41 protein-coding genes and 1 pseudogene are annotated in these 48,860 nt (G+C 43.5%); 23 read left to right on the forward strand and 19 right to left on the reverse strand.

Annotated elements, in window-relative coordinates:
• Positions 1-401: 401 nt before the first annotated feature.
• Positions 402-974, reverse strand: coding sequence for a peptidylprolyl isomerase (locus FTU90_RS12880; protein ID WP_180072781.1), 573 nt, complete (start codon positions 972-974; stop codon positions 402-404).
• 103 nt (positions 975-1,077) lie between these two features.
• Here FTU90_RS12880 and FTU90_RS12885 point away from each other — a divergent pair, with 103 nt between their 5' ends.
• Positions 1,078-1,752, forward strand: coding sequence for an acetoacetate decarboxylase family protein (locus FTU90_RS12885; RefSeq protein WP_100355786.1), 675 nt, complete (start codon positions 1,078-1,080; stop codon positions 1,750-1,752).
• 71 nt (positions 1,753-1,823) lie between these two features.
• Here the strand turns inward: FTU90_RS12885 and FTU90_RS12890 are convergent, their stop codons facing one another.
• Positions 1,824-2,894 carry an alpha/beta hydrolase gene (locus FTU90_RS12890; RefSeq protein WP_180072783.1) on the reverse strand — a complete coding sequence of 357 codons (1,071 nt, stop codon included), beginning with the start codon at positions 2,892-2,894 and terminating at the stop codon, positions 1,824-1,826.
• 216 nt (positions 2,895-3,110) lie between these two features.
• Here FTU90_RS12890 and FTU90_RS12895 point away from each other — a divergent pair, with 216 nt between their 5' ends.
• The 6 genes and pseudogenes from FTU90_RS12895 (at position 3,111) to FTU90_RS12920 (ending at position 9,002) form a co-directional block, all read left to right on the forward strand.
• On the forward strand, positions 3,111-3,620 hold the full coding sequence (locus tag FTU90_RS12895) for a hypothetical protein (protein WP_180072785.1): 510 nt from the start codon (positions 3,111-3,113) through the stop codon (positions 3,618-3,620).
• A gap of 851 nt (positions 3,621-4,471) precedes the next feature.
• Entirely contained in the window at positions 4,472-5,020 is a 549-nt protein-coding gene (gene grpE, locus FTU90_RS12900) for a nucleotide exchange factor GrpE (protein ID WP_005173545.1), read from the forward strand.
• Positions 5,021-5,175: 155 nt separating this feature from the next.
• Positions 5,176-7,119, forward strand: a complete 1,944-nt coding sequence (gene dnaK, locus FTU90_RS12905) for a molecular chaperone DnaK (protein WP_180072787.1) — start codon at positions 5,176-5,178, stop codon at positions 7,117-7,119.
• Positions 7,120-7,289: 170 nt separating this feature from the next.
• Positions 7,290-7,550 (forward strand): annotated as a pseudogene (locus FTU90_RS12910) (OXA-134 family carbapenem-hydrolyzing class D beta-lactamase); the annotation flags it as partial.
• A gap of 60 nt (positions 7,551-7,610) precedes the next feature.
• Positions 7,611-8,519 carry a matrixin family metalloprotease gene (locus tag FTU90_RS12915; RefSeq protein ID WP_180072791.1) on the forward strand — a complete coding sequence of 303 codons (909 nt, stop codon included), beginning with the start codon at positions 7,611-7,613 and terminating at the stop codon, positions 8,517-8,519.
• Between the two features lie 105 nt (positions 8,520-8,624).
• A complete protein-coding gene (locus FTU90_RS12920) occupies positions 8,625-9,002 on the forward strand; it encodes a hypothetical protein (protein ID WP_167381287.1) in 378 nt (125 codons plus the stop codon).
• Positions 9,003-9,057: 55 nt separating this feature from the next.
• Here the strand turns inward: FTU90_RS12920 and erpA are convergent, their stop codons facing one another.
• The 4 genes from erpA to FTU90_RS12940 all read right to left on the reverse strand — a co-directional run bounded on the left by erpA (position 9,058) and on the right by FTU90_RS12940 (position 12,983).
• Entirely contained in the window at positions 9,058-9,393 is a 336-nt protein-coding gene (gene erpA, locus FTU90_RS12925) for an iron-sulfur cluster insertion protein ErpA (RefSeq protein ID WP_004281944.1), read from the reverse strand.
• Positions 9,394-9,514: 121 nt separating this feature from the next.
• Positions 9,515-10,522, reverse strand: a complete 1,008-nt coding sequence (locus tag FTU90_RS12930; RefSeq protein ID WP_074384156.1) for a putative solute-binding protein — start codon at positions 10,520-10,522, stop codon at positions 9,515-9,517.
• 192 nt (positions 10,523-10,714) lie between these two features.
• Complete coding sequence (locus FTU90_RS12935; RefSeq protein ID WP_159138959.1) at positions 10,715-11,725, reverse strand: putative solute-binding protein; 1,011 nt, start codon at positions 11,723-11,725, stop codon at positions 10,715-10,717.
• Between the two features lie 253 nt (positions 11,726-11,978).
• Positions 11,979-12,983: a putative solute-binding protein gene (locus FTU90_RS12940; protein WP_100329866.1), complete on the reverse strand. Its 1,005-nt coding sequence runs from the start codon at positions 12,981-12,983 to the stop codon at positions 11,979-11,981.
• 217 nt (positions 12,984-13,200) lie between these two features.
• Between FTU90_RS12940 and FTU90_RS12945 the strand changes: the two genes are divergently transcribed.
• Entirely contained in the window at positions 13,201-15,132 is a 1,932-nt protein-coding gene (locus tag FTU90_RS12945; RefSeq protein ID WP_180051067.1) for an ATP-binding cassette domain-containing protein, read from the forward strand.
• 344 nt (positions 15,133-15,476) lie between these two features.
• A complete protein-coding gene (locus FTU90_RS12950) occupies positions 15,477-16,640 on the forward strand; it encodes a zinc-dependent alcohol dehydrogenase (RefSeq protein WP_180072793.1) in 1,164 nt (387 codons plus the stop codon).
• A 1,168-nt stretch (positions 16,641-17,808) separates the two neighbouring features.
• Here the strand turns inward: FTU90_RS12950 and gyrB are convergent.
• The 4 genes from gyrB to dnaA form a co-directional block, all read right to left on the reverse strand.
• On the reverse strand, positions 17,809-20,280 hold the full coding sequence (gene gyrB, locus FTU90_RS12955; RefSeq protein ID WP_005173515.1) for a DNA topoisomerase (ATP-hydrolyzing) subunit B: 2,472 nt from the start codon (positions 20,278-20,280) through the stop codon (positions 17,809-17,811).
• Positions 20,281-20,336: 56 nt separating this feature from the next.
• Positions 20,337-21,419, reverse strand: a complete 1,083-nt coding sequence (recF, locus tag FTU90_RS12960) for a DNA replication/repair protein RecF (RefSeq protein WP_005173511.1) — start codon at positions 21,417-21,419, stop codon at positions 20,337-20,339.
• 28 nt (positions 21,420-21,447) lie between these two features.
• A complete protein-coding gene (gene dnaN, locus FTU90_RS12965; RefSeq protein WP_074383791.1) occupies positions 21,448-22,596 on the reverse strand; it encodes a DNA polymerase III subunit beta in 1,149 nt (382 codons plus the stop codon).
• 108 nt (positions 22,597-22,704) lie between these two features.
• Positions 22,705-24,081, reverse strand: a complete 1,377-nt coding sequence (gene dnaA / locus FTU90_RS12970) for a chromosomal replication initiator protein DnaA (RefSeq protein WP_005173504.1) — start codon at positions 24,079-24,081, stop codon at positions 22,705-22,707.
• Between the two features lie 660 nt (positions 24,082-24,741).
• Here dnaA and rpmH point away from each other — a divergent pair.
• From rpmH to mnmE, 5 genes are all read left to right on the forward strand, one after another.
• Positions 24,742-24,876: a 50S ribosomal protein L34 gene (gene rpmH / locus FTU90_RS12975; protein ID WP_000831329.1), complete on the forward strand. Its 135-nt coding sequence runs from the start codon at positions 24,742-24,744 to the stop codon at positions 24,874-24,876.
• 29 nt (positions 24,877-24,905) lie between these two features.
• A complete protein-coding gene (gene rnpA, locus FTU90_RS12980) occupies positions 24,906-25,298 on the forward strand; it encodes a ribonuclease P protein component (RefSeq protein ID WP_005173501.1) in 393 nt (130 codons plus the stop codon).
• A 9-nt stretch (positions 25,299-25,307) separates the two neighbouring features.
• Positions 25,308-25,628, forward strand: coding sequence for a membrane protein insertion efficiency factor YidD (yidD, locus tag FTU90_RS12985; RefSeq protein WP_005173498.1), 321 nt, complete (start codon positions 25,308-25,310; stop codon positions 25,626-25,628).
• A 5-nt stretch (positions 25,629-25,633) separates the two neighbouring features.
• Entirely contained in the window at positions 25,634-27,397 is a 1,764-nt protein-coding gene (gene yidC, locus FTU90_RS12990; protein ID WP_180072795.1) for a membrane protein insertase YidC, read from the forward strand.
• A 91-nt stretch (positions 27,398-27,488) separates the two neighbouring features.
• Positions 27,489-28,847: a tRNA uridine-5-carboxymethylaminomethyl(34) synthesis GTPase MnmE gene (gene mnmE, locus FTU90_RS12995; protein ID WP_159516723.1), complete on the forward strand. Its 1,359-nt coding sequence runs from the start codon at positions 27,489-27,491 to the stop codon at positions 28,845-28,847.
• A 388-nt stretch (positions 28,848-29,235) separates the two neighbouring features.
• Here mnmE and FTU90_RS13000 read toward each other — a convergent pair whose 3' ends face one another.
• Positions 29,236-30,381, reverse strand: a complete 1,146-nt coding sequence (locus FTU90_RS13000; protein ID WP_180072809.1) for an MFS transporter — start codon at positions 30,379-30,381, stop codon at positions 29,236-29,238.
• 416 nt (positions 30,382-30,797) lie between these two features.
• On the opposite strand from FTU90_RS13000, the gene FTU90_RS13005 reads away from it, so the two are divergent.
• Complete coding sequence (locus FTU90_RS13005) at positions 30,798-31,499, forward strand: DsbC family protein (protein WP_180072797.1); 702 nt, start codon at positions 30,798-30,800, stop codon at positions 31,497-31,499.
• A 77-nt stretch (positions 31,500-31,576) separates the two neighbouring features.
• On the opposite strand, the gene FTU90_RS13010 is transcribed toward FTU90_RS13005, so the two are convergent.
• From FTU90_RS13010 to FTU90_RS13030, 5 genes are all read right to left on the reverse strand, one after another.
• Positions 31,577-31,834, reverse strand: a complete 258-nt coding sequence (locus tag FTU90_RS13010) for a GlsB/YeaQ/YmgE family stress response membrane protein (RefSeq protein WP_005173486.1) — start codon at positions 31,832-31,834, stop codon at positions 31,577-31,579.
• A 172-nt stretch (positions 31,835-32,006) separates the two neighbouring features.
• On the reverse strand, positions 32,007-32,534 hold the full coding sequence (gene hpt / locus FTU90_RS13015; RefSeq protein WP_159516724.1) for a hypoxanthine phosphoribosyltransferase: 528 nt from the start codon (positions 32,532-32,534) through the stop codon (positions 32,007-32,009).
• 218 nt (positions 32,535-32,752) lie between these two features.
• Positions 32,753-34,090 carry a guanine deaminase gene (guaD, locus tag FTU90_RS13020; protein WP_180072799.1) on the reverse strand — a complete coding sequence of 446 codons (1,338 nt, stop codon included), beginning with the start codon at positions 34,088-34,090 and terminating at the stop codon, positions 32,753-32,755.
• 187 nt (positions 34,091-34,277) lie between these two features.
• Complete coding sequence (locus FTU90_RS13025; protein ID WP_005173479.1) at positions 34,278-35,243, reverse strand: TerC family protein; 966 nt, start codon at positions 35,241-35,243, stop codon at positions 34,278-34,280.
• Positions 35,244-35,574: 331 nt separating this feature from the next.
• Positions 35,575-36,768 carry a sugar transporter gene (locus tag FTU90_RS13030; RefSeq protein WP_180072801.1) on the reverse strand — a complete coding sequence of 398 codons (1,194 nt, stop codon included), beginning with the start codon at positions 36,766-36,768 and terminating at the stop codon, positions 35,575-35,577.
• A gap of 153 nt (positions 36,769-36,921) precedes the next feature.
• Here FTU90_RS13030 and FTU90_RS13035 point away from each other — a divergent pair, with 153 nt between their 5' ends.
• Both FTU90_RS13035 and FTU90_RS13040 read left to right on the forward strand, forming a co-directional pair.
• On the forward strand, positions 36,922-37,206 hold the full coding sequence (locus FTU90_RS13035; protein WP_005173474.1) for a GNAT family N-acetyltransferase: 285 nt from the start codon (positions 36,922-36,924) through the stop codon (positions 37,204-37,206).
• 24 nt (positions 37,207-37,230) lie between these two features.
• Complete coding sequence (locus tag FTU90_RS13040; protein ID WP_100329856.1) at positions 37,231-37,521, forward strand: GNAT family N-acetyltransferase; 291 nt, start codon at positions 37,231-37,233, stop codon at positions 37,519-37,521.
• A gap of 141 nt (positions 37,522-37,662) precedes the next feature.
• On the opposite strand, the gene FTU90_RS13045 is transcribed toward FTU90_RS13040, so the two are convergent.
• A complete protein-coding gene (locus tag FTU90_RS13045; protein ID WP_005173470.1) occupies positions 37,663-38,745 on the reverse strand; it encodes a zinc-dependent alcohol dehydrogenase family protein in 1,083 nt (360 codons plus the stop codon).
• A gap of 307 nt (positions 38,746-39,052) precedes the next feature.
• The gene (gene mpl, locus FTU90_RS13050; RefSeq protein WP_180072803.1) at positions 39,053-40,417 is read right to left on the reverse strand and encodes a UDP-N-acetylmuramate:L-alanyl-gamma-D-glutamyl-meso-diaminopimelate ligase; all 1,365 of its coding nucleotides are present in this window, start codon (positions 40,415-40,417) and stop codon (positions 39,053-39,055) included.
• 242 nt (positions 40,418-40,659) lie between these two features.
• Between mpl and FTU90_RS13055 the strand changes: the two genes are divergently transcribed.
• The 4 genes from FTU90_RS13055 (at position 40,660) to FTU90_RS13070 (ending at position 44,782) form a co-directional block, all read left to right on the forward strand.
• Positions 40,660-41,001, forward strand: coding sequence for a DMT family protein (locus FTU90_RS13055; RefSeq protein ID WP_005173466.1), 342 nt, complete (start codon positions 40,660-40,662; stop codon positions 40,999-41,001).
• Positions 41,002-41,200: 199 nt separating this feature from the next.
• Entirely contained in the window at positions 41,201-41,713 is a 513-nt protein-coding gene (purE, locus tag FTU90_RS13060) for a 5-(carboxyamino)imidazole ribonucleotide mutase (RefSeq protein ID WP_005173464.1), read from the forward strand.
• Between the two features lie 27 nt (positions 41,714-41,740).
• Entirely contained in the window at positions 41,741-42,862 is a 1,122-nt protein-coding gene (locus FTU90_RS13065) for a 5-(carboxyamino)imidazole ribonucleotide synthase (RefSeq protein ID WP_005173460.1), read from the forward strand.
• A 624-nt stretch (positions 42,863-43,486) separates the two neighbouring features.
• Positions 43,487-44,782, forward strand: a complete 1,296-nt coding sequence (locus FTU90_RS13070; RefSeq protein ID WP_218945111.1) for a lytic murein transglycosylase — start codon at positions 43,487-43,489, stop codon at positions 44,780-44,782.
• A 60-nt stretch (positions 44,783-44,842) separates the two neighbouring features.
• Here the strand turns inward: FTU90_RS13070 and FTU90_RS13075 are convergent, their stop codons facing one another.
• Positions 44,843-45,970 (reverse strand): anhydro-N-acetylmuramic acid kinase, encoded by a 1,128-nt coding sequence (locus FTU90_RS13075; RefSeq protein ID WP_180072805.1) that lies wholly within the window; start codon positions 45,968-45,970, stop codon positions 44,843-44,845.
• Positions 45,971-46,033: 63 nt separating this feature from the next.
• Between FTU90_RS13075 and tyrS the strand changes: the two genes are divergently transcribed.
• Together tyrS and FTU90_RS13085 are read left to right on the forward strand one after the other, a co-directional pair.
• The gene (gene tyrS / locus FTU90_RS13080) at positions 46,034-47,266 is read left to right on the forward strand and encodes a tyrosine--tRNA ligase (RefSeq protein ID WP_180072812.1); all 1,233 of its coding nucleotides are present in this window, start codon (positions 46,034-46,036) and stop codon (positions 47,264-47,266) included.
• 519 nt (positions 47,267-47,785) lie between these two features.
• Complete coding sequence (locus FTU90_RS13085) at positions 47,786-48,073, forward strand: hypothetical protein (protein ID WP_180072807.1); 288 nt, start codon at positions 47,786-47,788, stop codon at positions 48,071-48,073.
• Positions 48,074-48,860 lie beyond the last annotated feature (787 nt).

Genomic DNA, 48,860 nt, shown 5'->3' on the forward strand with positions numbered 1-48,860 from the left:
CAATCTTGGCTCATCAATTTTCTGACAAATATTTCTCAAATAAACTTCGAGTCATTTCTACCATCAATCAATGAAAATAATTTCGATCGATCAACCAGTAAAAATCCACACAAGTTGTTCTTCATAATCTCTTAATGATCTTTCTAACACCTCGTCAGTGCCAGAAGCTGGACTTCGATATACTTAACAACTCAGCAATCTGCTTCGTTCGTTTCCGTCTATCTCGTCGGTATGTGCTCATTATAGGGCAATTTCTTACACGTGCAAGCGCTTTTAACGCACAGGAATCACGAGTGTTTTATTTTTATGCACCAAATTGATTCAATTCCATACAATTCATTACATAAGTACATATTTTTAAAACAGAAATATAAATTAAATATTTCTGTTTTATTCTGTACCTAGTTTTTCACGACTGGTGCTTTAATCGTCACACTGGTGATTTTTACAGGGTTCACCGGCACATTTTGATGTATTCCATAGTTTCGGGTCGGTACTTTAGCAATCTGATCGACGATATCCATACCTTTAGTGACCTTACCAAAGACCGCATAGCCGGCATTTCTGGCAGAACGATCCAGGAAATCATTATCAACCAGGTTCACAAAGAATTGTGCTCGGGCAGAATCCGGCTGATTGGTACGCGCCATGGCTAAAGTACCGCGTTTATTTTGCAGACCATTCGATGATTCGTTTTTAATGGGTGCTTTGGTATTGGCTTTTTCCTGCATGTTCACATCAAAGCCACCGCCCTGCACCATAAAGCCTGGAATGACGCGGTGAAAGATCGTGTCCTTATAGAAGTTACTCTTTACATAGCTTTCAAAGTTCTTTGCCGAGATTGGCGCTTTGTCATTGAAGAGTTCAATTTCAATATTTCCTGATGAAGTCTTCATCTCAATAATCGTATTTGCAGCAAAGCTTGGTAGACTGAGCGCAGCAAGTGCGATCACACATAATGATTTCTTTAACATTTATTAACTCATCTACTTAGAAGTAATGGTTGTGAATGACTATATATTAATCTTTTATAACTCATAATGCAGTGATCTGCCGACTAAAGACAAGAGAATAAGAATGAAGCATGCATTATTACAGGAGCAAAATATCCACCAGTTTCCACCTTGGCGTTTGCAGGGTGAAGGTTTTATTCTGAATTATTGGCTGACCCCCAGCTTTATTGAGCAAGCGAAACAGTTCCGGATCGCACCATCTCCGCTGGGGCGGATGGTCCAAGTCTTATTGGTGCGTTATCATTCTTCGCCGATTGGCCCTTATGATGAGTTACTGATTCTGGATCATCCTTTAATTAGTAAACGGCACCTCAGCTCGATTCCTAAAATTTATGTGTCTACCCATGAGTCTGTGGTACACGGTCAGCATTTATGGGGCATTCCCAAAGAACATGCGCAATTTGAATGGCAGGAAAAGGATCAGGAAGTGCTGTGTCAGATTCAGCATCAAAACCAGCATATGACAATTCGGCTGAAGAAAACCAAATCTGCACGCCAGTTCTACATTAATAGTCATCATATTCCAGCATCTATGCTGAAGATTCAGCAAGCCTGGAAAGGTCAGCGTTTTCAGTTTAGTCCACAGTTCCGTGGTCATCTCTCCAAACTCTCGCAAGTAGAATGGCAAGATATCGACAATATATTTCCAGACTTTTCCAAAGCCAAATTGCTGCAAAGCTTTTATGTTCCCAAATTCAATCTGATCTTTCCTGAAGCGCAGATCAGCAGCAAAGTATAAGAATTGATAAAAACCTATCTATAAAAAAAGGTGTTTCATGAGAAACACCTTTTTGCATTCACGCCTTGGATTTAACTATTTTTGTCCCAGAATTTGCGGAAATTTTTGCTGATCTCAATCACATATTTTTTGGCACGGCGGGAGATCGGCGTCAGGTTGATAAAACCATGTGCCTGGTCGGTATATTCATGATAATGAACACTCACACCATTCTGACGTAGTTTATGCGCATAGATTGAACCTTCATCATGCAGGACATCATGACGTGCGGTAATCACATAGCTCGGCGGCAAGTTTTGCAATTCACCATAGGTCGGTGAAATCAGTGGATCATCTAATTCAATCTGATGGGTCTGGGCATACATGAAGGTCACCAGATCAATATCCTGCTCTGAAAGTACCAGTCCATCTTTATAGGCATAAAAAGATGGATGGCGACTTTTAAAGTCGACCGCCGGATAAAGCAAAAGCTGCGCTCGTGCGGCATAAGATTTACCTACACTGCGCTGCGCCACCACTGCTGCCAGATTTCCACCTGCACTGTCTCCCGCCACCGCAATCCGGTTTTTATACACTTTCAGCTGTTTACTATGCTGATGTGCCCAGGCCAGGGCATCTTCACAAACCTGTACCATCTGCAAGGGGCTAAATTCTGGCGTCAGCGGATAAGCCACGCTTAACACCTGTACTTTGGCATGTACTGCCAGCAAGCGACAGAATTCATCATGGCTGTCCAGACCGCCCACCATAAATGCACCGCCATGATAAAAAATCACCATCGGCAACTTCTTTTGTGGAGCTGGATGATAATGCCGGGCAAAGATGCTGCCACTTTGCAAAGGCAGACGCAGCTCTTCTACCATTTTCACAGCAGTCGGTCTGGCCTGAATTGTTTTCATGCGCGCATCAAACGCCACCCGTGCCTGTGCGACATCTTCACTCAGAAAGCTGCCATGCCCCTGTTTAAGCTGAATCGCCATCAGGCATTTGACCATGGGGTCTAAATCAGGATAGTGATGAGGATAGTCCAAAGCCTTAACCAATGCGTCTTGTGCAATACCAGGTAAGCGATCCAGCATACGCGCTGCTGTGCCTTGCCCTTTCTCCATGACACTTTTCAGTACTGGATGATTCACAGTCATTATTTTTAGTCCTTATTCTCTTAATTCTTCATAGTTTCTACACGATTAGCGTTTCAGTGACCATATTCTTATATAAGTCTTAATATCTAAGTACATATAGTTTTATCCAATACGTTAACCTGATTTATAAAAGATGTCATTGACCGTTTAAATGGTATTTTTGACGTAGTTTTGCGAGCTTCAGTATATTTTTTATTTCAAGTTGGGAGAATGCCTATGGCTGGCAAAATTATAGCTCTGTCTCTGGCGACTGCATTTTTGGCTGTAGGCTGTGTTGCTTTCCCTGAAGATGGTGGCTACTACGATGGCCGTTATGATCAGCGTTCTGATCGCCGCTATGAACAGGATCGTCGTTATGAGCAACAGCGTCGTTATGATCGGCAACGCTGGGAATATGAACAGCAACGTAAACGTATTGAACTGGATCGACGTAAACAGGAAGTGCAGCGTCGTAACTGGGAACAGAACCGTAAAAGACAGTTAGAACAGGACCGACGTAAAAGCCAGCTGGAACGACAACGCCAGGAACAGCAGCGTAAAAACATGATGAGCCAACGGCAAAAACAGGCTGAAACAGAACGTAATAAACGCCGCCTGGAGCAGGATCCTAAACGGATCACCGATCAACGTGCCAGAAAAGCCCAGCAAAACCGTTCATCTAACCCACGCTGGAGCGATAATCGACGTCAACAGCAACAACAGCGCCCACGCGATCGCCGTGATTAATACTTTGATTTCACTCTTTGTTAAAAAAGCCTGTAGCAGGCTTTTTTAATGGAAAATTTTATCTCAAGCTGATTGAATAAAAGCAGTATTTTTGCATGAAGGTCGGACTAAGCCGCCAAGCAATCATTTTTATCTTGATCAGATCAAGAATGCTCAATTTTAGCAAAAAAAAGGCCTATCTTAGAGAAAAAGATAAGCCACGAAAACACATTTCAAAATAAGAAGAAACTACAGCGATAGAATCTGGAATAAATATTAATCAAAAGTTCATCTATTGAGAAATACTTTATTGCTTAGATATTAATCGCTTTTATGTCTAATAAATAATCAGGCAAAAAAAAGCCAAGTCTTGGGGAACTCAGCTTGAAAAAAGTAACTTGAAATAAGGCAACAGCAACCGAGTTCGGCTCTCTCCTCTGAACAAGGTCGCTGTCTATGTCAGTATCATGCAATTTTTTTACTAATATTTAAAACAGATTAAAATTATTAAATTTATTTAAAAATACGATTATCAATTTTTTATATTTATTTTCAAATAATTCATGTTTTATTTTAAAGCTCAGACTGTCTATTCAGCGACGTATACAACAATGATCAGATGACTCCTTGATCATTTACTTCAATTTATCTCCGCCTATATCGCGGTAAAAGCCTGCCATCTGCTCGCTGTTTTATTCAGAATTTTGTATAAATCTTAAATTTAATCTTGACTGACGCTTGAATTTTTACGCCCTGCCCCGATTTCTTTAGGTAATCAAGAACTTCAACCATGGCAGTTCAGCATTAACGCAGTGAATACTGAGGCCTGAGGACTGTACATGTTTAAGAACCCATTTAAACGGAGTAAATCAATGGCGACTGAGCAAAACGAGCAAGCTCAAAAATTTGAGCAAGAGCAAGCGGAACAAGATACAGCGCAAACTCAAGCTGAAACCGAGCAGGCTGAAGTTTCCGTTGAGTCTTTACAAGAGCAGATTGCGCAGCTTGAAGGTGACTTAAAGTTAGAAAAAGCACGTACGGCCAATGCAGTCTACGAAGCACAAAAAAGTGTGGAACGTATTCAGCGTGAATCTGAAAAGCATAAAGATACCGTTTTAGAAAAGTTCTCTAAAGAACTTTTAGAAACCGTCGACAATCTCGAGCGCGCCATTGTTGCCGCAGGTGAAGAGAAAACTCCACTGCTGGAAGGCGTTGAACTGACACTTAAATCTTTATTGAATACCTTAGAGAAATTTGGAGTCGTGGTGGTAGACACCAGTAACGGCTTTAATGCTGATCTGCATCAGGCAGTTGGGATTGATCCAAATGCCAAAGCCAATGAAATTGGCACTGTTTTGCAAAAAGGCTACACGCTGAATAATCGCCTGTTGCGTCCGGCGATGGTCATGGTTGGCGCTTAAGCCAAATAAATTCGGGAGTTTGTGAAATTTTTTCAACAATTTTACTTGAAAAAAATCGAACGGCTCTCATATCGGATAACAAGTAAATCCCTTTTAATTTCCCTTTGATAAAGGGAAAAGTTTGGGAATAAAAAAATTTTTGAGGAAACATCCAAATGGCTAAAATCATTGGTATTGACTTAGGTACTACAAACTCATGTGTTGCAGTACTTGAAGGCGACAAAGTTAAAGTAATCGAAAACGCTGAAGGCGCGCGTACAACGCCATCAATTATTGCCTATAAAGATGGCGAAATTCTGGTAGGTCAATCGGCAAAGCGTCAAGCGGTAACGAATCCTAAAAATACCTTGTTCGCGATCAAACGTTTGATCGGTCGTCGTTATGAAGACCAAGCGGTACAAAAAGATATCGGTCTGGTACCGTACAAAATCATCAAAGCTGACAACGGTGATGCTTGGGTTGATGTCAACGACAAGAAACTTGCGCCACAGCAAATCTCTGCTGAAATCTTGAAAAAGATGAAGAAAACAGCGGAAGATTACCTGGGTGAAACAGTAACTGAAGCGGTCATTACCGTTCCTGCTTACTTCAACGATGCCCAGCGTCAAGCCACTAAAGATGCAGGTAAAATTGCAGGTTTAGAAGTGAAACGTATCATCAACGAACCAACTGCTGCTGCACTTGCGTTCGGTATGGACAAGAAAGAAGGCGACCGTAAAATCGCGGTTTATGACTTGGGTGGTGGTACATTCGACGTTTCAATCATTGAAATTGCGGATCTTGATGGCGACCAGCAAATCGAAGTGTTGTCTACTAACGGTGATACATTCCTGGGTGGTGAAGACTTCGATAACGCATTGATCGAATTCCTGGTTGAAGAGTTCAAGAAAGAACAAAACTTCAACTTGAAACAAGATCCGCTTGCGCTACAACGTCTAAAAGAAGCTGCTGAAAAAGCGAAGATCGAGCTTTCTTCTTCGAATGCAACTGAAATCAACCTGCCATACATCACTGCTGATGCGACTGGTCCTAAACACTTGGTGATCAACGTAACACGTGCGAAACTTGAAGGTTTGGTTGCTGACTTGGTTGCGCGTACCATTGAGCCATGTAAGATTGCACTTAAAGATGCTGGTCTTTCGACTTCAGACATCTCCGACGTGATTTTGGTGGGTGGTCAATCACGTATGCCAATGGTTCAACAGAAGGTTCAAGAATTCTTCGGTAAAGAGCCACGTAAAGACGTGAACCCTGATGAAGCAGTCGCAATGGGTGCTGCGATTCAAGGTGCGGTACTTTCAGGTGACAAAACTGACGTACTTCTTCTTGACGTAACTCCGCTGACACTTGGTATCGAAACCATGGGTGGCGTGTTAACAGCAATCATCGAGAAAAACACCACGATTCCTGCGAAGAAATCTCAAGTGTTCTCGACTGCTGCTGACAACCAGCCTGCTGTAGACATTTCTGTGTTCCAGGGTGAACGTAAAATGGCACAGCAAAACAAATTGTTGGGTAACTTCCAATTGGGCGATATCCCACCTGCGCCACGTGGTGTGCCACAAATTGAAGTGTCTTTCGATATCAACGCTGATGGTATCTTGAAAGTATCTGCAAAAGACAAGAGCACGGGTAAAGAGCAATCGATCCAGATTAAAGCAAACTCAGGTTTGTCTGATGCTGAAATCGAAGCAATGATCCGTGATGCTGAAGCGAATGCTGAAGAAGATCGCAAATTCGAAGAATTAGCGAAAGCACGTAACGAAGCGGATGCACTGGTTTCTTCTGCTCAAAAAGCAGTGAAAGATTTGGGCGAGCAAGTGACTGCAGACGAAAAAACTGCAATTGAAACTGCGGTTTCTGAGCTTGAAGCATCAACTAAAGAAAATGATGTTGAAGAAATCAAAGCGAAAACTGAAGCGTTGCAAAACATCATCATGCCGATCACTCAGCGTGCCTATGAAGCAGCTCAAGGCCAAGGCGGTGCGCAAGGTTTTGATCCGAACGTATTCGGTGGTGACGCTGGTCAACAACAGCAAAAAGCGGACGACGGCGTTGTAGATGCTGAGTTCACTGAAGTAAAAGATGACAAAAAATAATTTGTCGCTTTAACTGAAAAACCGCGCAATAGCGCGGTTTTTTTATGTCCAAATTTTAAAGCATGAAGGTAAAATGACTAAAAATGGATCGTATGTTCAAGTAAAGCTGTTTAAGTTAAATCCAACATGAAACGACCATCAACCCTGAAAATTCTGATTTTGCGGCCTTTCAGCAATGGGTTAAAGCCATGTTATTGCTACAGGAACACCACGCTTGTCGACTGTATGCCAAATCCGGCCGGGATATGGAGCTGGAAGCGCAAGTTGGCTGGCGCACGGGCTGGATCGAAACACCACAGGCTGACATCGTGGCCTTTTCCCTGAATATGCAGATGCACAGTCATATGGATCCGGCGATTCGCCTGGACATTTTACAGCAGGCCTTGGCCGAATTAGGACTTTATCCAAAAGCTGATCAGGAAGGCAAATAAGCATGGGAAATGCCTTAAAATTAAGCTATATTCTTTAAAAACAAGCATTTCAATAGCAATATGCGCCTTCTACTCTGTTTGGTCATCGTTGGGTTAATCCTGTCTGCCTCTATGCATATGCAGACCAAAGCTCATCCACAACTGCGCTACAACTCGCTGGCAGACCGGCTCAGTCATCCTTTTGACACACGTTTACGCTTTAAGGTCGATCAGGTTGATGCAGGCTTTGGGCTGAGTAAAGAGCAAGTGATTCAACTGAGCAAAGAAGCCGTTGAGATCTGGCATCAGGGCACCCATCGCGATGATCTGCTGCTCTATGATGAAAATGCCCAGCTGAGTATTCATCTGATCTATGATCAACGGCAACAGGAATATAATGCCTTAAAGAAAGTCGAAAAACAGTTGCTGGCAGATGATGCCCAGTATCAACGTCAGGTCAAAAATCTGGAAGCATCTTATCAACATCTGGAAAGTCAACAACAACGCTTGATCCAGCAAAGAGATCAGATTAATTATGAATTTCAGAAGCTACAGCAACGACGGCATCAGCCAAATTTATCTGCCTATGAGCACGAACAATTAGAATATGAGTTTCAGGCTTTACAGCACAAATCGGAAAATTTTAAACGGGAAGCCGAGTATCTTCAGCGACAGCAAAGTTCTTTTAACCTGAATGTTTCGCTGCATCAACATAGTCTTGAAAATCATCAACAGAATATCATTCAGGCCCAGCAACGTTTTCCTGCCCGTGAATTTCATAAAGGGGTATTTATGGGTCATCAGATTCATGTATATCAGTTTGATGCAGAAGATGATCTGCGTCTGACACTGGCTCATGAACTGGGGCATGCTTTGGGCCTGTATCATCATGATGATCCAGAGGCGCTGATGTATCCGGTACTGGGAAAACAGAATTTACAACACTTTCAGTTGCGACCTGCCGACAAGACTTTGCTGTATCACCGTTAAGTGATCAGCCTGAATTCCTTAATTAATTTAAGTGTATAAGTGTTATAAAAAACACTCTATTCGGATTTCATGTTATTGTGAACGGCTACATTGTTCAGGCCATCTTTGGAGATTCATGTGAGTTACTACCATATTTTAATTGAAGTAAATGACCACATTAGTACGATTGATGAAACGCGTGATATCGAGATCTTTGATATTGAGGATATTCAGCCACATCTTCATGCGATTTTATTGCCTTATTTCAATGAACAGCTGATTGAACTGGACGATGAGAATCTGGAATATAAAGATATTTTACATCTGGAAATCAAACAGACCCTCTTGCCGATCAATGACCTGATCGAAGAAGAGCAGCGCTTGTTGCCAAGTGATACCGATATTACCATTAGCGCTTATGAGATTTTTAATAATCGTGAGCTGAGTCAGGATGTCACATCAGTAATTTTTGACCTCTTGGAAGCGGTAAAACTGGAAAATTAAGTTTTCTTCAGATATAAAAAAGTCCTCATCAAGAGGACTTTTTTATTGTGCGTGTTTAGATCGAGAATGAAGATCCACAACCACAAGTGGTGGTCGCATTCGGGTTTTGCACCACAAAGCGTGAACCTTCCAGACCTTCCAAATAATCTACAACGGAACCGACCAGATATTGATAGCTGAGTGAATCGACCAGTACTTTCACATCGCCGTTGGCAAATTCTGCATCATCTTCATTCTGACTTTCGGCAAAGTTAAAGCCATAAGAGAAACCTGAACAGCCGCCACCGGTAACATACACACGGAGCATTAAGTCTTGGTTACCTTCACTGTCACGCAACTGGCGTACTTTATTTGCGGCATTGTCGGTGAGCACAAGCGCTTGGGCATTCATGGCGGATTCCTCTGTTGAATGGAATGTCTTTAAAAAGAAAAGACCATATCGAAGTATAACACACTCAATATATGGTCAGTCTCTACAGATTAAAAGTCAAATCAGAGTAATTTTATCAGGATTATTTGTAGTTCTCATCCTGTAAGGCACATTCGAAGTTTTGCGGGTTCTGCTTACAACGGAATTGCCACAGCAGTTTCATCATGCGTTTGTCATATACGCCGCGTTTGGTCAGGTCGATTCTGGAATCGCGCATCATTTTCTGATAGCCCGGTTTATCTGCAGCCGGAATATCCATCCAGTATTTTGCAGGAATATCGGCTTTCATTTTGCCCAGAATACCAAAAGCGCGCGGCAACTGGCTTCTCACCCATTCACGTGATTTTTGACCATAACCCGCCGGGAATTTATCGGGACGGATAATGATATTACCGGTCACTTGCAACACCGGATAATTCACAATCGCACCTTTTGTACCTAAGCCTTTGTGTAATTCTAGCGGCTTAAATACCGCAGCGGGTGCGCCAATGATATCAACCTGACCATTGTTAAACTTGGCGCCAAAGTTGGTGACATCGGCACTGACGGCTTGAGCACCAACCTGCTGCACCATGATTTTTTGTGCTTCATCATAGTCGAGTACCGCAATTTTTTTACCTGCGGCTTTGGCCACGGTATTAATACTACGGTCATTGACCAACAGAAAAGCATCACCGACAGGAATCACCCCCACCACTTCATATTTGCCATTGAGCATATGTTTGGCAAAAGTCGGACTCGCCAGACCCTGCATCACTTTAACGGCCAGATTCAGATCTGGAATCGCCCCGATAGCATCGAGTGAGCCGGTAAAGCTGTTAAACTGACGTCCGCGCATTCCAGTGACACTAATCCCGTCACATTTTCCAGCCTTAAAATCTTCTGCAACCACGGCTTCATTGGTATTCACTCTAAGCTCGATATCAGCGCCCCAGTTTTTCGCTGCCAGCTGATAATCTTTCATGACGCTATACACATCGCCATTTTTGCCCACCAGATCAAATACGCACATCACCTGTTTGGCCTGTACCAGACCTGAAACAGTAAATGTCGCTGCGGCCAATGCCAGTATTTTCCATCTTCTTTGCATCATCCTAATGTCCTTATACCTTGTTTTTGTTATTGCGATTTCAGCCGCATCTAATTGTTTTTATATCAACCATAAGAAATCAATCTTTAGATCAAGCTTAAGCTATTTAATCAGCTGTACAATGGCTGATCTGCCTCAGTTCAACCACAAAAAAAGCTTAGACTCAGCTAAGCTTTTTCTTTAAAAATCAAATTACTCACCCGAAAGTGAACACTCAAAATTGGCTTTGTCGACAGAACAGCGTGCGCGTTTTAACACTGACATCATGCCAGCATCATAGATTCCGCGTTTGGTCATGTCCATACGGCCATCACGTAACATTTTCTGATACTTGGTTCTATCTTCAGCGCTCAGATTCATTTTATATTTCGACGGAATTCCGGCTTCCAGACGGCCGATCATGGCCATACTTTTTGGCAGGTTTTTGATAAACCAGTCACGCGATTTTTGCCCAAAACCTGCCGGGAATTTTTCCGGGCGAATGACAAAATCGGACGTCACATGCAGCACCGGGAAATTAAACATCGCGCCGTTATTGCTAAGGCCTTTATAAATCTCTAGCGGTTTATAAGCATAGGCTGGTGCCCCCACCATATCCACCTGACCATTGTTAAATTTGGCCACAAAATTGGATACATCGGAAATCACGGCCTGGGCACCGACACGCTGCACCATAATTTTCTGGGCATCGTCATAGCCCAATACCGCGAATTTTTTACCTGCGGCTTTTTCGATCGAGTTAATATTTTTGTCACGGACAAAGATGAACGCCGAACCAAGTGGTGCAATCCCGGCAATTTCGTATTTTTTACCACCCAGATTAGTCACCATTTTGCTGGCATTGCGTTTGTCCAGCGCAAAACTAATGGCTCGCTGTGCAATTGCATTGCTCGGTGCACCGCCCAGTGCATCGATAGAACCGGCAAATTTATTGTATTGACGGGCGCGCATGGCAGTCATAAATACGCCATCACATTTTCCGGCTTTAAAATCATTGTCGGCAACAGCTTCATCCTGGCGGGCAATCAGATTGATTTCTGCGCCCCAGCCTTTTGCAGCCAGTGCCCATTCTTGCGCCATCTGGAAAGACTCACCCGATTTACCCAGTAAGTCAAACACGCAGATATCGACTTTTTCTGCATGCACTGCATTGGCAAAACCAAATGTAGAAAGTGCAGCCAATGATAAGAGTGCTTTTTTCATTGTATTATCCTTTGGAATCTTGTTATTCGCTGAGTGTCCTTACACGGAACAAATATTAAGCAAGTTTAATTAAAAAAAATAGAGCATTTACTCCATTTAAAACCCGTGTTTTGGCCTATAAAGATAAATCAGCGTATGTTCTAAATATTATTTTATAAAATATTTTTAAATATCAATTTCTTAATATTTAATAGAAGTTTCGTATCATTACATTTAATCCGTGAGAGTTACAAAGATATACATCATTTGAATTTTATTCGCCACTAATTGAACACTCAAAATTGGTTCTTTCGACGGTACAGCGGGCACGCTTCAATACCGTCATCATGCCGGGATCATAAATCCCCTGCCGGGTTAAATCGATGCGGCCTTCGCGCAGAATCTTCTGATAGGCAATGCGATCTTCACGGCTTAAGTTCAGCTTATATTTATTGGGAATTTCCGCTTCCATACGTTTCACCATGGCAAAACTGCGCGGCAACTGTTTCACAAACCAGTCTCTGGATTGTACTGCGAAAGAGTCAGGAAATTTATCCTGCCGGATGATCAGGTCGGCAGTGACATTGATTACTGGAAAATTAATCATGGCGCCTTTATTGCCCAGACCTTTTTCTAATTCAAGCGGTTTAAAGGCATAAGCCGGTGCAGCCACAATATCGACTTCGCCCTGATTAAATTTACGGATAAAATTGGAAATTTCCGACATTACCGGCACGGCTTCAATCCGATTGACCATAATTTTCTGGGCATAGTCATAATGTAGCACGGCAAATTTCTTGCCTTTTACCTGTTCCAGTTTATTCAGCTCGCGATCACGAACAAAAATATAAGCCGGGCCAATCTGTCCGATCCCAGCCACTTCAAATTTTTCTTTGCCAATCTGGGTGATCAAGCGCTTGCTGTTGCGTTTGTCCAGTACATAACTGATGGCTTTCATGGCAATGTCATTATTTGGCACACCACCAATCGCATCAATCGAGCCGGCGAATTTGTTATAGGCGCGGGCCCGCATGGAGGTCATATAGAAGCCATCGCATTTACCTGCCTTGGCATCCTGATCCACTTTGGCTTCGTCCTGATAGGCAGTCAATTGAACATCAGCATTCCAAGCTTTTGCAGCTAAGGCCCATTCTTCCAGTAATTTAAAAGATTCGCCAGACTTGCCCAGCAAATCAAAAACACAGACATTTACTTTGGCATGACTTGAAGTCGATGCCAGTAGACCCAGTGCAGATAAAACTAAAAATCCCTTTTTCATTTTTATTTTACTCTATCGTATTTTTTGCTCGATCAGCTTCTACTATAAACAACTGTTAATGCTGAAAATAGAGCTTATACTCAACTTATGCGTCCATAATATATAAATTCACAGTATTTAAAAGCTGGCTCATTTCAGTAAAAGTCGCAAGATTTTTCATTTTCACAAGGCTTTCCTTTAGAATAGGCGCATCTTATTTCTTAGCTTTGATTTCTCAATGATTCAGTTAGACCAGTTATCTATACGTCGCGGTGGACGTGTTTTATTTCAAAAAGCGTCGATGCAGTTACACCCAGGATGGAAAATTGGCCTAACCGGTGTCAATGGTGCCGGGAAATCGACCCTGTTTTCAGCCTTGCTCGGTGGCATGGAGTCAGACACCGGTTCGTTGACCCGTCCTGCGGTTTGGACCGTGGCGCATATGGCACAGGAAATCAAAGCGCTGAATATGAAAGCCATTGATTTCGTCTTGTCCGGCGATGAAGAATACTGGGATATTCAGCAGAAACTGGAGCAGCCAGATCAGCTAGATGATGCAGAACTGGCGCATTTATATGGCCGTTTTGATGAAATTTCAGGTTATTCTGCGCCGGCCAAAGCTTCGCAACTGATGGCCGGTCTGGGCTTTTTTGAACATCAATCCCAACTGGATGTGTCCAGTTTTTCCGGTGGCTGGCGCATGCGCCTGAATCTGGCGCGTACCCTGATGAGCCGTTCCGATTTACTCCTTCTTGATGAACCGACCAACCATTTAGACCTGGATGCCATTCTCTGGCTCGAAGACTGGCTGAAAGCCTATGAAGGTACGCTGGTGCTGATTTCGCATGACCGGGATTTTCTCGATGCGATTACCGACCATATTTTACATATTGAAAATCAGGAACTGATTTTATATACCGGTAACTACTCGACCTTCGAGCGTACCCGCAGTGAACGTCTGGCGCAGCAGCAACAGGCTTATGAAAAGCAGCTGGAAACCCGCGCACATCTGCAAAAATATATTGACCGTTTTAAAGCGCAAGCCACCAAAGCCAAGCAGGCACAGAGCCGGATCAAACAGCTGGAGCGTATGCAGGAACTGTCTGCTGCCCATGTTGATACACCATTTACCTTCAGTTTCCGTGAACCGACCAAAATGAGTTCGCCTTTATTGCAACTGGAACATGCCGATATTGGTTATGGTGACAAGCTGATTGTCACCAATGTCAATTTACAGATCACGCCAAGCAGCCGGATTGGTTTGCTCGGGATGAATGGTGCCGGTAAATCTACCCTAATTAAATCGCTGGTCGGTGATTTAAAATTGCTTCAGGGTCTGCGCAAAGACTCGGAACTGCTTAATATTGGCTACTTTGCCCAACACCAAATGGATGCACTGGATGGCAATGCCAGCCCGATGTTACAGCTGGCACGTATTGCCGATAAAAAAATCAGTGAAGCCAGCTTACGTTCTTTCCTGGGCAGTTTTGGTTTTAGCGGCGAACGCATGGATACGCCGAGTGAAAGTTTCTCGGGCGGTGAACGTGCCCGTCTGGCTTTGGCATTGATTGTCTGGCAGCGTCCAAACGTGTTGATTCTGGATGAACCGACCAACCATTTAGACTTGGATATGCGTCATGCATTAACCATGGCCTTGCAGGATTTTGAAGGTGCTGTGGTGCTGGTGTCGCATGAACGCCAGCTGATTGCCAGTGTCTGTGATGAATTGCTGCTGGTACATAATGGTCAATGCCGTGAATTTGACGGTGATCTGACCGCTTATGCCGACTGGTTACGCCAAGCCCGCATTGAGATGATCAAAAATGGACAAAAGCCAGCCGAGCCGGTGAAATCTCAGGTTGAAGTCAAAGCAACCATTTCCAAACTGGACAAAGAAGCACAGCGTAAGGAAGCGGCACGCCAGCGGGAACTGAGCCGCCCGATTCGTAAAAATATCGAAAAATGTGAAACACAGATTTCAAAGCTGCAACCACGACTGGCTGAAATTGAAAGCTTGCTCGGAGATAGTGCTTTATATGATGCCTCACGTAAAAATGATTTGCTCAAACTGATGAATGAGCAAACCGAGCTGAAAGCCAAACTGGAAACAGCCGAAGAACAGATGCTGGAACTGATGATGGAACTGGAAAGTCTGGAGCAGTCCTTCTAACACTATTTCAACACCCCCATTATCTGAGAGATGAGTAACAAGCGTTATTCATCTCTTTTTTTTTTATTAAAACCACCCATTTTTAATATTTTCCTCCTGCTTTTCATCTTCGTGTAGTTCCTCGCTATTCTTAAGTGCTGCATCTCTTCTTCAAAACTCGACACATTTTGTCGTGAATTACGCAAGTGCCATATAAGTTTATTTTTTAAACAGTGGAGTGGCTTTTTTCATACATTAATTTACAGCGTCAGCTTGCATCCTAAGGCTCTAATACAAGTGTTTTTTAATTTTTGGCAGCCTTGATTCGAGTCTGTTTAATGTTGAACTAGAGAGAGGAAATCCGCATGCGTGCTCTTACTTATCACGGTACTCGCGATGTACGAGTTGAATCTGTTCCTGATCCAGTCATTCAGGAAGCAGATGATGTCATTCTCAGAGTAACGGCTACTGCTATCTGTGGCTCAGACCTGCATCTTTATCGTGGGAAAATTCCCGCAACCGAACAGGGTGATATTTTCGGTCATGAATTTATGGGGGTGGTCGAAGAAGTCGGTCCTGAAGTCACTTCAGTAAAAAAAGGCGATCGGGTGATTATTCCCTTTGTGATTGCATGTGGCCACTGTTTTTTCTGTGAACACGAGCTGATGGCTGCCTGTGAAAATACCAATAGCGGACGTGGTGCGATTATCAATAAAAAACAGATTCCACCAGGTGCCGCCCTGTTTGGTTATAGCCATCTGTATGGCGGTGTACCAGGCGGTCAGGCCGAATATGTGCGGATTCCCAAAGGCAATGTCGGACCGTTTAAGGTTCCCGGTTCCCTGCCTGATGAAAAAGTATTGTTTCTGACCGATATTTTACCCACAGCCTGGCAAGCTGTGACCAATGCCCAGATTGGCCGAGGTTCCAGTGTCGCCATTTATGGAGCTGGGCCGGTCGGTCTGCTGGCTGCGGCCTGCGCACGCATGCTTGGTGCCGAACAGATCTTTATGGTCGATCACCATCCTTATCGCTTGCGTTTTGCTCATCAAACTTATGGGGTGATTCCGGTCAATTTTGATGACGTGGATGCAGCCGAATTCATCATTCAAAATACGGCAGGTTATCGTGGTGTCGATGCGGTGATTGATGCGGTGGGTTTTGAGGCCAAAGGGAGTATGCTGGAAACGGTAATGACCAATCTAAAACTGGAAGGTTCGAGTGGTTCTGCGCTAAGACAATGTATTGCGGCGGTGCGCCGTGGCGGTGTGGTCAGTGTGCCGGGGGTTTATGCCGGTCCAATTCACGGTTTCCTGTTTGGTGATGCCTTCGATAAAGGCCTGACCTTTAAAATGGGACAAACCCATGTGCACAAGTTCCTGCCACAATTACTGGAACATATTGAAAATGGTGATCTTTCGCCAGACCTGATTATTACCCATCGCATGAAACTGGAAGATGCTGCTGAAGGTTATCGCATTTTCGATAAACGTGAAGAAGACTGCCGCAAGATTATCCTGACACCCTAAATAGCTTGGATAGCAAAAAGCGCCGTCAGGCGCTTTTTTTTACCGCATTTGATGAATTGTATTTTTTCTATTTTCAATCCACAAAACTTTGATGTCCTTTTCTGTTTTTTCTAAACATCCTGCATAGCATGATTGTCACAATGAGATTTAGCACTCAGCCAGAAAATACAAACCTCAAGAAGGAATAAAAACAATAACACGATGATTTTAAATTAAAAAATGAAAATTAACTTGATTGTTAAATTAATTATGTAGTTTAACTACACCCTCTATTTTTCAATCAAAATATGTTTCACGCTCATTGTTAAATAAAACTACAATAGATATATAGGTAATTAATTTTAAAAGTATTTTTAGTTTTCGATAAAAATAGCTGCTCAAGCATGCTGACGAGTAGCTATTGATTTTGCAAGGTTGTATAACAGAGGAAATATAACTCTAAATAGCACTTTAAATTTAAAACGCCATTTTAAATTCAAAAGCACTTGCCCACAAGCCAAATATTTTAAATTTAAAACCAGAAATTAACTAGAGAGGGAGTTGGTTTGTGGATAAATACAATCTTATTCACATAACTAATTAGGGATAACTTTGTAGTTATCCACACGTTTGATCATATTTAGAGCAGACCTTAAAATAATCCTATTCACATATTATTTGAGATACGGCAGGATATTTTAATAAGCCATTCAAATAATAGAATTTAAAAAAACCAGCTTTATCATTTTGTATTTATTATTTTCCAGCTCTATCGCTCTCCACTCTTCAATTCGGCCTTCGCTACGGGTATTTTTCATACACCAACTTTGGCTTCAATGGCTTCTACACGCTATTTTGCAGCATATGTACAATTGATCCTAGTATCGATAGTTATCCTTTAAACCCTGCTAAAATCTTCATATTTATAGTGGCACAATTACTTCCCCACCATGATAAATTGCATTCATCCAGATCTCATACTTGTCTTTATGTTGCTTACTTATGGATAATTCTTTTTAGGTCGATTAGCCACCGCTTAATTCGACTTTTTTTTGCAGCTAAAATCAGCTGATCATTTGGCAGAAAAGCACGACCTAGGTTGGAATGCTTCTAAAATAATTCAGATGATATTCGCATAAATTTTGCATCAAAAAAGCGCCTCGAAAGGCGCTTTTTAAAATCATCTTAATCAGGTATCAATGTCTGCATTCAAGGCATTTTCTTCAATGAAGGCACGACGTGGTTCCACATCATCGCCCATCAGACAAGAGAACATGCGGTCTGCTTCAATCGCATCGGTGACTGTCACTTGCAGCATGTTACGGTTATCCGGATCCATGGTGGTTTCCCACAACTGTTCCGCATTCATCTCACCCAGACCTTTATAACGCTGGATCATCATGCCGCGACGCGAGTCAGACAGAATATGCTGCCAAACCTGATGAAAATTGTTCACGTTAATCTTACGATCACCTTTTTGCAAATAAGCACCCTCTTCAAGCAGGCTGAACCAGCTCTTCGAATTCTTTAATAAACGTGCATATTCACTTGAACCTAAAAGCACAGAGTCTAATAGATAACTATGTGGCAGGTTATGCACATAGATGGTGATTCTTGGTAACCAGCTTTGAGTTTTCTGACCATCTGCCAGTTCTTTCTCAAAAGATTCCAGCGTTAATTCTGGACGTAGCGTCGGCTGAATGGCTTCAATCGCTGCACGCAGGTTTTCACCCCAAGTTTCGACATAACTTTTATCTTCAAGCTGATCGAGTTTAAAGGCGTCCAGCGACAGCAAAGCATCGAGCAAGCTCGCCGGATAACGCTGGGTTAAACGCGCCAAGCTCTTCTGTGAGGTTTGATAATCGGCAATCACCCTTGCCAGTGCTTCACCACGAATCGCAGGTGCTTCAGCACTGATATGCAGTTCTAGCTCGTCAATGGCATTGGAAATCAGGTAAGTTTCCAGTGCATCGTTATCTTTGATGTACTGTTCCTGCTTGCCTTTTTTCAGCTTGTAGAGTGGTGGCTGGGCGATATAGATATGACCACGCTCGACCAGTTCCGGCATCTGACGGAAGAAGAAGGTCAACAGCAGCGTACGAATGTGCGAACCATCGACGTCAGCATCGGTCATGATAATGATTTTATGATAGCGCAGTTTGTCCGGGTTATATTCTTCACGACCAATACCACAGCCAAGTGCAGTAATCAGTGTGCCGACTTCCGCAGAGGAAATCATCCGGTCGAAACGCGCACGCTCTACGTTCAGAATCTTACCTTTCAGCGGTAAAATCGCCTGCATTTTACGGTTACGGCCTTGCTTCGCAGATCCACCGGCAGAATCACCCTCGACCAGATACAGTTCAGACAAGGCTGGATCTTTTTCCTGACAATCGGCCAGCTTACCTGGAAGACCGGCAATATCCAGTGCGCTCTTGCGACGGGTCATTTCACGGGCTTTACGCGCTGCATCACGGGCACGCGCGGCATCAATAATTTTGCCGGCAATCGATTTCGCTGCTTGTGGATTTTCTAAAAGATATTCAGAAAATGCCTTGTTCATGGCCTGCTCAACCGCAGTTTTTACTTCACTCGACACCAGTTTTTCTTTGGTCTGCGAAGAGAATTTTGGATCAGGCACTTTCACCGAGACGATCGCGGTTAAACCTTCACGGGCATCATCCCCCGAGACTGCAACTTTTTCCTTTTTCAGGATATTTTCGCTGTCCATATAGTTATTTAAACCACGGGTCAGTGCAGCACGGAAACCGGCCAAATGTGTACCACCATCCTTTTGCGGGATGTTATTGGTAAAGCAGCGTACGTTTTCCTGATAAGAATCATTCCACTGTAATGCCACTTCTACCGTAATGCCGGTATCGAGCTGTGCAGTAGTGAAATGGAAAATATCGTTCAGATGCGTTTTGCCTTCGTTAATGTATTTAACGAACTCAGATAAACCACCTTCATAGTCATAGATATTTTCAAGGTTGACGCGCTCATCGCGAAGTACAATGCGTACACCTGCGTTCAGAAACGATAGTTCACGCAAACGACGCGCCAGAATATCGACATTGAATATGGTTTGGCTAAAAGTTTCAGCACTTGGGTAAAAACGTACAGTGGTACCTGACGTTTCGGTTATCCCTGTTTCACGTAATTTATAAACAGGATCACCATGACGGTATTCCTGTTCATAAGTTTTACCTGCACGACTGATGTTCAACAGTAGTTTTTCAGAGAGTGCGTTGACCACAGACACACCTACGCCATGCAGACCGCCTGAGACCTTGTAACTGTTGTCATCAAACTTACCGCCGGCATGCAGAATGGTCAAAATCACCTCTGCCGCAGACACGCCTTCTTCAGGGTGAATATCGGTTGGAATACCACGACCGTTGTCAGAAACTGAAACCGATTCATCTTCATGAATAGTCACTATAATTTCATCACAGTGGCCTGCCAAGGCTTCATCAATCGAGTTATCGACTACTTCGAACACCATGTGGTGCAAGCCTGTGCCATCGTCTGTGTCACCAATGTACATGCCCGGACGCTTACGTACTGCGTCTAAACCACGTAATACCTTGATGCTAGAGGAATCATAAGCCTTTTCAATGGTTTGTTCTGTTTGAGAAGCAGCTTGATCTTCTGAACTCATGGTTTCTCCCTAGTGAAAAATAGGTCTATCCCAAGATGGGTAAAACTAAAAAAATACTATTGCACAACAACCTGAACTGTACCGTTTTCAACATTGAATAACTGATATGAGATAGACAAATCATGTAAGTGCTTTTGTACTGATTCATGGTCTAAGGTGGTAATAAAAACTTGACTACCAAGTTGGCTCAATCGCTCAATTAAACGTTGTTGTGCGGTTAAATCTAATTCTGCTGTCACATCATCTAATAATACCACAGTTTCCTTATTACAAGAATGCAGCATTGCGATTTGCGACAGTTTTAACGCCATCATCAGCAGCTTTTTTTGCCCGCGTGACAGGATCACATCAGCATCCCCCAGAGGGGTTTTCAGACGCAAATCTGCGCGATGTGGACCGTATTCTGTATAACGTCTTTCCAGATCTTTTGCATGCTGATTGGTCAGATCATTCAGCAGGCCGGTTTCACTATGAAACCCCGGACTGTATTCCAGACTGATCTGCAGATCAGGCAATAGCTGCTTTAGATCATCTTCAAAAAAGGACTTCCACTGTTCCACGATACCCGCACGTTGCGAATGCAGAAGTTCACCATACTCACTCAGCATCTGGTTCCAAGGCTCCAGATCGGAAAGACTCAAGAAACGTTTGCTTTTCAGTAAACTATTGCGCTGCTTCAAGGCACGCGAATAATATTGCCAGGCATGATAAAACTCAGGTTCCACGTGGAACATTAACCAGTCTAAAAGTTGACGTCGTGGCTTGGCACCATGATCAATAATATCGGTACTTTGTGGGTCAATCAGCTGCAAAGGCAATAGCTTGGCGAGTTGGCCCTGCGTTGCCACCAGATCACCATTGACCTTAATCAGCTGTTCCCCGCTGGCCATTTTTTGCATGCCGATTTTTTCGGTCGCGGACTGTGCAAACACAATCGCGTCTTGTGCGCCATGCTGAATATAATTTTTCGGGATATGGGTACGGAAAGAACGACCGGCAGCTAGCAAATGAATCGCCTCTAAAATCGAGGTTTTACCTGAACCATTTTGGCCATAAAAAACATTAAACGGCTGCAATCTGTGGAGAGCAACCGTCTTTAAATTCCGTACACGCTCAATATGTAAACGCGTAATATGCATGTCTTATACGAGTATCAATAGCCGCGACTTAAACACGCATCGGCATGACGACATAAGTTTGATCGGTATGTGCCGGGTCTTGTACTAACACAGACTGATTGGCTTCAGTCATGGTCATGGAGACATCATCACCATCCAGCACACCCAGCACCTCAATCAAATACTGCGCATTAAACGACATCTCCAGCGGTGAGTCGGCATATTGAATGGCTAAGTCTTCAATCGCCTCATCCTGTTCCGGGTTATTGGCGCGAAGTTGCAGGGAATCGGCATTAAAATTCAGGAACACGCCACGGAGTTTTTCATTACTTAAAATCGCGACACGCTGCAAAGACTGCTTGAACACATCATGCGCAATCATCACGATTTTGTCACCACCACGTGGAATCACACGACGATAATCCGGGAATTTACCATCAATCAGTTTGGTGGTAAAACGCACGGTAATATCGGCCTGTTCCTTGTCACGGCTTGGCATATTGATGGTCACATTCAGCAGTTCACGACCAATCAGCAAAGATAACTGCTCATCTTCAACACTGAGCAGACGCTGTAATTCCGCAACGGCTTTACGTGGCACAATCGCTTGAATCGGCTGGGTCGCAGTAGATTGAGCCGCAGTTTCACAAAGCGCCAGACGGTGGCCATCGGTGGTCACAGCACGCAGCTGATTGGCATCAATTTCCAGCAAAGTACCGGTCAGGTAAAAACGCACATCCTGCACCGCCATCGCAAAGGCAGTTTTCTCGAATAAACGCTTCAGCTCACGCTGGGTAACAGTTACTTGCGTACCTTGGGTGTTTTCAGTATTCAGTAATGGATAATCATCAGCAGGCAAGGTACCCAGCACAAAACGGCTGTTACCTGATTTGAGAATGCAGCGCTGATCTTCAGTAATATGCAAATCCACCAATGCCGCTGAAGGAAGTGACTTACAGATATCAATCAGCTTACGCGCCGGAACTGTGGTCTCCCCGGCCTGCAAACATGCACCTTCAGCCAGTGTTGTACTGGCCACCAGTTCAACCTCAAGGTCGGAACCGGTCACGGTTAATGCCTGTGCAGTCACCTGAATTTTCAGGTTAGATAAAATATTTAAGGTATGGCGACGTTCAACCGCTCCTACGACATGTGAGAGAACATTCAGTAAGCTTTCTTTCGCGATTTTTAAACGCACGGTGCATTCCTCTAAAGCTGAAGATTAATATAGAAAAAGTGAATTTTTAACGGTTTACTATGCGGCAAAAGCAGCCGCATAGCAAGAATAGAATTTGAGCGATTTAGGTCAACTTTGCAACAGACGTTGCAGGTTTTTATAGTCTTCGTTAAAGATTGGATCTTCCTCACGCAGGCTCTGCACTTTCTCGCAGGCATGCATCACGGTACTGTGATCACGACCACCAAAAGCCATGCCAATTTCTGGAAAACTGTCGCCGGTCAGTTCACGTGCCAGACCCATCGCCAGCTGACGTGGACGGGCATAAATTCGGGTGCGTTTCGGTCCGACAATCTCTTTTAAGGGAATACGGAAATATTCACTGACCACACGCTGAATATTTTCAGTACTGATGGTGCGGGCACGAATCGCCAGCACATCTTTTAAGGATTCACGCACCACATCCAGATCAATCGGTGTGCCTTTAAAACGTGAAATTGCCACCACTTTGTTTAGCGCACCTTCTAGTTCACGCACGTTGGCCACCACCTGCTGCGCAATAAACAGGGCACAGTTACGCGGTAAATCCACCTGATTGCTTTCGGCTTTTCTTAATAAAATTTCAATCCGGGTTTCAATATCCGGTGGTTCAACCCCAACCGACAAGCCCCAGGAAAACCGTGAAACTAAACGTGGATCCAGTTCAGTCAGTTCTTTTGGATAGCGGTCCGAGGTCAGAATAATCTGCTTAGATTCATCTAAAAGTGCGTTAAAGGTGTAGAAAAATTCTACCAGGCTGGCTTCTTTACCGGCCAGTAAATGGATGTCATCGACCAGTAACAAATCCAGAGAACGGCAGTTTTTCTTAAATTCTTCCACTTTGCCTTGCTGCAAAGAACTAACAAAATCTTGTACAAAGCTTTCCGCGGTCATGTACATCACCCGTGCATTCGGCTTGGCCTGCAACAGTGCATTGCCCACGGCCTGCATCAAGTGAGTTTTACCCAGACCGGTCGGCCCATATAAAAATAAGGGATTATGCTGTGAAGCACCGAGTTGGGTCAGTACCTTGCGACAGGTTTCTGCTGCCATCTGGTTAGAACGGCCTTCGACAAACAGCGAGAAAGTAAATAACGGATTGAGCTGACGTCTACGGCTATTTTTAACCGTATCTTCTTTTTCTTTTTTCGGTTTTTGTACCGGCATTGGGGTTGAACTCAACGCCGCGGTGGTAGTCGCTGGCTGTTCACTGGCCGATAAAATCGCACCAGGACGTGAATCGACCAAAATTTCGACCTTGCGTACCCGTCCTTCGGACAGCTGTTCGGCCAGAATCGTAATCAGTTCCAGATGATGCTCTTGAATGTAACGCGTCCAGTAAGGATTGGGTGCATACAAACGCAAGCTATCTTCCAGCTCTTCTGCAACCAATGGGCGAATCCACATTGTAAAGACATTTCCAGAGAGCTCTTGTCGCAGGCGATTTAAGCAGTCCGTCCAAAGCATGTGAATCCCCTATTCATTCCATTGTTCATTCAAAAAGATGACCGCGACCAAAAGCGGGTCGCCATTCTAACCAAGTTATCCACATCTGTCATGATCATTTCCACAAAAACTGTGCAAAAAGCCATCATCGTGCATAAATTTAAATTTAAAACCCGGTGTGGATAAGTTTATCCGCAAGCTGTGGATAAAATATAGCACAAAGTTATCCACAAAGTATAAAATTATTAGAAACAGTTTTATCCACAACATAAATATATGTTTAATTAAATAAAAAGTGGCTTATCCATAGAAAAAGTGCTTCCTAATAGTAATAAACTTAAATTTATAAATTTGAATTTACTTATAAGCTTTGAGTTTTCTGTGGATAAATCGAGAGATTACGAATTTAAATTCAAAAACAGAATCTTGCTTTTCAACACTGGATAGATTGTGGATAACTTTGTTGATAGAGTTGTTTATAAGTTATATATCTATGTATAACAATAATTTAATCTGTGGTTAAGTATAATTTAGTCATTTTAGCAACAGTTTTTTTGACAACTCGGGTAAAAATCTTTTTTAAGCTTATTTGAAAAGAAAAGTGCTTTTGCATTGACAGCTCAAGCAATGAGCACTAAAATCGCGGACCTTCATAGAAAGATCATTTTTTGGAGTTTCAATATGAAACGTACATTCCAACCATCTGAATTAAAGCGTAAGCGTGTTCATGGTTTCCGTGCTCGTATGGCTACTAAAGCTGGTCGTCAAGTATTAGCTCGCCGTCGTGCAAAAGGTCGTCATAGCTTAACTGTTTAATCAGTTACGCTAAGACGATTTTGGGTGTTATGACAAAACTTTATAGTTTTGGTACAGAGTTGCGATTACGCTGTGCCGCCGATTATAAAGGTGTGTTTGATGGTGCGCTTTTTAAAGTGCATCAGCCCCATTTCTTATTTCTTGCAAAACATTCCGAACTGCCAAATAGCCGTTTGGGTTTAGTTGTTGCTAAGAAGAAAGTGCGCCGAGCACACGAACGAAATAGAGTAAAACGACTTGCTCGCGAAAGTTTTCGCCTGCATCAACAGCAATTAGATGACTTAGACATTGTAATCATGCCAAAAATGGGTGTGGAAGCAGTGCCTAATGCAGAATTGCATCAGCAATTACAATTTGCTTGGCAAAAACTGAACCGTCTTGCCAAAAAGCATACAAAAATAGCCCCCTCCCCACAAAAGTAGAGTAGGCCAATGGTACGTTTACTACATTGGTTGATACGTTTCTATCAGATTGCGATCAGTCCTTTATTGGGGCCGCGCTGTCGTTATATTCCAACTTGTTCTCAATATTCCTTGGAAGCAGTCCAGATACATGGGGCTGGACGTGGAGTGTGGCTGGCTACTAAGCGTATTTGCCGTTGTCATCCGTGGGGGGGCTCGGGATATGATCCTGTTCCCTCTAAAGCGATTCGTTTTATTTCATTTCAGCAAATAGATTCTCAAACGCTTCACGTTGCTGTACCCTTTCGTGATCGTTTATTGAACCAAAATCACTCTCACCACTTGGGGTAATACATATGCAACAATGGGCCAGGATTGCAATTCTCGGAGCCATGTTTGTTGTCGCATATTTGCTCATTTTGGCGTGGCAAAAAGATTATGGAAATGCTGAAACCAAACCGCAGCCAGAAACTGCTGTTGTTTCGCATGACGTATCTGCAGATTTGCCAAATGCTCAGACGGCTACAGTTGCCTCTGATCTGCCACAAGCGAATATGCCAGCGCAGCAAGCCACGGATGCCACAGCACCTGTAAGTCAGCAGCTTATTTCAGTACAAACTGACCTTTATCATCTTTGGATCAATCCGAAAGGTGGTGATATTGTTCGTGTTGAATTACTCAATCATGACAAAAACAAGGACAGCGATGAACCGTTCGTGATGCTGGAAAGCGATGCGAAACGTACTTATGTCGCTCAGTCTGGTCTGATCGGTCTGAATGGACCGGACAGCAGCCGTAACGGCCGTCCGACGTATGAGCTGGAAAAAACCGCTTATACCTTGGCAGACGCGAAAGCAACCAAATCTAAAGAGGGTGAAAACCTTAAAGTCTTGTCTGTACCGTTGGTATTTAAAACCGCGGATGGTGTCGAGATTATCAAAACCTTCAATTTCACTGAAGGTGAATATCCGGTTGTTGTGAACCACAAAGTGGTGAACCGCAGTGCTCAGACCTGGCAAGGTCAGATGTTTGGCCAGATCAAACGTGATAATTCAGAAGATCCGGGTAAATCAGACCAGGGTATTTTCACGCTAGGGACTTTCCTGGGCGGTGCCTGGGGTACGCCAGACGAGCAGTACAACAAGCTTAAATTTGACAACTTTATTGAAGAAAAAGTCAGTACTGAAGCGACAGGTGGCTGGGTTGCCATGGTACAGCACTACTTTGTCAGTGCTTGGGTACCAGGTAATCTGAAGTTGACTCAGGGTAATGGTGAAGCGTATAGCGCCAAGCTTGAATCACGTAAATCAACCGATAACATGAACATTATTGGTTTTACTTCTCCAACCTTTAATGTGCCTGCAGGTACTGTGGCCGAGATTGATGCGACCTTCTATTCAGGTCCAAAAATCCAGTCAGAATTGAAGGATTTGGCCACAGGTTTAAACCAAACAGTCGATTATGGCTGGTTATGGCCAATTGCGAAACTCTTGTTCGTGGGTCTGGAATTCTTCCATGGTTTAGTGGGTAACTGGGGCTGGGCAATTATTCTATTGACCATTCTGGTGAAACTGATTCTGTGGCCATTGTCGTCGAAGAGCTACCGCTCAATGGCGAAAATGCGTGTGATTGCTCCAGAAATGCAGCGTATGAAAGAAGAGTTTGGTGAAGACCGTATGCGCTTCTCTCAGGAAATGATGGCACTGTATAAACGTGAGCAGGTCAATCCGCTTGCGGGCTGTTTACCGCTGTTATTACAAATGCCAATCTTCCTGGCTTTGTACTGGGTATTGATGGAATCGGTTGAACTGCGTCATGCGCCATGGATGCTCTGGATTCAGGATTTATCCTCAATGGATCCATGGTTTATCCTGCCATTGTTAATGGGTCTGACGATGTATATTCAACAGTCCTTAAATCCACAACCCACTGATCCAATGCAAGCTAAAGTCTTCAAGATTATGCCGGTGATTTTTACCGTATTCTTGCTGTTCTTCCCTGCGGGCTTGGTTCTATACTGGATTGTGAACAACTTGATCACCATCCTGCAACAAGGTTTGATTAACAAGTCTGTTGCTAAAGAACGTGCCAAACGTGATGAAGCAACGCCAGTCAACTAAGTTGTAATGACGGGCTGAATAAATCCGCTTAAGATGATACTCTTAGGCGGATTTTTTTTGGCTGAACTTTTGGATTTTTTAGGTGAATTTTATGCTCAACCGAACCACGACTATTGCTGCGATTGCAACGCCACCAGGACGTGGCGGCGTTGGGGTGATTCGCCTATCGGGTCCAAAATCCTATGAAATTGCCGAAGCACTCACAAAACAACCCCTTGCCGGTGCACGCTATGCTGCCTTTCGTAAGTTTTACGATACTGCTGGTGAAATTATGGATGAAGGCTTAGCCATTTGCTTCCCGAATCCGCATTCTTTTACCGGCGAGGATGTGGTGGAGTTACAAGGTCATGGCGGTCCTGTGATTCAAAATGCCTTGCTTGCACGTTTGCTGGAACTGGGTGCGATTGCTGCCAAAGCCGGTGAGTTTTCCATGCGTGCCTTTGAAAATGGCAAGATGGACTTGGTACAGGCTGAAGCCATTGCTGACCTGATTGATGCCACCTCACAAGCAGCTGCGCGTTCTGCGGTTCGTTCTCTGCAAGGTGCATTTTCGACCAAAGTCAATACGGTGCTTGAGCAGCTGGTACATTTACGTTTGCACGTGGAAGCCGCAATTGATTTTCCAGAAGAGGAAATTGACTTTCTGGCTGATGGCAAGATTCTGAATCTGCTCGATGGTGTGGCGACTGCGGTCACGCAAGTTCAGCAATCAGCACGTCAAGGTCAGTTATTGCGTGAAGGTTTACAAGTGGTGATTGCCGGTAAACCGAATGCCGGTAAATCTTCATTACTGAATGCTTTGGCAGGGATCGAGCGTGCGATTGTGACCGATATTGCGGGTACAACCCGTGATGTTTTACATGAAAAAATCACCTTAAATGGCTTGCCAATTACCCTGACGGATACCGCAGGCTTGCGTGAGACCGGGGATATTGTCGAAAAAGAAGGGATTCGCCGTGCAATCAAGGAAATCGAACAGGCCGATTTGTTACTGCTGGTCTATGACCTAAGTCAAGGTGAAGATCCACTGCAACTGGCCCAAGAATATTTTGCTGAACATATTGAAGCAAAACGCCTGATGCTGATTGGGAATAAGTGTGATCTGACTGGTGCTGAAGCTGCAATTGCTGATTTGAATGGTTTCCGGCATATCGCAGTCTCTGCCAAGCAGGAAACTGGTGTGCAAGCGCTCATAGAGGCGATTACAGCGCATGCAGGCTTCCAGCCTGAAGAAGATACCTTTATTGCGCGTACCCGTCATTTAGACGCAATGAAGCGCACTCAACTCTATTTGGCTGAAGCACGTGAACAATTGGTGGTGTACAACGCCGGTGAACTGGTGGCGGAGTCCTTACGTCTAGCCCAGAATGCACTGGGGGAAATTACCGGTGACTTTAGTGCCGATGATCTGCTTGGAAAAATTTTCGGTTCGTTTTGTATTGGAAAGTAAGCAAAAAATTATGCATAAATAGCCCTCATCAGAGGAATGCCAGTCAGTTAAGAAATTGACTAGTATTTTCTTTTTTAAATTCATGATCATATTTGACAAGTAGAAAAGTCATCCGCAACTGTTTGAGGCAGGACTAGATTTAAAAATGATTGTTTCTGCGACAAATTTACTAGTCGATGGAGGCTGACGAGTTTTGCGGTGAGGAGTGTTGCTCCGCAAGATGCCTTCCTTGCGAAGCTTCGCTTCTCATTTGGGCGAAACCAAAGTAACAAATTATTTTCAAGTATTTGATTTATAAGGTGAAGACTCCGTCATGAACGACTAAAAAGTTAAAGAGTCTATTTCTAAACTCCTTAACTGATCAGCATTACCTCATCAGAGGGCTATTTTAAGCTTTTACACTGAGCTTCTGGTGGCATAACCAGAGCACGACACATAAAGCACTCATCGCCACACAGAAGCTGATCACAGCGAAATTTAATCCAAAATGGTCGGCCAAGTAACCCACCGCAAGAATCGGCACAATGGTGCCCAAATAGCCAATAAACAAGTAGGTCGACATCACCGCGGCCCGGTTTTGCAAAGTGGTGATAGCATGAATTACGCCAAAAGCCCCCATCAGGGCAAAACCATGCCCAATACCAAATAAAAAATCGCTCACGAAGAATAAGAAACTTGCCTTAAGCAACATACACAATGCAAGGCTGAGCAGGCTAATCAGCATCATGAACAAGCCGATATTCAGACATTTTTTTGCAGCCACCGCTTTGGCCAGGTATTGCACCACTGCAGATACCAGCAGAATACAGGTAATGGCGGTACCACTTACTAAAGGACCATGCCACGGTAAAATATCTTGCACAAAAGAAGGCGAAAGTGAGGCAAATAAACTAAAGGCAGCAAAGGCACTAAATGCAGTGAACCCAATGATCATAAATACAGCATGATATTGAGCCTCAGGACGCTGTAATTTGGGGGCGATACTAAAGGGCTGACGCTCAAAAGCAGGCACTTTTAACCAGAATAAGCCGATAAAACAAAGCACTGCTCCAACAATAATCGGAATATAGGGAGTCACCAGTGGGGCTTGAGAAAACTGCGCAATGACACCTCCGATAAACGGACCCAGACCAAAGCCAATCGCAGTCAAAATAGAGACCCATTGCGGCGCAAGCTGCTTATGACTCTCCGGAATGGTCTGCATCATGCCAAGCATGGCAGAAGTCGTCATCAAACCAGAGGCAATCCCGATAATGAAACGGCCCAAAGATAAAATCGGGGCATTATTGGCAAAGACCGAAATAATCAAACCCAGACTAATAAACACGAGGCCAATTTGTAGAGTTTTTAAAAAGCCAATGCTATTGCTGGTGCGCCCCAGAAACAATAAGGTGCCCAGACAGCCAAACATATAGGCGACAAAAATATAGGTAATCTGGCTTGGGGATAAATTCCAGAGTTGTTGATAAATCGGATAGAGTGGACTCGCCAAAGCAGTACCAATCGTTCCCATGATTAAAGCCAGGCTGACCATCCAGAAGGGTCGCCAAGTGGTTATTGTTGTCATGAACATGCCGTTATAGTGTTGATCCTTGGCCAATCCATGTCAGGGCATAGCGAAGAAAAAGAAAAGTATATGCAGTGTAGAGCGGGCCAAGAAACATGGTCAAGGGCGAATCAGTAAAAGATTTTAAATCAAATAGATGTGTTTATATAGATTTCAATAAAATAATATATTATTTTATAAGATATGAAATCTTAACCACAATGTAATCTCATGCAAGAATTTATTTTTGTCCGTCATTTAAGCTTCTTTTATCGCTTCTGTTCCACGTGAAACATAATGCAGGGATTAAACTTGGAATAAACAGTAACATAAATCCGTGGGTAATTTAAAAGCAGACCCATTAGAATCGAAGCATATTTTTATCTGATTCATGTAGAACATTCATGTTAAAAAAAACACTGATTATTGCTTTAAGTACATTTGTTTCAAGCTTCGCATTCGCTAATATTGATATGGTAAAAGCCAATCTGGCAAAGAATAGCCCCAATTTAAAAATCGAAAATATCCAGACCACGGAAATGAAGGGTATCTACAGTGGTTTTATGCAGGGTCAGGTGGTTTATCTGAATGAAGATGCCCAGCATCTGCTTGCTGGGTCGATGCTGCGGATTCAGGATCAGCATAATCTGACCCGTGATTTGATGCTAAAACAGAACAGTGTTGACTGGAAAAAATTGCCGCTTCAAGATGCTGTGAAAAGTGTAAGAGGTACGGGTAAACGTCAGATTGCGATCTTTTCTGACCCAAATTGCCCGTATTGTAAACAGCTTGAAGTAGAGTGGAAAAAACTCAAGGATGTGACGATTTATACTTTTATTCTGCCTTTAAAGCCACAATCGGTTGCGCCTTCAAAACAGGTGTATTGCGCGTCTAATCCTGCTCAGGCCTGGGAAGATCTGATCACTCAAGGTAGCCTGCCAAAATCGAAAAAAAGTTGTGCCAATCCGATTGAGCGAAATAAAAAACTGGCCCAGTCTTTGGGTGTGAATGGGACACCAGCAATTATTTTTTCGAATGGTTTTAAAGTCATGGGGGCCTATCCGGCAGAACAGATCGAACAGATTTTTAAGGAATTTTCACTATAAAGTTGAGAGATATACAAGAGCAAAAAGCACCCGACTGGGTGCTTTTACTGGAACTGCTCAGATTGAGCCAGAACCGCTTAGACCGTACGGCGTTTGGTCAGCATGTTATAAATAAACAGAATAATCACCGCACCGATCACGGAAGCAATCAGACCTGCCGCAGAATCTGCCGAATAAAGACCGAGCATACGACCAGCAAATGTAGCCAATAAGGAACCGGCAATACCTAACAGGGTCGTCATGATAAAGCCTGCCTTGTCATTACCTGGATGGATTGCACGTGCAATCAGACCCGCGATAAAACCAATGACAATCGCAACAATAATTGTCCACATAGGTATGCTCCTTATTATCATGTCTTTGTTTTTACATCATGTTTAATTATCTTGAAACAGAATAGAAAGCAAAAAAAGTTGAATCCTGAAACGAGATGTTATTTTTTGTTCCTATTTTTCTGTCTATTTGAGACATAAAAAAAGTGGCCTAAGCCACTTTTTTAAATAAATTTTAAAGACCGATTTCACCAATAAATGGCAGATGACGATACTTCTGGTCATAGTCCAGACCATAACCTACGATAAATTTATCTTCAACTTCAAAGCCCAAAAATTCGACCTTTAAATCGATTTCACGACGTGATGGTTTACTTACCAAAGTACACAGTTGAATCGAGTTTGGTTGGCGGGTTTGCAGGATTTCCAGCACCTTGCTCAAGGTATTTCCCGAGTCAATAATATCTTCAACCACCAGCACGTCTTTGCCACGGATTTCGCCGTCTAAATCTTTCAGAATTTTTACATCACGCGAAGATAGGGTGCCACCGCCATAACTGGATACCGTCATGAAATCCAGTTCATGGGGTTTGGAAATCACACGACACAAATCGGCCATAAAAATCACTGAACCACGTAATAAACCGATGAGCACAAGGTCTTTGTCACTATGGGCATAGTGTGCATCGATTTGAGCACCAAGCTCTTTGACTTTAGCTTGAATTTCTTCAGCGGAAATCATTACGCTCATTTGAACGGTCATGGGTAGATACCTAAAAAGTAAAAATAGCAAAATAAAAAAGGTGTTGACCTGCAACACCTGAATACACTGTAATTTTAATACATCCCTACTGCAGATGCACCTGTTTTGCATGCTGTAAATGTAATCATTTCTTTGCTGCCTGCGAATCCCTGCGCAGGATGAAAGTACAGGTCAGCAACATGGCAGAGACGATCAGCCAGCGATGGCGGTGCTGGGTTTTAGTCGTCTGAGCGGGTACATCGGGCTTTGACATAGACAGCTTCTCCGTAGACATAGGTCACTGCAATATTACGGTCATCGCCGAGCATGGTCAGTGCAAAAAATGCATCTTCAATATTTTTGGCTCTGCTTTGGCGTAACTGCTGTAAAGCGGTGGCATTTAGATCCAGCACCACAAAGTCCGCCTCCTTGCCGATATTAAAGTTCCCCAAACGATCGTCCAGACTTAAGGCTTTAGCACCGCCTAAGGTGGCATGATACAAGGCTTCAAAAGCAGAGAGTTTTTCTCCCTGCAATTGCTGCACTTTGTAGGCTTCATTTAAGGTCTGTAACTGGTTAAACGAGGTGCCTGCCCCGATGTCGGTACCCAGACCGACTTTCACCTGCTTGTCCCATGCTTTTTTTAAAGGGAATAAACCACTGCCCAGAAACAGGTTTGAGGTCGGACAAAAAGCAATCGCTGAATTGGTCTGCTGCATGCAATCCCACTCCTGCTCTTCCAGATGTACACAATGTGCAAATACTGATTTTGCACCGGTTAAACCATAGTGATGATAGACATCCAGGTAGCCTTTACGTTCCGGAAATAACTCTTTGACCCAGGCAATTTCATTTTTATTTTCACTTAAATGGGTATGTACATAGACATCTGGATATTCGGCTTTGAGCTGACCTGCTTTTTCAAGTTGTTCATTGGTGGACGTCGGGGCAAAGCGAGGGGTAATGGCATACAGGTTACGGCCCTGCCCATGCCATTTCTCAATCAGCGCTTTAGAATCGGTATAAGCGCTTTCTGCCGTATCCGTCAGCGCTTCCGGTGCATGTCGGTCCATCAAGACTTTACCGGCGATCAGACGCATATTTCTGCGACTCGCCGCTGTAAACAAAGCATCTACTGATTCAGGATGTACGGTACAGAAGACCAGTGCCGTGGTGGTACCATTTTTAAGCAATTCCTGCACAAAAAAATCGGCGATTTTTTCGCTATAGGCTGTATCTGCAAACTGGATTTCTGTTGGAAAGGTATAGGTATTTAACCATTCCAGCAGTTGTTCGCCATAGGCCCCGACCATCTCGGTTTGCGGGAAATGAATATGGGTATCGATCAATCCCGGCACAATCAGCTGTTCAGGATAATGGGCGACTTGGATATTTTCAGCTAGATGTTTCTGCCCTTCATCCCAGCTGCCAAACCATTGAATCTTGCCATCTTGCATGATGATCAGACCATCTTCTACATAGCGCACCTGGTCATCAATCTCATGTGCCTGGGCAACTGTATGCTGGATATCAAGGAAACGACCGCGGACTGCCGTTGTTGCAATCTGAGAAGACATGTTAAAACCTGTGCTTTTAATTTTTTCAATAGATTGTAACCCACTTCAGTGGATTTATAACGTGATCATGCTGACTTCATTTGCCTGAGTTAAGTCGAAGCTGTGGTAAGGCAGTCGAGCAATAAAAAAAGTCCGCTCATGATTGAACGGACTTTTTTGACGCTAAAGATGATCGTCTATACAGTTATTAGAGCGTGGTTTGGTTATGTTTTTTACTGTGGCGAATCGACAGGATCGCCGTGATCGTCAAGACAATCACAATAAAGCTCAGTGAAATCCAGATTGGCATATGGAATACATCCAGCATCAGCATTTTAAAGCCGATAAAGACCAGAATAATCCCGAGACCATAAGGCAGATAATGCATTTTTGATGCGGCACCCGATAACAGGAAGAACATCGCGCGCAGACCCAAAATCGCCATCAGGTTAGCAGTCAGTACAATGAAGGGATCGGTGGTCACAGCGAAAATTGCCGGAATAGAATCGACCGCAAAGATCACATCCGAGGCTTCGACCAGAATCAAAACCAGGAATAACGGCGTTGCCCACAGTAAACCATCTTTACGGATAAAGAATTTGTCACCTTCAAGTTGCGGTGTAATCCGCATACGTTTACGCAGCCATTTCAGAATCGCCATATCTTCAATATTGCTTTCTTCTTCATCCTGACCACGCAGGAATTTAAAGCCGGTATACACCAAGAAGGCACCGAAGATATATAAAATCCATGAGAATTCCTGAACGAACCAGGCGCCAATAAAAATAAAGATGGTTCTGAGGACAATCGCACCGAGTACACCGTAGAGCAGCAATTTACGTTGTAGCACGGGTGGAATGGCGAAAGCAGCGAAGATCATCAGCCAGACAAAGACGTTATCAATTGCCAGGGATTTTTCCAGCAGATAACCGGCGAAGTATTCCATGACCTTGGCATTGGCAATTGCAGTACCTGCGGTCTGCTCCAGATAGAGCCATAAACCGCCACCAAATAAAGTCGCGATACTGACCCAGGCAATACTCCAGTAGGCCGCAGTCCGGACTTTGACCTCCTGGCCATGCTGATGTTTAAAGCCGACGAAATCGATGATCAGCATGACTGCGACAATCGCGAAAAAGACAAGATACAGCCACAGCGTACCAATTGTTTCCATGTGAATTCTCCACATCTGACAATCGGCCATAAAAAAACCTTGACCTGTTGTCAGATGAAAAACATCTATACCAACATGATCAAGGTCTTGCCTACATCTCACTGTTACACTTCTTATTAAAAGTGTCGCAGTGAGATGCTCAGATACCGACTTTTTGCAAAGTGTAATGACGATATTCTGACACGTTGAACAATCTGAACCACAATTGCTAAACGTTTGGAGGAGGCTACTCCCCTTGTTCAAACGAAATTCTGTTTGAGCAAATGCTCAATATGTAGAAGCATGACAGATTTTTATTAAGACTACAATTTCATTTACAAAAATGCATGATTCAAGCGATTTTTTGGGCAATAAAATCCGGACGGCGAATTAAATATAACGTGATGAGAAAACCCAGACTGGCCAAGATGGCCCCGAGCCAGCCAATACTGTGCAAGCCGATCTGTGCCGTTGCGATCCCACCGAGTAAAGCGCCAGCACCAATTCCAATATTATACAGGCCAGAATAAATCGCCATGGCCACGTCGGTGGCATCGGAGGCCAGATTTAAGGTCTTTGCTTGCAAGGCCAGACTGAAACCAATAATACTGATGCCCCAGAGTAAAGCCAGGGTATTTAACTGCAAGACATTGCTGGACAACGGCAGCAATAATAGCAACGAGATAGCCAGTCCAAGTGTGAACAGTGGAATAGTAAGTTTGGGAAAATGCGGTGCAAAACGGCCAAATAGATAAGAGCCGATTAAACCTGCCCCACCATAGACCAGCAATAAAGTCGTGGTCTGTACAGAACTGAGCTGGGCAATATTCAGTGAAAATGGCTCGATATAACTATAGGCGGTGAATTGTGCACTAATTACAATGACCGTCAGGGCAAATACCAGCATCAGGCTTGGACGTTTTAACAAGGTTTTCAAGCTGCTGAGTGAACCTGAATTGACACTCGGTAATAAGGGCAAGGTTTTGGCCAGTAGCAGGCAGACCACGCTGGCGACGATGGCAATCAAGGCAAAACTATTGCGCCAGCCATAGGCCTCCCCGATCATGCGACCAAAGGGAATTCCCAGAACCATGGCCATGGCAGTACCTGTGGCCAATAAACCCAAGGCTTGAAATTCTTTGCCTGCTGGTGCGACACGTACTGCAAGCGAAGCGGTAATTGACCAAAACAGCGCGTGCGCTACTGCAATCCCGATCCGGCTAAATACCAGAACACTGAAACTCCAGGAAAAATAAGACAGCACATGACTGGAAATGAAGACCGCAAATAAAACCATCAACAAGAAACGTCGTTCAATGTTTTTGGTCAGTAGCATCATCGGTAAAGACAATAAAGCCACGACCCAGGCATAAATGGTCAGCATCAACCCGACCTGAGTCGCCGACATGTCAAAACTTGCACCAATATCACTGAGTAAGGCCACGGGAATAAATTCGGTGGTGTTGAAAATAAAGGCGGCACTGGCTAACGCAATTACGCAGATCCATTGACGTCTTACCGAGGAGCTAAAAGAAGGGCTGGACATAAATATCTGGCTTAAACAACAGACAGGCAGTTTAAACCTGTTCATTGCACGGTGATATCAGGAAAGAGCACAGATTCACAATCGTTTAAAGAAATCGAACAATATGCGACTGAAAAATATGTCAGTCTGGATTAAAAATACGGAGTTTAGAGGATGTTGATTGAGCATCAGCAACAAGGCAGTCAAGGTCAATGGTTTGTCGAGCCAAATGAAAAGCGTCTGGCCGAAATGAGCTATTTCTGGAAAGATGAGGATCGACTGGTGATTGAACATACCTGGGTCGATGACAGTTTGCGTGGACAGCATGTCGGACATTATCTGGTCGAAGCAGCGGTCAAGTTTGCCCGTGAGCAAGGGGTCAAGATTATTCCGGAATGCCCTTTTGCTCAATCGGTATTTGAGCGTGATCCTAATTTCAGCGATGTGTTAAGCAGTTAAAAATGAAAATAAAGGTGGAGATCTATGCAGATTCAATATCAAGATTCAAAACGCGGTGGTGTATTTTTTATGGAAGATCAAGGTCGACGTCTGGCCGAGATTACCTATCAATGGCGGGAAGCCTCGGTGATTATTGCAGATCATACCTGGGTCGATCATTCCTTGCGTGGTCAGGGCGTTGCCCGAAAAATGCTGGATGTGCTGGTCGATTTTGCCCGTGAAAAAAGTTTAACCATCATTCCGCAATGTTCCTATGTGGATGTGATGTTTAAGCGTGACCAAAGTTTATCTGATGTCGCGGCCTCTTCTACTTAATCATTTAGATCGATTTGCCAAGAGCAAAACGGCCTAATGAGCTTTCAATACAAGCTGATAAGTAGTGCGGTGATATGCCCTATTTTTCACTCCAGCTACAAATAAAAAAAGTCCGCCAAGCGGACTTTTTACTTTCCCGCATTAATTGAGTTCGATCATCACTTTCAAGGCCTTTTCATCGGCTGCATGCTTGAACACATCATAAGCTTTTTCAAATTCATTAAATTTAAAGTGATGGGTCGCCAGTTTTTCCAGCGGTAATTTACCGGAACAGCAGGTTTTGAGCAGCATAGCAGTGGTATTGGCATTGACCAGTCCGGTGGTGATGGTCAGGTTTTTAATCCAGAGTTTATTCAGTTCAAAATTAACTGATTTGCCATGTACGCCGACATTGGCAATATGTCCACCCTCTTTGACCACATGCTGGCAGATATTCCAGGTCGCCTCCAGACCAACCGCTTCAATGGCACAATCGACCCCTCGCCCATCCGTCAGCTCCAGCACACGTTGTATGGCATCTTCCTTGGCGGAGTTAATGCTATGCGTCGCTCCCACTGTTTTGGCGAACTCGAGTCGGTTGTCATCGACATCGACCATGATGATGTTGGCCGGTGAATAGAATTGAGCGGTCAGCAGGCAGCTCATGCCGATCGGGCCGGCACCGACAATCACCACATTGTCTCCGGGTTTGACATCGCCATATTGCACACCAATCTCATGTGATGTCGGCAAGATATCCGATAAAAACACAGCGACATCTTCATTTAATCCTTCAGGTAAATGATAAAGGGAAGTATCCGCAAACGGCGTACGTACATATTCGGCATGAGTACCATCAATCATATAGCCCATGATCCAGCCGCCTTCATTGCGACAATGTGCATACAGCTGTTTCTGACAGTTTTCACAGGTTCCGCAGCGGCTGACACAGGAAATAATCACCCGGTCGCCTTTTTTGAAGTTTTGAACGGCAGAACCGACTTCTTCTACAATACCAATGCCTTCATGACCTAAAATACGGCCATTAAAACTGCCCTGTTTGCGTGTGGCTTGCTGTTCAATTTCCGGGTTTTTACCTTTCCAGATCCCGAGGTCTGTACCACAAATAGTGACTTTAGTGAGTTTGATAACCGCATCGCTGGGATGCAAAATAGTGGGAATGGGACGGTCTTCAAACCGGATGTCGTTTTCGCCGTAATAGACCATGGCTTTCATTGTTGTCATGACACATCTCCTGAAGGAGTGAGGAATGAGAATGACCTGATTCTGATCTGGCTGTCAGGTCTATAAATACCTGTGTTCTTCTCGATTGTGCCTTGAGTGATGTGCTGCTGCAATCTATCTCGCCTTCAGATTGCAACAAAACATCATGACTAATGACTGATGAGTGATCGGCATTTTAGGCCAATTTGACATCATGCAATGCAAAGGTCAAAACAGCCATTCTCTCTTGATTGCTAAAACAATTGCCCTAAAAAAAGAAGCCCGCATCGCGGGCTTCTTTTTTCACATACTTATCCACGCATCTATTTTATGCGTTTAAAGCACTGATCAATTTCTGATGCAAACCACCAAAACCGCCATTTGACATGATCACCACCACATCGCCCTCACCTGCCTCTGCTACCACGGTCTGAATGATGTCATCCAGTGTGCGTGCAATTTTGGCTTTATTTGGCGCAGCATTAATTATCGGTTGCAGATCCCAGTCCAGTCCTTCCTGTTGATACCAGATTACTGCATCGGCCAGACGTGCTGAATGAGCCAGACCCTCTTTATGACTGCCCATACGCATGGTATTGGAGCGTGGTTCAATAATTGCCCAGAGTTTGCGTTCACCCAGTCGTTTGCGCGCGCCCTCCAAGGTCGTATCAATCGCTGTGGGATGATGGGCGAAATCATCATAAACCTCAATACCACGGACTGTGCCTAATAGTTCCATACGGCGTTTTACCCCACCGAAATTAGATAAAGCTTCACAGGCGGTTTCAATGGAGACGCCGACATGCTCGGCAGCGGCAATCGTCGCGAGCGCATTGGCCACCGAATGCTGTCCGGTCATGCTCCACTGCACTTCACCTTTCACCACACCGTGTTGCAAGACTTTAAAGTGAGAACCATCTGTCGATAACTGTTCGGCATACAGTTCAGATTTTTCATTGGCATCCAGACTGGTGCGCACCACCGGTGTCCAGCAACCCAGCTCTAGTACTTCATCGATATTGCTTTCGGTAATCGGCGCAATGATTCGGCCTTCGCTTGGAATAGTACGAACTAAATGATGGAACTGTTTTTGAATTGCAGCCAGATCATCAAAGATATCAGCATGGTCAAATTCAAGGTTATTTAAAATCGCCGTTTTTGGATGGTAATGCACAAACTTGGAACGCTTGTCGAAGAAAGCCGAATCGTATTCATCCGCCTCGACACAGAAATATTTGCCGCCACCGAGACGTGCACTCTCACTAAAACCCAGTGGCACACCACCAATCAGGAAGCCTGGCTCTAAACCAGCTTGATCCAGCACCCAGGCCAGCATGGTTGTGGTGGTGGTTTTGCCATGTGTACCCGCAACCCCCAATACATGTTTGCCTTGCAGAACATGATCTGCCAGGAACTGTGGGCCTGAAATATAAGGCAAGCCTTCATTCAGCATATATTCTACTGCATCAATACCACGCTTCATGGCATTGCCGACAATGATCAGGTCCGGATGTGGCTGCAAGTGACTACGCTCATAACCCTGCATCAAGCTGATGCCTGCATTTTCAAGTTGGGTCGACATCGGTGGATAGACGTTCAAATCTGAACCTGTCACCTTGTGGCCCAGATCGCGTGCAAGGAGCGCCAGCGATCCCATAAAAGTGCCACAAATACCCAAAATATGCAGATGCATCTACTTCACTCCGTTCCTGTCTGACCCATCACCTTATATTGGTGCGGTTATCATGATTTATTCAATTTGCAAGCAACGATAGCAAGGCTTACACGGAAAAGATAGTCAAAGTTCAAGCATTGCTGCGGGAATTTTTAAATCCTGTTTCACGGATAAATTCAGAGAAAATTTCAAATTTAGAGAATATCTTTTTGCAAAATAAATCGTAGAATAAACCCGATCTTTTTGCAGAGTACATGCCGATGTTACCGGCTTTATTTCTTCTGGTGATTGCCAATTGCTTTATGACCTTGGCATGGTATGGGCATTTAAAATTTTTACCGCATGATGCGCCGTTGTGGCAGGCAATTTTATTCAGCTGGATGATTGCCCTGTTTGAATATAGCCTGATGATTCCGGCCACCCGATTACTGGCACAGCAGGGACTGGCCGTGGGGCAAATGAAAATCACTCAGGAAGTGGTGACCTTGCTGGTCTTTGTGCCTTTTATGATTTTCATGTTTAAGCAGCCCTTTAAACTGGATTATCTCTGGGCAGCCTTGTGTCTGTGCGGATGTGTGTATTTTGTCTTCAGAACTTCCTGATCGAAAGCTTTGCAGACTACAGGCCTATTTTTATTCCAGTTTTTAATATTCTGCCAAAAAAATAAGAAAAATCGAACCTTGCTTTGACCGTTAAATTTTATGAAGCCGAAAAATCAGTCTATAATAGGCAACTCCTATTAAAGCTTGGCTCTCTCGTCGAGATTTATTTTTTGTTACTTTAATCTCTGGAAAATTTGCAATGAATGCGGCTGCTGCACAAGATGCTCCTCTAGTAGGAATTATCATGGGTTCTCAATCAGATTGGGCAACTCTCGAACATACTGCCAACATGCTGAAGCAGCTTGGTGTCCCATTTGAAGCTGAAGTTGTTTCTGCACACCGTACTCCTGACCGTTTGTTTGAATATGCTGAACAGGCCCGTGATCGTGGCATTCAGGTAATTATTGCCGGTGCTGGTGGTGCTGCGCATTTGCCGGGTATGTGTGCGGCAAAGACCGATCTTCCGGTGTTGGGTGTGCCAGTCAAATCATCGATTTTAAACGGTGTTGATTCATTGCTTTCAATCGTACAAATGCCAGCTGGTATTGCGGTGGGTACGCTTGCAATTGGCCCTGCCGGTGCAACCAATGCCGCGATTATGGCAGCGCAGATTTTAGGTCTGACCCGCCCTGACATCGCGAAAAATGTTGCAGATTTCCGTGCAGCACAAACAGACAAAGTGGCAAGCAATAACATTCCTGGTCAAAACTAAAGCCAAGCTTCATACGGGACAGACATCATGGATAAAACCATCGGTATTTTTGGCGGCGGTCAGCTCGGGCGCATGATGGCGCAAGCGGCATTGCCATTGAATATTCAATGTACTTTCTTTGAAGCAAGTACGGATTGCCCTTCTGCGACACTCGGTCAAGTGATTTCCAGCAAGGCCGAAAATGGTCTACAGGATTTTATTGACAGTGCTGATGTATTCAGTCTGGAATTTGAAAATACCCCGCTTGCAGATGTGGATGTGCTGGTGAAAAATAAAGACCTGCATCCACCACGCCAAGCCTTGGCAATTGCACAGCATCGTCTGTCTGAAAAAGCCCTGTTTGATACGCTCGACATTCCTGTTGCGCCGTATAAAGCAGTGACTGCACTTGAAGGTTTACAGGCTGCTGTGGCTGAACTGGGCTTACCAATCGTATTAAAAACCTCTCGCGGTGGTTACGATGGTAAGGGTCAATTTGTCCTGCGGAGTGCTGATCAAATTGAGCAGGCTTGGGCGGAACTTGGCCCTGCCGGTGAACTGATTGCAGAAAGCTTTGTGACCTTCTCACGTGAAGTGTCGATCATTGCGGTACGTGGTCAAAATGGTGATGTAAAAACCTGGCCCCTGGCTGAAAATCATCATCACAATGGCATTCTGTCGCACTCGATTGTGCCTGCACCGAACAGTGCAGACTTGCAGCCGGTCGCACAGGACTACATCACTCGCTTACTCAATCATCTGAACTATGTGGGCGTCTTGACCCTTGAGCTGTTTGTGACAGACAAAGGCTTATATGCAAACGAGATGGCACCACGTGTGCATAACTCAGGGCACTGGTCGATTGAAGGTGCAGTCTGCTCACAGTTCGAAAACCATATTCGTGCGGTGGCCGGTCTGCCACTGGGTTCAACGGAAGTGATTCGTCCAAGCGTACTGGTGAATATCATCGGACAGCATCCAAAATCTGCAGATGTTCTGGCTTTAGAAGGTGCGCATTTGCATCTGTATAACAAGTCAGAGCGTGAAGGTCGTAAGATTGGTCACATTACCCTGATGCCAACCGACAGTACTCAGCTGACGACTTTATGCCGTCAACTGGCGAAGATTTTACCGAATCCACTGGCATTGAGCGAAGATATGACCATTTAAGCGCTATCTTGCTGATAAAAAAAGCGATCACTTCGGTGGTCGCTTTTTTATTTCTCCAGATTCAGGCATGATTGCGCCTCTTCGAAAATGCCTGCCATTTATCGGATCATGATATTTTTCAATTGATTGTAAAATAAACAATTGCGTATACATAAAAGAGTCTAAATGAAGATTCACAGACCACAGAGAAATACTTTGAATTTAAAATATTAAATTTAAAACAGTCTTTGAATTTAAAGTTTAAATGAATTCAAAATATGAATTTAAATTCAAACCGCTACTTTGAATTCAAAGTTTAAATTTAAAAATAAACCAAGCCACCCTGTTTTTAATTCACAAAATAAAACCTTGATAAATATCTGATTAATCCTGTTTATGTTAAGTTATCCACAAAGAAGGTTTTGAATTTAAAGGTTGTTTCCTGGATTTTAAATTTAAATTCAAACAGCGCCGCTGCTTTTGAATTTAAAAACAAGTTGTGGATAAGTTATTTAAATTTAAAACTACAAAATGAATTCAAAAGTGCAGAAATTATGAATTTAAATTTACCTATTTGAGCTTTAATTTTTAGATTGAGCTGCTATGTTAGGAACATAATTCAAAATCTAAATATTCAAGGGTCTTATGCAACGTTTTGCGCTTGTGGTTGGTTCTTTATTCTTGGCTGTTTCTCAGGCAAATGCCGAGCTGATTATTAATGGTCAGCGTGTCGACACGACTACTTTGCCTTCAGCGGCCAGCAGCCCGTCAAATTTCCCTGCCCAGAATAATTTTCAAAACTGTTTGGCGAATTTACGTAGTCAGGCTGTAGCAAAAGGTGTTAGTGCAGGCAGCTATGACCGTTATACGCAAAATTTAACGCCTGATTATTCCGTAATTGAACGTTTAAATTATCAACCGGAATTTTCTACCCCGATTTGGGACTATTTGTCTGGTTTGGTCGATGAAGAGCGGGTTCAGCTCGGCCGGCAAAAATTACAGCAACATCGCGAAGTCTTAAATCGTGTTTCCGCAGCCTATGGCGTGCCTGCAGAAACGATTGTCGCGGTATGGGGTGTAGAAAGTAATTTTGGTGATATTTCCGGTCGCTATCCTTTATTGCAGGCTCTGGGAACATTGAGCTGTGAAGGGCGACGCCAGAGTTATTTCCGTGGTGAGTTTTTTACCACGATGAAACTGTTACAGCGCGGTGATGTACGAGAGGATCAGCTGAAAGGTTCATGGGCTGGAGCTTTTGGTCATACCCAGTTTATGCCATCGACCTATGATGAGCTTGCGGTCGATTTTGATGGCGATGGCCGCCGTGATCTGGTTTCGAGTATTCCGGATGCTTTGGCATCAACCGCCAACTTTTTAAGCAAGCGTGGTTGGCAGACCGGACAGCCTTGGGGTTTTGAAGTAAAAATCCCGCAAGGCATGTCAATCTCAAATGAAGGCCGTCGCAATAAAAAATCACTGAATAGCTGGATTAGCCGTGGTGTAGTGCGTGCCGATGGTTCCCCTTTAATTCAAGGGAATTTATCAGCGTCTTCTCAAGCTGGCTTGCTTGCGCCTGCCGGCCCGAATGGCCCGGTGTTCCTGGTCTTTAGAAACTTTGATGCCATTTATAGCTATAATGCAGCAGAAAGTTATGCCTTGGCGATTGCGCATTTATCTGATCGTTTACAGGGTAAAGGGAGCTTCAGCACATCTTGGCCAACCGATGACGCGGGTACTTCGCGTTCAGAACGTCGCGAGATTCAGCAATTTTTACTGAATAAAGGTTATGACATTGGTGTTGTGGATGGCTTGATTGGTGATAAATCTCGCCAAGCGATTCGTCAGGAGCAAATTCGTTTGGGTTTGAATCCGACTGGGCGAGCAGGTCAGCAAATTCTTGCTGCATTACGAGCTGAAAATGCCCAAAAAATCATGAAATAGAATAAGAAAAAGGTCTGTAATTGCAGACCTTTTTTCATGTTTGGACTGTGTTTTTAATATTTAAACAGCTGTAATGGTTCCTAAAACACGATAACCTTTAGCACCTGTCACTGTTGGTAGGTTGCCACTTAATTGGTTCATAAAACGCATTGCGAGCCACGCAAATGCAGTTGCTTCCACCCAGGTTGGGCTCAAGCCTAAATCTGCTGTGGTTTGTACACTCCACTCATGTTTACGTAGCCGCCAGCGTAGTTGCTCGAGTAAATGTGAGTTATACGCACCACCGCCGCAAACATAGACTTCTCCAGTTGGCATTTCGGAGCGATAAATGGCTTTTTTAATGGCACGTGTGGTGAGTTTCATTAAGGTTGCTTGAACATTTTCGGGAACGTCTTCGAGTTCATCATATTCGAGGCTGCTACGCCAATCCGCAATTTGTTCATCAAGCCATTCTAAATTGAAGTCCTCACGCCCTGTGCTTTTTGGTGGTTCTTTTGAAAAGAACTCATGTTCTTGCAGGCGGTCTAGTAGGCTGCGAATTGGTGTGCCATAGGCTGCCCAATTACCATTTTCATCATAAGGTTGCCCTGTGTAGCGTTCACACCAAGCATCCATCAAAATGTTGGCAGGACCTGTATCGAAGCCGTAGACATCTTCAGGTTTGCCTGCGGGTAGGAGACTAACGTTGGCAATCCCACCTAAATTAAGAATGACCCGATGAATCGATTCGTGTTGGAAAATATCTTGGTGGAATGCTGGCACTAAAGGTGCACCTTGACCACCAGCGGCTAAGTCGCGACGACGGAAATCTGAAATCACAGGAATTTTTGTGATTTCAGTAATAATATTGGGGTCGCCAATTTGTAAGGTAAAGTTGTGTTCAGGGCGATGGCGAATGGTTTGCCCATGTGAGCCAATCGCTTTAATCTGCGTCTTATCTAAGTTGTTTTTTTCAATCAGTGCATTAATGCCATGACCAATCATTTCGGCAAGTGCAACATCTGCTTTACCCATGCGATCAATTTCATTGTCATCAGGCAAAGTCAGTGCCATGAGTTCATCACGAAGGTCGGGATCGAATGGAAGGGTTAGGGTGGCATGAAGCTGTAAGGGATCAAAAGAAGCAGCAACAATGTCGACACCATCCATGCTTGTGCCGGTCATTACCCCAATATAGATCGCTGTCATGATGATTCTTAAGCCTGCAATGTGCTGAAAAAGTGTTAGTATATCGCACAAATTGTATAACTGATCTATTTGGATTTTGTGATGTCAAATTTCCTGCCGGCTGAAGAACAACTTGCCCTCATCCAACGAGGCACCCACGAAATTATTTCTGAAGAAGATCTTCTGAAGAAATTAAAGCTGAATCGCCCATTAAAAATTAAAGCGGGTTTTGACCCTACAGCACCTGATTTGCACTTAGGTCATACGGTTTTAATTAATAAATTAAAAGTTTTCCAAGACTTAGGTCATGAAGTTTACTTCTTGATTGGTGATTACACCGCAATGATTGGTGACCCAACAGGTAAAAGTGCAACACGTCCACCGTTGTCGCGTGAACAAGTATTAGCAAATGCAAAAACCTATCAAGAACAAGTCTTTAAAATTCTTGATCCAAACAAAACCAAAGTTGTATTCAACTCTGAATGGTTTGCGCAAAAAACAGCAGCTGATTTGATTCAATTGGCTTCACAGCAAACTGTAGCACGTATGTTGGAACGTGATGATTTTACAAAACGTTATAATAATCAACAGCCGATTGCGATTCACGAATTCTTGTATCCATTGGTTCAAGGTTATGACTCAGTTGCACTTGAAGCAGATGTTGAAATGGGTGGTACAGACCAAACTTTCAACTTGTTGATGGGGCGTACGCTGCAAGGTCGTTATGATCAAGAAGCACAGGTATGTATTACTGTACCGATTCTTGAAGGTTTAGATGGCGTGAATAAAATGTCTAAGTCTTTGGGTAATTATATTGGTGTGTTTGATGCACCAGGTGCAATGTACCAAAAAGTCCTTTCCATGCCGGACTCATTGATTGAGCGTTATTTCGAGCTTTTGAGCTTTAAATCAATTGAAGAAATTAATGTTCTGCTAAAAGAAATCGAAGATGGTCGTAACCCACAAGAAGTGAAGAAAATTCTTGCACTTGAATTGGTTGAGCGTTTCCACGGTCAAGAAGCTGCTGAAAATGCACATAAAGGTGCAGGCAATATTATTACTGAAGGTGAATTACCCGAAGGTACACCTGAAGTGACTATTTCATTGTCGGAATTTGGTGGTGAGATCTTTATTACTTCAATTTTGCGTGAAGCGGGTTTGACGAAGAATGCGGCCCAAGCCAAAGATGCTTTAGGTCGTGGCGCGGTGAAAGTGGATTGGCACACTGTAGATAGTTCTTATTCGGTCAAGGAAAATCTGACCTTGATCGTTCAGGCCAGCAAAAAAGCGATTGCGAAAGTTACTTTCACCGATTAAAAAATTGATAAGTTATTGAAATAAAAGCAGGCTTCGGTCTGCTTTTTTATTGATGTCCTATATTCATAAAGCAAATAAGCAACTTCAAAAAAAACCCTATAAAAACAAGAGTTAAATTTTCCCAAATTGCTTGCTTTTCGGGTTTATTATCTATAGGATTTATTCATCTAGAGAATTGGTTCAAAGCATCTAGAGGGTGATAATAAGACAACTCCACAATTTATAAGGTCTCTTCCCCAAGAGACTCTTTTTTAAGCTTTAAAGTGAATAACTATAATAATGACATAATGGATCGGGTAAAGATTCAATTCTAAGGAGGAGATTTTGGGAGAGATCTCTTCCTTTTTTATTTGTAGCGATTTCATTCTGAACCTTTAAAACCGCAGGTATTATTTTCTTGGAGGACATTCCACCTAGAATTCATCCTCTAATTAAGTGTTGTTTTGCTAGCTAAAGGGTGGCTGACTATATTGGTTCGCAAAAGACAGCACAATATAAAAAGAAAGCAGAGATGATTCGATGTATCGCTATCCAACAGAAGATATTTTTGATGAAGACATTGATTGTATTTTAAGTTTCTTATTTGAATATCAGTCTGCCGAACAAAAACAGCAACGTTATATCCCTGTCTATAACTTATTTATGCAGCTTGATCTGGCTGCGAATTACTATCTATTTTCCCTGATTGAAGAGCGTTTACCGCGACGTGCAAAACTATTCTTTGTTGCTGAAGACTATCAGGGCAAAAAAGACATAATTATAGAAGTCATGCAATACTGGCTTGGGCAGCGCAAGCAGGAAAAGTAACTGAATAGAATTAACCTGCTGATATGTTCTATCTCTATATAGATAAGCAAGCTTGTGCGGCCTTATAGCCAAACACCAAAATCATTGAATACTGCTCTATAGCCTAAGATACCTATACGCTTTTATAAGAAGTTTCACTGAAAAAGTGCGAATGAACTACCAAGCCAAAAGGAAAGAATCGTTGGTTTCGCTAATATGTCATGATTTGGTTTTGTTTCTGGGGGTTGAACCAGATAAAAGCATTATTTAAAGATAAAAAGTAAAAAATCACTACTCTAACTATTATTTTGATCGCTTTTAAGTCTAATTAAATTTTGGCTTATAAAAATAAAATGATGTGTTTAGTGTATTTTTTGCATAAAAACGCTTAAAAATTAGATAAAAAAGCGATTTTTTAGGATTTTTTGTAGAAAAAAAAGACATACGTGAAAAATATAGTGAATTGGGGGTTGCAATGATTCTGAAATCCTCTAGAATGCACCCATACCGACGAGATAGACGGAAACGAACGAAGCAGATTGCTGAGTTGTTAAGTATATCGAAGTCCAGCTTCTGGCACTGACGAGGTGTTGGAAAGATCATTAAGAGCTTATGAAGAACAACTTGTGTGGATTTTTACTGGTTGATCGATCGAAATTATTTTCATTGATTGATGGTAAGAATGACTCGAAGTTTATTTGAGAAATATTTGTCAGAAAATTGATGAGCCAAGATTGGTGTCCTTTAGGCACTACTGATTTTAAACTGAAGAGTTTGATCATGGCTCAGATTGAACGCTGGCGGCAGG

The organism is Acinetobacter sp. YH12200 (genome assembly GCF_013418175.1).
Classification (GTDB): Bacteria; Pseudomonadota; Gammaproteobacteria; order Pseudomonadales; family Moraxellaceae; genus Acinetobacter; species Acinetobacter pseudolwoffii.

Excerpts from the sequence above, each read along its gene's own strand:
- FTU90_RS12880 (WP_180072781.1), bottom strand. The coding sequence starts at position 974 with ATGTTAAAGAAATCATTATGTGTGATCGCACTTGCTGCGCTCAGTCTA.
- FTU90_RS12885 (WP_100355786.1), top strand. The coding sequence starts at position 1,078 with ATGAAGCATGCATTATTACAGGAGCAAAATATCCACCAGTTTCCACCT.
- FTU90_RS12890 (WP_180072783.1), bottom strand. The coding sequence starts at position 2,894 with ATGACTGTGAATCATCCAGTACTGAAAAGTGTCATGGAGAAAGGGCAA.
- FTU90_RS12895 (WP_180072785.1), top strand. The coding sequence starts at position 3,111 with ATGGCTGGCAAAATTATAGCTCTGTCTCTGGCGACTGCATTTTTGGCT.
- grpE (WP_005173545.1), top strand. The coding sequence starts at position 4,472 with ATGGCGACTGAGCAAAACGAGCAAGCTCAAAAATTTGAGCAAGAGCAA.
- dnaK (WP_180072787.1), top strand. The coding sequence starts at position 5,176 with ATGGCTAAAATCATTGGTATTGACTTAGGTACTACAAACTCATGTGTT.
- FTU90_RS12915 (WP_180072791.1), top strand. The coding sequence starts at position 7,611 with ATGCGCCTTCTACTCTGTTTGGTCATCGTTGGGTTAATCCTGTCTGCC.
- erpA (WP_004281944.1), bottom strand. The coding sequence starts at position 9,393 with ATGAATGCCCAAGCGCTTGTGCTCACCGACAATGCCGCAAATAAAGTA.
- FTU90_RS12930 (WP_074384156.1), bottom strand. The coding sequence starts at position 10,522 with ATGCAAAGAAGATGGAAAATACTGGCATTGGCCGCAGCGACATTTACT.
- FTU90_RS12935 (WP_159138959.1), bottom strand. The coding sequence starts at position 11,725 with ATGAAAAAAGCACTCTTATCATTGGCTGCACTTTCTACATTTGGTTTT.
- FTU90_RS12940 (WP_100329866.1), bottom strand. The coding sequence starts at position 12,983 with ATGAAAAAGGGATTTTTAGTTTTATCTGCACTGGGTCTACTGGCATCG.
- FTU90_RS12945 (WP_180051067.1), top strand. The coding sequence starts at position 13,201 with ATGATTCAGTTAGACCAGTTATCTATACGTCGCGGTGGACGTGTTTTA.
- FTU90_RS12950 (WP_180072793.1), top strand. The coding sequence starts at position 15,477 with ATGCGTGCTCTTACTTATCACGGTACTCGCGATGTACGAGTTGAATCT.
- gyrB (WP_005173515.1), bottom strand. The coding sequence starts at position 20,280 with ATGAGTTCAGAAGATCAAGCTGCTTCTCAAACAGAACAAACCATTGAA.
- recF (WP_005173511.1), bottom strand. The coding sequence starts at position 21,419 with ATGCATATTACGCGTTTACATATTGAGCGTGTACGGAATTTAAAGACG.
- dnaA (WP_005173504.1), bottom strand. The coding sequence starts at position 24,081 with ATGCTTTGGACGGACTGCTTAAATCGCCTGCGACAAGAGCTCTCTGGA.
- rpmH (WP_000831329.1), top strand. The coding sequence starts at position 24,742 with ATGAAACGTACATTCCAACCATCTGAATTAAAGCGTAAGCGTGTTCAT.
- rnpA (WP_005173501.1), top strand. The coding sequence starts at position 24,906 with ATGACAAAACTTTATAGTTTTGGTACAGAGTTGCGATTACGCTGTGCC.
- yidD (WP_005173498.1), top strand. The coding sequence starts at position 25,308 with ATGGTACGTTTACTACATTGGTTGATACGTTTCTATCAGATTGCGATC.
- yidC (WP_180072795.1), top strand. The coding sequence starts at position 25,634 with ATGCAACAATGGGCCAGGATTGCAATTCTCGGAGCCATGTTTGTTGTC.
- mnmE (WP_159516723.1), top strand. The coding sequence starts at position 27,489 with ATGCTCAACCGAACCACGACTATTGCTGCGATTGCAACGCCACCAGGA.
- FTU90_RS13000 (WP_180072809.1), bottom strand. The coding sequence starts at position 30,381 with ATGGTCAGCCTGGCTTTAATCATGGGAACGATTGGTACTGCTTTGGCG.
- FTU90_RS13005 (WP_180072797.1), top strand. The coding sequence starts at position 30,798 with ATGTTAAAAAAAACACTGATTATTGCTTTAAGTACATTTGTTTCAAGC.
- FTU90_RS13010 (WP_005173486.1), bottom strand. The coding sequence starts at position 31,834 with ATGTGGACAATTATTGTTGCGATTGTCATTGGTTTTATCGCGGGTCTG.
- hpt (WP_159516724.1), bottom strand. The coding sequence starts at position 32,534 with ATGACCGTTCAAATGAGCGTAATGATTTCCGCTGAAGAAATTCAAGCT.
- guaD (WP_180072799.1), bottom strand. The coding sequence starts at position 34,090 with ATGTCTTCTCAGATTGCAACAACGGCAGTCCGCGGTCGTTTCCTTGAT.
- FTU90_RS13025 (WP_005173479.1), bottom strand. The coding sequence starts at position 35,243 with ATGGAAACAATTGGTACGCTGTGGCTGTATCTTGTCTTTTTCGCGATT.
- FTU90_RS13030 (WP_180072801.1), bottom strand. The coding sequence starts at position 36,768 with ATGTCCAGCCCTTCTTTTAGCTCCTCGGTAAGACGTCAATGGATCTGC.
- FTU90_RS13035 (WP_005173474.1), top strand. The coding sequence starts at position 36,922 with ATGTTGATTGAGCATCAGCAACAAGGCAGTCAAGGTCAATGGTTTGTC.
- FTU90_RS13040 (WP_100329856.1), top strand. The coding sequence starts at position 37,231 with ATGCAGATTCAATATCAAGATTCAAAACGCGGTGGTGTATTTTTTATG.
- FTU90_RS13045 (WP_005173470.1), bottom strand. The coding sequence starts at position 38,745 with ATGACAACAATGAAAGCCATGGTCTATTACGGCGAAAACGACATCCGG.
- mpl (WP_180072803.1), bottom strand. The coding sequence starts at position 40,417 with ATGCATCTGCATATTTTGGGTATTTGTGGCACTTTTATGGGATCGCTG.
- FTU90_RS13055 (WP_005173466.1), top strand. The coding sequence starts at position 40,660 with ATGTTACCGGCTTTATTTCTTCTGGTGATTGCCAATTGCTTTATGACC.
- purE (WP_005173464.1), top strand. The coding sequence starts at position 41,201 with ATGAATGCGGCTGCTGCACAAGATGCTCCTCTAGTAGGAATTATCATG.
- FTU90_RS13065 (WP_005173460.1), top strand. The coding sequence starts at position 41,741 with ATGGATAAAACCATCGGTATTTTTGGCGGCGGTCAGCTCGGGCGCATG.
- FTU90_RS13070 (WP_218945111.1), top strand. The coding sequence starts at position 43,487 with ATGCAACGTTTTGCGCTTGTGGTTGGTTCTTTATTCTTGGCTGTTTCT.
- FTU90_RS13075 (WP_180072805.1), bottom strand. The coding sequence starts at position 45,970 with ATGACAGCGATCTATATTGGGGTAATGACCGGCACAAGCATGGATGGT.
- FTU90_RS13085 (WP_180072807.1), top strand. The coding sequence starts at position 47,786 with ATGTATCGCTATCCAACAGAAGATATTTTTGATGAAGACATTGATTGT.